The 57,671-nt window shown below is 66.9% G+C and carries 41 protein-coding genes and 2 riboswitches (1 of these 43 running past the window's edge); of the genes, 28 read left to right on the top strand and 13 right to left on the bottom strand.

All coding sequences use genetic code 11. From position 1 onward, the window contains the following. Positions 1-367 precede the first annotated feature (367 nt). Complete coding sequence (locus HH308_RS23150) at positions 368-1,075, bottom strand: ArsR/SmtB family transcription factor (RefSeq protein WP_170196625.1); 708 nt, start codon at positions 1,073-1,075, stop codon at positions 368-370. Between the two features lie 88 nt (positions 1,076-1,163). On the opposite strand from HH308_RS23150, the gene HH308_RS23155 reads away from it, so the two are divergent. Further along, positions 1,164-1,598, top strand: coding sequence for a nuclear transport factor 2 family protein (locus HH308_RS23155; protein WP_170196626.1), 435 nt, complete (start codon positions 1,164-1,166; stop codon positions 1,596-1,598). Between the two features lie 349 nt (positions 1,599-1,947). Here the strand turns inward: HH308_RS23155 and HH308_RS23160 are convergent, their stop codons facing one another. Beyond that, the gene (locus HH308_RS23160; RefSeq protein ID WP_312870821.1) at positions 1,948-2,448 is read right to left on the bottom strand and encodes a 2-isopropylmalate synthase; all 501 of its coding nucleotides are present in this window, start codon (positions 2,446-2,448) and stop codon (positions 1,948-1,950) included. A 182-nt stretch (positions 2,449-2,630) separates the two neighbouring features. Further along, a complete protein-coding gene (locus HH308_RS23165; protein ID WP_170196627.1) occupies positions 2,631-3,536 on the bottom strand; it encodes an NADP-dependent oxidoreductase in 906 nt (301 codons plus the stop codon). A gap of 116 nt (positions 3,537-3,652) precedes the next feature. Between HH308_RS23165 and HH308_RS23170 the strand changes: the two genes are divergently transcribed. Next, positions 3,653-4,060 (top strand): winged helix-turn-helix transcriptional regulator, encoded by a 408-nt coding sequence (locus HH308_RS23170; protein ID WP_170196628.1) that lies wholly within the window; start codon positions 3,653-3,655, stop codon positions 4,058-4,060. Here HH308_RS23170 and thiE read toward each other — a convergent pair. Then, complete coding sequence (gene thiE, locus HH308_RS23175; RefSeq protein WP_211188770.1) at positions 4,052-4,702, bottom strand: thiamine phosphate synthase; 651 nt, start codon at positions 4,700-4,702, stop codon at positions 4,052-4,054. The genes HH308_RS23170 and thiE overlap by 9 nt on opposite strands. A gap of 99 nt (positions 4,703-4,801) precedes the next feature. After that, positions 4,802-4,921: riboswitch (TPP riboswitch) on the top strand. On the opposite strand from thiE, the gene thiO reads away from it, so the two are divergent. The 3 genes from thiO (at position 4,914) to HH308_RS23190 (ending at position 6,926) form a co-directional block, all read left to right on the top strand. After that, positions 4,914-5,933, top strand: coding sequence for a glycine oxidase ThiO (gene thiO / locus HH308_RS23180; RefSeq protein WP_246284790.1), 1,020 nt, complete (start codon positions 4,914-4,916; stop codon positions 5,931-5,933). It overlaps the preceding riboswitch by 8 nt. A 14-nt stretch (positions 5,934-5,947) precedes the next feature. Next, positions 5,948-6,145 carry a sulfur carrier protein ThiS gene (thiS, locus tag HH308_RS23185; protein ID WP_170196631.1) on the top strand — a complete coding sequence of 66 codons (198 nt, stop codon included), beginning with the start codon at positions 5,948-5,950 and terminating at the stop codon, positions 6,143-6,145. Between the two features lie 13 nt (positions 6,146-6,158). Beyond that, positions 6,159-6,926, top strand: coding sequence for a thiazole synthase (locus HH308_RS23190; RefSeq protein ID WP_312870822.1), 768 nt, complete (start codon positions 6,159-6,161; stop codon positions 6,924-6,926). Here HH308_RS23190 and HH308_RS23195 read toward each other — a convergent pair whose 3' ends face one another. Further along, the gene (locus HH308_RS23195; protein ID WP_170196632.1) at positions 6,927-7,412 is read right to left on the bottom strand and encodes a MarR family winged helix-turn-helix transcriptional regulator; all 486 of its coding nucleotides are present in this window, start codon (positions 7,410-7,412) and stop codon (positions 6,927-6,929) included. A gap of 78 nt (positions 7,413-7,490) precedes the next feature. Between HH308_RS23195 and HH308_RS23200 the strand changes: the two genes are divergently transcribed. The 9 genes from HH308_RS23200 to HH308_RS23240 all read left to right on the top strand — a co-directional run bounded on the left by HH308_RS23200 (position 7,491) and on the right by HH308_RS23240 (position 17,329). After that, positions 7,491-7,814 carry a cupin domain-containing protein gene (locus HH308_RS23200; RefSeq protein ID WP_211188768.1) on the top strand — a complete coding sequence of 108 codons (324 nt, stop codon included), beginning with the start codon at positions 7,491-7,493 and terminating at the stop codon, positions 7,812-7,814. A gap of 19 nt (positions 7,815-7,833) precedes the next feature. Further along, the gene (locus tag HH308_RS23205; RefSeq protein WP_170196633.1) at positions 7,834-8,751 is read left to right on the top strand and encodes an ABC transporter ATP-binding protein; all 918 of its coding nucleotides are present in this window, start codon (positions 7,834-7,836) and stop codon (positions 8,749-8,751) included. 441 nt (positions 8,752-9,192) lie between these two features. Further along, on the top strand, positions 9,193-9,291 hold the full coding sequence (kdpF, locus tag HH308_RS23210) for a K(+)-transporting ATPase subunit F (RefSeq protein ID WP_170196634.1): 99 nt from the start codon (positions 9,193-9,195) through the stop codon (positions 9,289-9,291). Further along, positions 9,291-10,976 carry a potassium-transporting ATPase subunit KdpA gene (kdpA, locus tag HH308_RS23215; RefSeq protein ID WP_170196635.1) on the top strand — a complete coding sequence of 562 codons (1,686 nt, stop codon included), beginning with the start codon at positions 9,291-9,293 and terminating at the stop codon, positions 10,974-10,976. Before kdpF ends, kdpA begins: the two co-directional genes overlap by 1 nt. Before the next feature lie 35 nt (positions 10,977-11,011). Beyond that, positions 11,012-13,090: a potassium-transporting ATPase subunit KdpB gene (gene kdpB, locus HH308_RS23220; RefSeq protein ID WP_281363008.1), complete on the top strand. Its 2,079-nt coding sequence runs from the start codon at positions 11,012-11,014 to the stop codon at positions 13,088-13,090. 10 nt (positions 13,091-13,100) lie between these two features. Further along, a complete protein-coding gene (locus HH308_RS23225; RefSeq protein ID WP_170196637.1) occupies positions 13,101-13,745 on the top strand; it encodes a potassium-transporting ATPase subunit C in 645 nt (214 codons plus the stop codon). Between the two features lie 94 nt (positions 13,746-13,839). Further along, the gene (locus HH308_RS23230; protein ID WP_170196638.1) at positions 13,840-16,398 is read left to right on the top strand and encodes a sensor histidine kinase; all 2,559 of its coding nucleotides are present in this window, start codon (positions 13,840-13,842) and stop codon (positions 16,396-16,398) included. Then, positions 16,385-17,080 (top strand): response regulator, encoded by a 696-nt coding sequence (locus HH308_RS23235; protein ID WP_170196639.1) that lies wholly within the window; start codon positions 16,385-16,387, stop codon positions 17,078-17,080. The genes HH308_RS23230 and HH308_RS23235 overlap by 14 nt, the downstream gene beginning before the upstream one ends. Positions 17,081-17,146: 66 nt before the next feature. Then, a complete protein-coding gene (locus tag HH308_RS23240; RefSeq protein WP_170196640.1) occupies positions 17,147-17,329 on the top strand; it encodes a hypothetical protein in 183 nt (60 codons plus the stop codon). A gap of 237 nt (positions 17,330-17,566) precedes the next feature. On the opposite strand, the gene thiD is transcribed toward HH308_RS23240, so the two are convergent. Both thiD and thiC read right to left on the bottom strand, forming a co-directional pair. Beyond that, positions 17,567-18,364 carry a bifunctional hydroxymethylpyrimidine kinase/phosphomethylpyrimidine kinase gene (gene thiD, locus HH308_RS23245; protein ID WP_170196687.1) on the bottom strand — a complete coding sequence of 266 codons (798 nt, stop codon included), beginning with the start codon at positions 18,362-18,364 and terminating at the stop codon, positions 17,567-17,569. 70 nt (positions 18,365-18,434) lie between these two features. Next, positions 18,435-20,090, bottom strand: a complete 1,656-nt coding sequence (gene thiC / locus HH308_RS23250) for a phosphomethylpyrimidine synthase ThiC (protein ID WP_170196641.1) — start codon at positions 20,088-20,090, stop codon at positions 18,435-18,437. Continuing rightward, positions 20,084-20,196: riboswitch (TPP riboswitch) on the bottom strand. Its footprint overlaps the gene before it by 7 nt. 306 nt (positions 20,197-20,502) lie before the next feature. Here thiC and HH308_RS23255 point away from each other — a divergent pair. After that, positions 20,503-20,847: a GNAT family N-acetyltransferase gene (locus tag HH308_RS23255; protein ID WP_170196642.1), complete on the top strand. Its 345-nt coding sequence runs from the start codon at positions 20,503-20,505 to the stop codon at positions 20,845-20,847. Positions 20,848-20,876: 29 nt separating this feature from the next. On the opposite strand, the gene HH308_RS23260 is transcribed toward HH308_RS23255, so the two are convergent. Then, positions 20,877-21,134 carry a hypothetical protein gene (locus HH308_RS23260; RefSeq protein ID WP_170196643.1) on the bottom strand — a complete coding sequence of 86 codons (258 nt, stop codon included), beginning with the start codon at positions 21,132-21,134 and terminating at the stop codon, positions 20,877-20,879. Positions 21,135-21,369: 235 nt separating this feature from the next. Between HH308_RS23260 and HH308_RS23265 the strand changes: the two genes are divergently transcribed. Further along, positions 21,370-22,131, top strand: coding sequence for a siderophore-interacting protein (locus tag HH308_RS23265; RefSeq protein ID WP_170196644.1), 762 nt, complete (start codon positions 21,370-21,372; stop codon positions 22,129-22,131). Positions 22,132-22,952: 821 nt separating this feature from the next. Here the strand turns inward: HH308_RS23265 and HH308_RS23270 are convergent. Together HH308_RS23270 and HH308_RS23275 are read right to left on the bottom strand one after the other, a co-directional pair. Further along, entirely contained in the window at positions 22,953-24,002 is a 1,050-nt protein-coding gene (locus HH308_RS23270; RefSeq protein WP_170196645.1) for a hypothetical protein, read from the bottom strand. Beyond that, a complete protein-coding gene (locus HH308_RS23275; RefSeq protein ID WP_170196646.1) occupies positions 23,999-25,327 on the bottom strand; it encodes a hypothetical protein in 1,329 nt (442 codons plus the stop codon). Before HH308_RS23275 ends, HH308_RS23270 begins: the two co-directional genes overlap by 4 nt. 60 nt (positions 25,328-25,387) lie before the next feature. On the opposite strand from HH308_RS23275, the gene HH308_RS23280 reads away from it, so the two are divergent. Next, on the top strand, positions 25,388-26,989 hold the full coding sequence (locus HH308_RS23280) for a tetratricopeptide repeat protein (RefSeq protein ID WP_170196647.1): 1,602 nt from the start codon (positions 25,388-25,390) through the stop codon (positions 26,987-26,989). A gap of 36 nt (positions 26,990-27,025) precedes the next feature. Here the strand turns inward: HH308_RS23280 and HH308_RS23285 are convergent, their stop codons facing one another. The 3 genes from HH308_RS23285 to HH308_RS23295 form a co-directional block, all read right to left on the bottom strand. Further along, on the bottom strand, positions 27,026-27,514 hold the full coding sequence (locus HH308_RS23285) for a lipoprotein LpqH (RefSeq protein ID WP_170196648.1): 489 nt from the start codon (positions 27,512-27,514) through the stop codon (positions 27,026-27,028). 119 nt (positions 27,515-27,633) lie between these two features. Continuing rightward, positions 27,634-28,851, bottom strand: coding sequence for a CHAT domain-containing protein (locus tag HH308_RS23290; RefSeq protein ID WP_170196649.1), 1,218 nt, complete (start codon positions 28,849-28,851; stop codon positions 27,634-27,636). A 230-nt stretch (positions 28,852-29,081) separates the two neighbouring features. Then, entirely contained in the window at positions 29,082-30,716 is a 1,635-nt protein-coding gene (locus tag HH308_RS23295) for a (2,3-dihydroxybenzoyl)adenylate synthase (RefSeq protein WP_170196650.1), read from the bottom strand. A 128-nt stretch (positions 30,717-30,844) separates the two neighbouring features. Here HH308_RS23295 and HH308_RS23300 point away from each other — a divergent pair, with 128 nt between their 5' ends. The 11 genes from HH308_RS23300 to HH308_RS23350 form a co-directional block, all read left to right on the top strand. Continuing rightward, positions 30,845-32,188 (top strand): salicylate synthase, encoded by a 1,344-nt coding sequence (locus tag HH308_RS23300; protein ID WP_170196651.1) that lies wholly within the window; start codon positions 30,845-30,847, stop codon positions 32,186-32,188. Then, a complete protein-coding gene (locus tag HH308_RS23305) occupies positions 32,185-33,522 on the top strand; it encodes a beta-ketoacyl [acyl carrier protein] synthase domain-containing protein (RefSeq protein ID WP_170196652.1) in 1,338 nt (445 codons plus the stop codon). The genes HH308_RS23300 and HH308_RS23305 overlap by 4 nt, the downstream gene beginning before the upstream one ends. Next, entirely contained in the window at positions 33,519-34,901 is a 1,383-nt protein-coding gene (locus tag HH308_RS23310; RefSeq protein WP_170196653.1) for an acyltransferase domain-containing protein, read from the top strand. Before HH308_RS23305 ends, HH308_RS23310 begins: the two co-directional genes overlap by 4 nt. Beyond that, positions 34,898-36,211, top strand: a complete 1,314-nt coding sequence (locus tag HH308_RS23315) for a SidA/IucD/PvdA family monooxygenase (protein ID WP_170196654.1) — start codon at positions 34,898-34,900, stop codon at positions 36,209-36,211. The genes HH308_RS23310 and HH308_RS23315 overlap by 4 nt, the downstream gene beginning before the upstream one ends. Positions 36,212-36,216: 5 nt before the next feature. Continuing rightward, a complete protein-coding gene (locus tag HH308_RS23320; protein ID WP_170196655.1) occupies positions 36,217-37,155 on the top strand; it encodes a methionyl-tRNA formyltransferase in 939 nt (312 codons plus the stop codon). Further along, positions 37,152-41,543: a non-ribosomal peptide synthetase gene (locus HH308_RS23325; protein WP_170196656.1), complete on the top strand. Its 4,392-nt coding sequence runs from the start codon at positions 37,152-37,154 to the stop codon at positions 41,541-41,543. Before HH308_RS23320 ends, HH308_RS23325 begins: the two co-directional genes overlap by 4 nt. After that, complete coding sequence (locus HH308_RS23330) at positions 41,540-46,141, top strand: non-ribosomal peptide synthetase (RefSeq protein WP_170196657.1); 4,602 nt, start codon at positions 41,540-41,542, stop codon at positions 46,139-46,141. Before HH308_RS23325 ends, HH308_RS23330 begins: the two co-directional genes overlap by 4 nt. Beyond that, positions 46,138-46,899 carry a thioesterase II family protein gene (locus HH308_RS23335; RefSeq protein ID WP_170196658.1) on the top strand — a complete coding sequence of 254 codons (762 nt, stop codon included), beginning with the start codon at positions 46,138-46,140 and terminating at the stop codon, positions 46,897-46,899. Before HH308_RS23330 ends, HH308_RS23335 begins: the two co-directional genes overlap by 4 nt. 15 nt (positions 46,900-46,914) lie before the next feature. Beyond that, on the top strand, positions 46,915-51,525 hold the full coding sequence (nbtC, locus tag HH308_RS23340) for a nocobactin polyketide synthase NbtC (RefSeq protein ID WP_170196659.1): 4,611 nt from the start codon (positions 46,915-46,917) through the stop codon (positions 51,523-51,525). 106 nt (positions 51,526-51,631) lie between these two features. Continuing rightward, a complete protein-coding gene (locus tag HH308_RS23345; protein ID WP_170196660.1) occupies positions 51,632-55,150 on the top strand; it encodes a non-ribosomal peptide synthetase in 3,519 nt (1,172 codons plus the stop codon). Beyond that, on the top strand, positions 55,150-57,671 hold the 5' portion of the coding sequence (locus HH308_RS23350; RefSeq protein WP_170196661.1) for a non-ribosomal peptide synthetase. 2,506 nt of this gene lie beyond the right edge of the window; 2,522 of the gene's 5,028 nt are visible here — the first part of the coding sequence; it begins with the start codon at positions 55,150-55,152; the stop codon falls past the right edge of the window. Before HH308_RS23345 ends, HH308_RS23350 begins: the two co-directional genes overlap by 1 nt.

The following is a 57,671-nucleotide window of genomic DNA, read 5'->3' on the forward strand; positions in this document are numbered from 1 at the left end:
CACAGCCACCACATGCCGGTAGCGCCCCCCACGGGCGAGCCGCCAACCACACACGCCCGCCCCAATATCCGACACCCGACAACCCGAATCACGTTGTGCTACAACATGATTCGGAACCACCCTCTAGGGTGTCTCCTCTATCGTTGAGCCAGGTCAACCGATGTTGCGAACCCGACGAACAGTCTCGACAGGGACGCACCGTTCCATCCGACCTCGCGGCGCTCGCCTGGCGCATCCGTGGAGCAAGTGCGCGGACGCCAGCATCAGTGGGTTCTGGATTTTTCCCGTGGTAAGTGTGGGGATCGCGCCGTAGTGCGTGGCTGCTGGTGACGTCGAGGTGGCGGCTCACCTCGTCGGATCGCAACACTCAGCGGTCGGCAAGCCAGTTCGTGAGCTTTTGGTCGTAGTCCTGAGCGACACGTAGGCCCCGACGCGAGCGGTAGGTGAGCCAGCCGTCGTCGAGGAACGTGCGCGTGATCGCGGCCGGTAGCGCACCGGTGAGGTGGGGCCGTCGCTCGGTCCAGTCCAGACACGAGCGGGCAAAGATCCGTCGCCCGATATGCAGCCGGTCGGTGTCGATCCCCAATTCGCCCATCAGCGCCTCGCCTCGATCGGTGAGCACATGGTCGTAGTCGTCGTCGGTTCGCAGTGCTCCCGCAGCTAGAAGCCGATCACGTAGTTCCACCCCGCGGCGACCGGCCAGATGGTCGTAGCAGGTGCGAGCCTCGGCCAAGGCCTGCTGGCTGGTGTCCTGGCTCAGGGAACGGACTTGGGCTGCAGGGGCGATCCGAGCCATTGCCTCCAGCACAGCAGCCACGTCAGGGCCAGCCAACCGGTGGTAGCGGTGACGTCCCTGGGTCTGTACTCGGACTAGGCCTCCCTCTATCAAGCGGTGCAGGTGAGTTGTAGCGGTGGCCGGCTTGATTCCGGCGCAACGGGCCAGGTCAGTCGCGGGCAGGGCTCGGCCGTCGGCCAGAGCGACGAGGATAGCCACTCTGGCGGGATGCCCGAGGAGCGATCCGATCGGCGCCAGGTCGCGGTCTTTGCCGATCTCATCGGAGCTCTTGGTGTCCATGCGTCCACAGTCCCACATCCACACTTCACGTCGGGCCGAAGTATTTGCGCTCTACGTTTGCGTTAACGGCTACTGAAAGGAATTGACTATGAACCAGCCGATCCAACCCGAGACCGTTGACCCCGCTATCGAGCACGTCTATGAGGCGTGGGATGACGCCCTCGGAGCGAAGAACCTCGACGCTTCCATGGCTCTCTATCACCCTGATGTCATCTTGGAGAGCCCTCTGGTGGCGCATCTTCTTGACAGAGACGAAGGAGTGGTCCGTGGCCGCGATGCCCTGCGGGAGTTCGTGGGCGGTCACGTGTTCCCCCACCAGCCTGCCCAGCGTCGCCGTTTCCGAAGCGAGTTGCTCAGCGACGGCCGTCGCGTCACCTGGGAGTATCCGCGGGAGAGCCCCGCCGGAGATCAAATGGACATCGTCGAGGTCATGGAGATCCAAGACGGTCTCATCTCCCGCCACCGCGTTTACTGGGGATGGTACGGCTTCGGCATGCTCCATCGAGGCGAGCACGGCCGCTGAGCGAATAGACCCGCTCGGTCGCAAGAGCAGATACCTCTTCTACGGCGCTCGACGGCTCGGGTGCAGACGACAGCGTAAAGTGCCGCGCGGTCAGTCCGCCGAGCGGCTGCAATTACAAACGTGGCCACGGGTCCAGGTCGAGAACCCCCTGGCTAACGGCTGGCGACCCGATCAGTTTGCCCGCCAAGGGCGTGGTGCTCGGCCGGAACGGTGTTGTCTTCGGGCCAGCGATCAGCAGTTCGAACTACTCGTCACGAATGGAGTAACTCTATGCGCTTCAACAAATTCGACGGGACGGCTCCTCGTGGTGATGGATCGTGTGCACGAATTCCCGCTAAAGATACAAAACTCAGCGGACGCCGGGGAGCAGTCGGTTGGCTCCGGCGATGAGCGCGTTGATGCTCGCCTCGTCGGAGCTGGTGCCGAATCCCGCTGCCCAGCACTGCCGATCGTCGTTCTCGCACAACAGGAAGGTGATCACCTGATCACCGCTGGTGCGCTGGTGCAGACTGACGATCTGGATCGGCGCGCCGATCTCGTACAGCATCGACGTCATCGCGCCGATCGGGCCAGATGCCTTGGCGTGCAACGACATTGTTCGATTGTTGATGGAAATCGTTGCGCGGCAATCGAGTTGATCGCGTGCTGCGGGCTGTGCCGCCCACGAGCCCAGTCGGATGGCGCCCTCGGGGGCGTAGGTGGTGGTGAATCCGTTCCAGTCCATATTCGCTGCCTCTTGCGCAATACCGCGCGGCAGCGGGTAGCCGAAACGTTCGGCGAGCGCTGCCGGTGCGGAACCGGATTGTGGCTGACGTGAACAGTCTGTCGGAGCAAAGTGAAGAGTACGCATCTCGTGTGATCATTTCGGTCGAAGAATGAATGACCGACAGGAGACGCAACGACCCCGCAGCGGGGGGTCGGTCTGATCAGACCCCGCTGCGGCGCGTTACGAGAAGTCGCTTGCTCATAGTGCTAGACAGGCTAGCCCCGACACTGCCGAAGGTCAACCGAGTCCGTCATCTCATCGCTTGTTCACGGTGTGAGCACGACCCGCCCGCGAAGTCCACCCTTGGCGACAAGGCGGTGTCCCTCGGCTGCCTCGGACAACGGCAACGTCGTCGCGACACGCGTGGTCAGCTCGCCTGCCGCCGACTGATCCAGGATCGCCTGCAGCCGCGCGCCGTCGGGTCTGACAGCTACCGAATCGATGCGCACGTCCTCGCGCGGTGCGGGCGGGAATGCCGGCGTCACGCCGACGTAATGCCCGCCCGACGCCACCGCGTCGAGCGCGGCGTCGACGATGCTCGCGGTGTCGAAGACCGCGTCGAATTGGGTTGCGGCGGAAATGGATTTGATGAAGGCCGCGCCGAATCCCTCGATCAGCGCGGCGTCGGTGGGTCGGGCTAGACCGGTTACCCGCCAGCCGGCGCGTAGCGCGAGTTGTGTCGCGTACCCACCGACCGCACCGGCGGCGCCGGTGATCAACAACGACCGGCCGTCGGCCGGGTCGAAGACATCCAGGGCTTGCGCCGCCGTAAGACTGTTCAGTGGGATCGACGCGGCGTCGACGTCGACGAGGCCGTCGGGGATCACTGCGACAGCATCGGCCGGAACGACGACGTAGTCGGCGTACGCGCCCAGCGGTCGGTCGACGCCCGCGGCGAGAGCGGCGACTCTGGTGCCGACTGCCGGTGCCTCGACACCGAGGCCGAGTTCGGCGACGGTTCCCGCGGCGTCCCAACCCAGTCCGATGGGTCCGGTCGACGTGACGAGTCCGGCGTCGTGGAAGACCCCGGCGCGGGTGCCGAGATCGACCGGGTTGATGGTCGCCGCGGTCACGGCGATGAGTATTTCTCCTGGTCCCGTCGTCGGCCGAGCGACGTCGACGATGTCGATCCGCTCGGGTCCGCCGGTGGTCGTGACGACTGCTGCGCGCATGATCTGTGCTCCTCTTGCGGTGGGTGATGTACCTGGTCCACCCTGGACGAGTCAGTCTCTTTCTGTAAGTAGGCACCCAGAAGTAAGTAAGTTCCCGAAGGGAAAGGATCCCGGCGATGCCGACGATGACCGCGGCCCAGAAGCGAGCCGCAGCGAAGATGTCCTATGACGTGTTCATGGCTGAATGCAAGAGCCGCCAGCTGCTGGATCGGATCGCCGACAAGTGGGTAGCCCTGGTGCTCTGCGCTCTCGATGAAGCCGATGAGCCGCAACGCTTTTCGGCACTGTCGCGGCGGATCGCCGGGGTGAGTCAGAAGATGCTCACCCAGACGCTGCGCAATTTGGAACGTGACGGCCTGGTCACCCGCACCGTCACGCCGACGGTGCCGGTGACCGTGCACTACGCGCTCACGCCGCTCGGGGCGTCATTGCGAACGCTCTGCGGTGCCTTGAAGGACTGGGCCGAGCAGCACATGGACGAGATCCTCGACGCCCGGGACGTCTACGACGAGCGGTCAGCGTGAGGTGACGGTCGAACGCAGCGCGCCTGCGGCAGCGGCAGGATCGTCGGCGTGAGTGATGGCCCGTACCACCACGATTCGCTGTGCGCCGGCGTCGAGCACCTCCGTCATCCGTTGCTCATCGATGCCGCCGATGGCGAACCACGGGCGCGACGTTTTCAGTGCCGCCGCGGTGCGGACGAGGTCCAGGCCGGGGGCGGTGCGATTGGGTTTGGTCGGCGTCGGCCAGCACGGCCCGACGCAGAAGTAGTCGACGCCGGGGGCGGTCGCCGCCGCGCGTGCCTGGTCGTCGTCGTGGGTGGAGATGCCGATGATCATGTCGTCGCCGACGATGTCTCGGGCGATCGCGACCGGTAGATCTCCCTGTCCCAGATGCAGCACGTCGGCCTGGGCTGCGGCGGCGATGTCGGCACGGTCGTTGACGGCGAGAAGTGCACCGCCGGCGTGCGCGACGTCGCGCATCGCGGCGAGCAACTCCAATTCCTCGCCCGCTTCGAGTGCCCCGAATTCTCGCTCGCCGGGTGATCCTTTGTCCCGGAGTTGAACGATGTCGACGCCGCCCGCGATCGCCGCGGTGACGAAGTCGATGAGGTCGCCGCGTTCGCGCCGGGCGTCGGTGCACAGATACAGGCGGGCGGAGGCCAACCGCGTGTCGGCGGAGCGACGGGGAGTTTCGGTGGGGCGAGCGGAGCGACGGGTAGTTTCGGAGTCCACCGGGGCAACGGTAGGCTAGGCGGCGAGATCACGGGAGTCCGAGGGTGCCGAGACAGGCACGGGTCGGGCTGAGAGTGCGGGCCTACGCCCCGCTGACCGTTACAACCTGATCCGGGTCATGCCGGCGAAGGGAGGAATCACATTGCATCTCGCTGTCATCGGTGGCGGTGTCATCGGACTGACGTGTGCGTTACGGGCGGCCGACGCCGGGTGGCGGGTCACCGTGTTCGACGCCGGGTCGTCGCGGCGCGCCTCCGACGTCGCGGCCGGCATGCTCGGTTCGCTCGGCGAAGGCCATCCCGGCGAGGAGCGGCTGCTGGAGTTGTCGTCCGCGTCGGTGCGGGCGTGGCCCGCGCTGATCGATCGGCTCGGTGATCCCGACGTCGTCGTTGCGCGCGACTCGCTGTTTGTCGCCGTCACCGCGGCCGACGCCAAGTATTTGCAGCAGTTGGCACGGTTCGTCTGGTCGGCCGACGAGGCGGTGGCGGCGTCGTTGACCGAGGTCAGTGCGGCACAGATCCGGTCGGCGGAGTCGATGCTCAGCGGTCGGCTACAAGGGGGATTTCTTGCTCGTGGCGAGATGGCTGTCGACAATCGGCGGCTGATCGGCGCCTTGCGCGCGGCGTCGGACGCCGCCGGTGTGGTGATCGTCGGGGCTGAAGTGCGTGACCTGGCACAGGTGGACGCCGATCAGATTCTGTTGTCGGCCGGGCTGGATTCGTCGGCGTTGTGGCCGGGGCTGCCGATGTACGGCGCCAAGGGGGAGATTCTTCGGTTGCGTAGGACACGATGGTCGGTGGCCGCGCCGTCGCACGTGATTCGCGGCCGGATCGACAATCGCAACGTGTATCTGGTGCCGCGCGTCGACGGCGTCGTCGTCGGGGCCACGCAGTATGAGGCGCTCGAACCGGACGATCGGATTCCACAGGTTGCCGGCGTGCTGGATCTGCTGGCCGATGCCTGCGAGATCATGCCCGGACTGCGCACCTACGAGCTATCCGAAGTCGGGGCTGGACTGCGGCCGGCGACGGCCGACGGGTTACCGATCATCGAGCGCGTCGACGATCGGGTAGTGGTCGCAACGGGACACGGGCGCAACGGAATTCTATTGGCGGCGTATACCGCGGAGCGCGTCGTCGAGTTGTTGAAGTCAGGACAGTGAAGAGGAGTTCGGAAATGACGATCACCGTGAATGGAGAAGACACCGACGTCGCCGCTGACGTGACGGTGTCGTTGCTGCTGTCGCAGCTGGACCTGCCCGATACCGGTATCGCCGTCGCCGTCGACGGATTCGTTGTGCCGCAGGGAGAATGGGGTCGGCAGATCCCGATCGGCGCACAAGTGCAGATCGTGACGGCGGTGCAGGGTGGCTGACGCGGGGCGTGGCGTGCCTGTGCGGTGCGGTGATCCGTTCCGCGTTGCGGGTCGCCAATACTCCTCGCGGCTGATCACCGGTACCGGCGGCGCGGTGAATCTTGCTGTGCTGGAGCGGGCTTTGGTGGCGTCGGGTACCGAGTTGACGACTGTCGCGATGCGCAGGATCTCACCGTCGACCGGTACCGGGCTGCTAGATCTGTTGCGGCGCTTGAAGATTGATGTGCTCCCCAATACCGCGGGATGTCACACGATGGCCGAAGCGGTACTGACGGCTCAGCTTGGACGTGAAGCGGTCGGGACCGATCTCGTCAAACTCGAAGTGATCGCCGACGACACCACGTTACTGCCCGACCCCATCGAATTGCTCGACGCTGCACGGGTTCTCGTAGCCGATGGATTCTCGGTGCTGGCGTATACCAACGACGACCCGGTGCTCGCCTCGCGTCTGGAAGACGCCGGTGTGGCCGCCGTGATGCCACTCGGATCGCCGATCGGCACCGGTTTGGGAATCCGCAACCCGCACAACATCGAGATGATCGTGTCGCGGGCCGGCGTGCCGGTGGTCCTCGACGCTGGGATCGGCACCGCCAGCGATGCCGCACTCGCCATGGAGTTGGGTTGTGACGCAGTGCTTCTCGCGACTGCGGTGACGCGGGCCGATGATCCCGAGTTGATGGCCGAGGCGATGCGTCACGCGGTGCTCGGCGGCCGTGCGGCGCGACGGGCCGGTCGGATTCCGAAGCGATTCTGGGCGCAGGCCTCGTCGCCCGCGCGGTGATCATCCAGACCAGGCACCCAGATCCAATGGCACGCTCTCCCCGCGCTGGACGGCTCGCAGCGTGGCGATCATCCCGGTGATCGCGACCTCGCCTGCCTGTGCGCGCCACGCGTCCAGCGCATCGTCGAATGCCCGCGCCGATGCGACGAGAAGAGCGCGGCCGCGTTCGGTCGGAGTGATCAGTTTTCGCCGCGAGTCGGCGGCGTCGACGGCGCGGGCGACGTAGCCGCCCTCCTCCAGTCGAGTGATCGTCTTGGCGACAGCCTGTTTTGTGACGCCGAGACGTTCGGCGAGCTCTACCGCGGTCGCGCCGCCGCCCAGTGCCTGCAGCGTGAACCCGTGAACGGGCCGTGCGTCGGGGAATCCGTCCTTGCTCAACTGGGCGTGGACGTCGTCGACGAGGGAGCGGAAGGCGCCCATGAGGAGGAACGCCAAGTCGCCGCCTGACTCTTGATAGACAACCGAGTTGTCGGTATGGTCAACCATGTTGTCGATTATAGGAGGAAGATGATGTCCATCGTCGAAGCGGCGGAAACTCGAACGGTGACCACCCCGAACGGAACAATGACCACATACGCGTCTCCGACGCTCGGCGGGGCGTCGGCCAGCCTGTGGCGCGTCGAGATGAATCCACACGCCCAGGGCCCTGACCATGCGTTCGTCGGCGAAGTTCTGTGGACGTTGACCGCGGGCAGCGCGACCCTCGCTCTCGACGGCGTCACGCACGAACTGGCGGCGGGCGACACGGCGGTGTTGCCTGCCGATCTGCTCCGGACCTGGACCGCCGGGCCCGACGGTTTCACCGCAATGGTCACCACGGCATCGCCGGGTGGCGTCTGGCGCGCGGATGATCGGGACACGGTCGAGGTACCGCCCTGGGTGAGCTGACGCCGCTAGGGTGTGACTCATGATCACCGTCGAGAACCTGACCAAGGTGTACGGCTCAACGGTTGCCGTGGACCACGTCTCTTTCGCAGTCCGGCCCGGCGTCGTGACCGGCTTTCTCGGACCGAACGGCGCGGGGAAAACGACCACCATGCGGATGATGCTGGGCCTGGACCGGCCGAGCGACGGATCGGTGAGCTTCGACGGCCGGTCCTACGCGCAACTCGGCGCCCCGCTACGGCACGTTGGAGCGCTGCTCGACGCAAAGTGGGTGCACCCCAACCGAAGTGCCCGCTCGCACCTGCGGTGGCTCGCGGCGTCGAACGGCATCGCCCGACGCCGCGTCGACGACGTCCTCGGCATGGTCGGACTCACCGAAGTCGCCGGGAAGCGCGCGGGCGGTTTCTCGCTCGGCATGTCGCAGCGGCTCGGCCTCGCCGCCGCGATGATCGGTGACCCGGCGGTCCTGCTGTTCGACGAACCGGTCAACGGGCTCGACCCCGAAGGCATCGTCTGGATCCGCAACTTCATGAAACAGCTTGCCGCACAGGGACGAACGGTGCTCGTGTCGTCGCACCTGCTCACCGAGATGTCGCTGACCGCCGACCACGTCGTCGTCATCGGCCGCGGTCGCATCATCGCCGACTGCTCCATCGGCGAGTTCACCAGCTCGGCCCGCCAGACCGTGCGGGTCCGCAGCCCGCAGCTGCAGCAACTCGGAGATCTGTTGGTGCACAACGGTATCGGAGTCCGCGCCGACGACCGCGTCGACGGCCCACCGGCCATCGTCGTCGACGGTGCCACCACCGAGCAGGTCGGCGACCTCGCGGCCCGCAACGCAATCACCCTGCACGAATTGTCGAGTCAGACGGCATCGCTGGAAGAAGTCTTCATGACGATGACCGCCGACTCCGTGGAGTACCGCGCGCCGCACGGGTGACGACGTCGCGGCCGGATTGCGGCGGTAGGGCCGTGGGCTGATTGCATTCGGTCCCGTAGGCGTCGTCGGGGGAGTATCCACCTCGCCGTGCCTGACGTGGCCGATTGCAATCTGCTGGTCGTCTGGTGAGGCTGATTGCATTCGGTCCCGTGGGTGCCGTCGGGGGAGTATCCACCTCGCCGCGTCTGACGTGGCCGATTGCAATCTGCCCCGTAAAGATTTCGTAGAGACGCCAGGTCAGCGCGTACCGAACACATTAAGACCGGCGAAAACGGGCTCGGCCGGCCGCACAGTGGGAGTCGCGACCGTGCGACGTGCACGGCCGGAACTCATTGAGTGGGAGTGAGCCGCGATGGCAGACTTTGCGTACTTGTGCGCGATAGCCGTTGGAATTCTGTTGTGCCTGTCGGTTATTCGTGCGATCGCCCGACGAGGCCAGTCATGACGGCCGAAGGCATCTCCAGCATCGTGTTGCTGGTCGTCGCGCTCGGCGTCGCCGTCTATCTCCTCATCGCGCTGATCTTCCCGGAGCGGTTCTGATGTCGCCCGCGTTGGCGGCGACGCTGCAGATCGCTCTGGTCGTCTTCCTCCTCGCCGCGGCCTATGTGCCGCTCGGCGACTACATGGCCCGCGCCTACACCGGCGATCGACACCTCGCGCCGGAGCGCTGGATCTATCGGCTCGCGCGCATCAGCCCCGACCGTGAGCAGACCTGGGTCGGCTATACGGTCGCGGTCATCGCCTTCAGTGGCGTGAGCATCGTCGTCCTCTACGTCCTGCAGCGAGTCCAGCAGTGGCTGCCGATGTCGGGCGGACACACCGCCGTCAAACCGGCGATGGCCTTCAACACGGCCGTGTCGTTCGTGACGAACACCAACTGGCAGTCGTACTCGCCCGAGCAGGTGATGGGCAACCTCGTCCAGATGGTGGGCCTCGCCGTCCAGAACTTCGTCTCCGCCGCCGTCGGATTGGCCGTCGCCATCGCGTTGATCCGCGGAATCATCAGCCGCGGCGACGCCGGGCTCGGCAACTTCTGGGTCGACCTCGTCCGCGGCTGCCTGCGCATCCTGCTGCCGCTCGCCGTGATCGTCGCGGTTATCCTGCTCACCCAGGGCGCTGTGCAATCTTTTCATTCCGGCTTCGGCTTCACCGGCTTCGACGGTGTCGATCACCGCAGCATCGTCGGCCCGTTCGCGTCGCAGGAGTCGATCAAAGTGTTGGGGACCAACGGCGGTGGAACTCTCGCCGCCAACTCGGCGCATCCGTTCTCCAACCCGACGCCGTTGAGCAACATAGTCCAGATCTTGTCGATCCTGCTGATTCCGGTGGCGTTGACGCGGACTTACGGCACGCTGGTGCGCGATCAGCGCCAGGGCCTCACCCTGCTCGCGGTGATGACGGTGCTCTTCGGAATCGTGCTCAGCGTGGCGTGGACCGCGGAGTCGAAGGCCACCGGGCTGGCGGGCTCGGCGGCGGGCGCGATGATGGAGGGCAAGGAACAGCGATTCGGCATCCCGGCCTCGATGCTGTTCGCGGTGGCGAGCACCGGAACATCCACGGGCGCAGTCAATTCCGCCCACGACAGCTTCTCGCCGGCAGCCGGTGGGGCGGTGCTCTGGAACATGCTGCTCGGTGAAGTCGCACCCGGCGGCGTCGGAACGGGGCTCTACGGACTGCTGGTACTGGCCATCATCGCCGTGTTCGTCGGTGGGCTGCTCGTCGGCCGCACGCCGCTGTTCGCGGGCAAACACATCGGACAGCGCGAGATCACGATGGCGGTCCTGTCGATCCTGGTGATGCCCACGTTGGTGCTCACAGGAACGGCCGTCACCCTGATTCTGCCGTCCACCAGTGGATTTCAGGCCAATAGTGGCGCGGCCGGATCCCCCGGCGCCATTCACGGCTTCGGCGAAGTCCTCTACGCCTACGCCTCGGCCGCCAACAACAACGGCAGCGCGTTCGGCGGCCTGACCGTCACCAGCGACTGGTTCCAGACGTCGTTGGGGATCGCCATGCTGTTCGGCCGCCTGTTGCCGATCATCTTCACACTCGCCCTCGCCGGACTGCTCGCGGCACAGAAACCGCGAACCTCGACGTCGAGCGCCACCCTGCCCACGCACGGTGCGCTCTACGGCAGCCTGCTGACCGGCACCGTCGTACTGGTCGCCGGATTGACCTTCTTCCCCGCCATGGCGCTGGGGCCCATCGCGGAGGCACTGACATGACACTCGCTCACGCACGTCAGAATGACACTGACACAATGCAACTCGACGAAACCCCGACATCGGGTCGCCTCGTGTCGTCGGGCGCCTTCTCGCCGAAGCAGATGCTCACCGCGCTGCCACTCGCGCTGGCCAAGCTGACTCCGCGTGCACAAGCCCGCAACCCGGTGATGTTCGTCGTCTACCTCGGCTCGATTCTGACTCTCGTGCTCGCCTGTTGGCATCCGTCGGCGTTCGCTTTCATCACCACGCTGTGGCTGTGGTTCACCGTGCTGTTCGCCAACCTCGCCGAGGCGGTCGCGGAGGGACGTGGCCGTGCTCAAGCCGACAGTCTGCGAAAGGTCAAGCGCGACACCGTCGGCCGACGTCTCGGCGACGACGGCACGATCACCGAGGTACCCGGCGCGCAACTCGTCATCGGCGACCGGATCGTCGTCGAGGCCGGGGAGGTGATCGCGGGCGACGGCGACGTCGTCGAAGGCATCGCGACCGTCGACGAATCGGCGATCACCGGAGAATCGGCTCCCGTCATTCGTGAGTCCGGTGGCGACCGCTGTGCCGTCACCGGCGGCACGACGGTGCTGTCGGATCGGATCATCGTCCAAATCACCACTGCGCCAGGCGAATCGTTCGTCGACCGGATGATCGCGCTCGTCGAAGGCGCCGCGCGCAAGAAGACGCCCAACGAGATCGCCCTCGACATCCTGCTCGCCGGGCTGACCATCGTCTTCCTGTTGGCGGTCGTCGCCATCGGCCCGATGCAGGCCTACAGCGGCGCCGGCGCCGATCCGGTGAAACTCATTGCGCTGCTTGTCTGTTTGATCCCCACCACGATCGGGGCGCTGCTCAGTTCCATCGGCATCGCCGGCATGGATCGACTGGTCCAACGTAACGTGCTGGCCATGTCCGGTCGCGCGGTCGAGGCCGCGGGCGACGTCGACACCCTGCTGATGGACAAGACCGGCACCATCACCTTTGGCAATCGGCGCGCCACCGCGCTGTGGCCGGCGCCGGGCATCACCGACGACGACATGCGCAGCGCCGCACGCGAATCCAGTCTCGCCGACGACACCCCGGAAGGCCGCAGCATCGTCGAACTGTGTCAACTCGACGACGATGCCGACGTCGTGGACAGTTCCGCGAGCCGCGACGTCGTGGTGGTTCCGTTCACCGCGCAGACGCGGATGAGTGGACGAGACATCCCGTACGACAACGGAATTCGACGACTCCGCAAGGGTGCCGCCGACGCCGTGCTGACCTGGGTGCGCGACGCCGACGGTCGCGTACCCGGCGAGACGACCGCCAAAGTCGAGGAGATCGCCTCGGCCGGTGGCACGCCCCTGGTGGTGGCCGTGGCGCAGGGTGATGCCCGGCCCGAGGTCATCGGCGTCATCGAGCTCACCGACGTCGTGAAACCCGGTATGGCACAGCGGTTCGCCGAGCTGCGGGCGATGGGTATCCGCACGGTCATGGTCACCGGTGACAATCCGCTGACCGCGGCGTCGATAGCCGCGCAGGCCGGCGTCGACGATTTCGTGGCCGAAGCGACGCCGGAGGACAAACTCGCGCTCATTCGTGCCGAACAGTCCGGCGGGCGGCTGGTCGCCATGACCGGCGACGGAACCAACGACGCTCCGGCTCTGGCGCAGGCCGACGTCGGGCTGGCGATGAACACTGGCACGTCAGCGGCGAAGGAAGCCGGAAACATGGTGGATCTGGACTCGGATCCCTCGAAACTCATCGAGGTGGTGGCGATCGGCAAGCAATTGCTGATCACTCGCGGTGCCCTGACGACGTTCTCGCTTGCGAACGACCTCGCGAAGTACTTCGCGATCATCCCGGCGTTGTTCAGCGCGGTCTATCCGCAGTTGGACAGCCTCAACATCATGCGGCTGGGGTCGCCGGAGTCGGCGATCATCTCCGCGGTGATCTTCAACGCGCTCATCATCATCGCGCTGATTCCGTTGTCGCTGAAAGGAGTTCAGTACCGACCGAGCTCCGCCCAGCGGTTGCTCGGCCGCAATCTGGCCATCTACGGAGCGGGCGGCGTGATCGCACCGTTCATCGGTATCTGGCTGATCGATCTAGTGGTCCGGCTGCTGCCGGGCCTGGGATAGGAGTTCGACGATGACCACGGTACTCAAAGCCTTTGCGCGCCAGCTGATTGTGGGATTCGCGGTGCTCGTGGCACTCACCGTGGTGCTCGGCCTCGCCTACCCGGCGGGCGTGTGGGTGGTGTCGCGAATCGGTGCGACGTCGGCCGAAGGCGGTCAGCTCACCGACGCACACGGCTGCGACGTCGGCTCGGCGCTCATCGGCGTCGACCCGAAACCGGCTGCCGGACAACCCGATTGGTATCTGCACACTCGGGTCGCGGGAACGTCGGCCGACACCGCGGCCGACGCGATGGCGCCCGGTGACCCGGCGTCGTCGGGGCCGAGCAACCTCGGACCCAACAATCCCGATCTGAAGAAGCTGATCGACGTCCGCCGTACCTACATCGCGGCGCGCGACGGCGTGCCCGCACAGGAAGTCCCGGCCGACGCCGTCACCGGCTCCGGATCAGGTCTCGATCCCGACATCAGCGTCGCGTATGCACAACTGCAGATCGCCCGGATCAGCCGCAACTCCGGACTGCCGACGACGAAGGTACGTCAGATCATCGACGACAACACCGCCGGCCGACAATGGGGATTCCTCGGACAGGCCCGCGTCAACGTCGCCGACGTCAACCTCGCGCTCGGCCACACCGTGGGCGTGTGTCGATCCTGAGCGAACGCCCGGCCGGGGTACCGGGGAAGCGGGCCCGCCGTGCGGGCGGACCGCGGCACCCGCACCGGCCGGCCACGGGAAGTATCGTCGAATCATGACGCAGGGTGTGCCGAACGACGCCGGGCCGCGGCGGGGCACGCTGACGGTGTTCCTCGGCTGTGCACCCGGCGTCGGGAAGACCTACGAGATGCTGCAGCTGGCCCATGCGATGGCGGCTGACGGGCGAGACGTCGTGGCCGGCGTCGTGGAATCACACGGTCGTGCCGCGACGGCCGCGCTAGTGGAGGGGCTGGAGGTGATCGCGCCCACCGCTTACGCCTACCGCGACACCGTGCTGTGGGAGATGGATCTCGACGCCGTGCTCGCGCGAGCACCCGAGGTGGCCCTCGTCGACGAACTCGCCCACACCAACGCGATCGGCGCGGAGCACGAAAAGCGTTGGCAGGACGTCGAAACGCTGCGGGCCGCCGGAATCGACGTGATCACGACGGTCAACGTCCAGCACCTCGACTCGCTCAACGACGTCGTCGAGCAGATCACTGGAATCGTTCAGCGGGAGACCGTGCCCGACGCGGTGGTTCGCGCCGCCGATCAGATCGAGCTCGTCGACATCGCCCCAGAAGCGTTGCGGCAGCGGCTTTCCGCCGGCAAGGTGTATCCGCAGGCCAGGATCGACGGCGCGCTGTCGAACTACTTCCGCCGGGGAAATCTGACCGCGCTGCGCGAGTTGGCGCTGCTCTGGCTCGCCGACCGAGTCGACGAGTCCCTCGCCGCGTACCGTGCCGACCACGACATCACCGAGACCTGGGAGACCCGTGAGCGCGTCGTCGTCGCGGTCACCGGCGGACCGGAATCGGCGACGTTGCTCCGCCGCGCGAGCCGGGTGGCGTCGAGGTCGGCGGCGGAACTGATTGTCGTGCACGTGATCTCCGACGGCGGGCTGCTCGACCCGACGACCGCTGACCTCGCGGAGGTGTCGCGCATCGCGGCGGGTTTCGGCACGCAGGTGCACACCGTCGTCGGCGACGACGTGCCGGTGGCGCTTCTCGAATTCGCCCGGTCGGTCAATGCGACGCAATTGGTGCTCGGGACGTCGCGGCGGTCGCGGTGGCAACGACTGCTGTCCGAAGGTGCGGGCGCGGCGGTGGTTCGCAACTCGGGCAAGATCGACGTGCACATGGTCACGCACGACGAGTCCGCGCGGCGCCGCAATTACCTCGACATCCGGCAGTCCCGCTTTCGCCGGCCGCTGAGTTGGGCTGCCGCCGTCGTGGTCCCGCTTGCGGCGTCCGGCGGGATCAGCCTGGTCGACCGCTGGCTGAACGTCGGCAGCGAGTCGGCGGTGTTCTTCGCGGTGATCCTGGCGGTGTCGTTGCTGGGCGGGTGGGGGCCGGCGACACTGTCGGCGCTGATCTCGGCGCTCCTGCTCAATTGGCTGTTCACCGACCCGCGGTACACACTCACGATCGCCGAGCCGGCGAATGTCGTCACGATCGTCGTGATGTTCGCCGTCGCGATAGCCGTTGCGGTGCTTGTCGATTCGGCGAGCGGCCGCCGGATCGAAGCGCACCGCGCCGCTCGCGACGCGGAGGTGCTCGCCGCGTTCTCCGCGGGTGCGATGCGCGGCGACGGCATCGAGTCACTCCTGAGTCAAGTGTCCGAAGCCTATGGGCAGCAGGGGGTTTGCCTCCTGCGCGACGACGGCGGAACCGAAGTGGTGGTCGCCGGCGTCGGCGAGGCCCCGACGTCGCTCGCCGACGCCGACACCGTCTGCACGGTCGCCGACACTGATTTCAGCCTCTTGCTGCGCGGTCCGGCAGTCGGTGGCCGGGACCGGCGAGTGCTCGACGCCGTGGCAGCTCAGGCCGCCGCCCTGGTGACGCGACGGGAATTGGCGCGGCGGGCGGCGCAGACGCAGGCCGCGCAAGCGGCGGATCGGCTGCGCGGTGCGCTGCTGTCGGCGGTGAGCCACGACCTGCGCACGCCGCTGGCCGCGATCAAGGCCGCGGCGTCGACGCTGCGCGCGACAGATGTCACCTTCAGCCCGCAAGACACCGCGGAACTGCTTGCGGGCATTGAGGATTCGACCGATCATCTCACCACGATCGTCGGCAACCTGCTCGACTCGTCGCGCCTGGCGGCGGGCGCGGTGATCGCCCATCCACAACTCGTCACCGTCGAAGAGGTGCTCGAGCGGGTGATCGCGACCCTTCCCGCGTTGCCCGACGGGACGCCTGCGGCGAGCGTGATCGTCAACCGGACGACGGGAGTCACCGCATTCGCCGACATCGGATTGTTGGAGCGGGTGCTGGCCAACGTCGTCGACAACGCCGTCCGGCACAGCGGGGCGGGGGAGGACGCCGCGGCGATCGAGGTGTCGGCGCGGTATGTCTCCGGCAGTGGGCCGCGGTGCCGGATCCTGGTCGTCGACCATGGTGTCGGCGTCTCCGAATCCGAACGCGCGCAGATGTTCTCGGCGTTCACGCGGCTCGGCGATCGCAATGCGACCGCGGGCGTCGGGTTGGGTCTGTCGGTCGCGCAGGGCTTCGTCGAGGCGATGCACGGGACCATTCACGCGGCCCAGACCGCGGGCGGCGGACTGACGATGGTGATCGAGCTGCCGAGTGAGGAGGTCGGAGATGACGTCGCCTGACAAGACCCGGGTCCTCGTCGTCGACGACGAGCCGGCGTTGCTGCGCGCGCTGCGAATCAATCTGAGCGCCAGAGGATTCGACGTCGCCGTTGCGGCTACCGGTGCGGAGGCGCTGGTACTTGCGGCGCGCCATCGACCCGACGTCGTGGTCCTCGACCTCGGGCTGCCGGACATGGACGGCCGGACGGTGCTCGACGGCCTGCGCGGGTGGACGAACGTTCCGGTGATCGTCCTCTCGGCGCGTACCGATGCGATGGACAAGGTCGACGCGCTCGACGCCGGTGCCGATGATTACGTGACCAAACCCTTCGGCATGGAAGAGTTTCTGGCGAGGCTCCGCGCGGCCGTGCGTCGAGGATCGGTGGGGACCCGGGTCGACCGGCCCATCGTCGAGACCGCGACGTTCACCGTCGACCTCGGCGCGAAGCGAGTCACTCGTGACGGGGCCGATGTTCATCTCACGCCGACCGAGTGGGGAATTCTGGAACTGCTCGCCAACAACGTCGGGCAGTTGGTCACTCAGGCGGAACTGCTCAATACGGTGTGGGGACCCGCGTACGCCGGTCAGAATCATTATCTGAGAGTGTATTTGGCGGGTCTGCGGCGCAAGCTGGAGGACGATCCAGGCAAGCCCAGGCATCTGTTGACCGAGCAGGGGATGGGATACCGGTTGGTGGTGTGAGGGCCGGAATGCGATTCGAAGGGAGAGGGTGTGCACGGTGAGCTTTATGTCGTCGGAGGCGCAGCAATGGCACTTGCGTTCGACGCGCGGCGGGTTACGGCTGATGTCGACGCAGTCTTCGAGCCGACCACAGTAATCCGCGAGGCTGCTCGACATGTCGCTGGCAACCACCCGACGCTGTTGGAGGGTGACGACTGGCTCGACGACGCGGCCAAAGGCCTTGTCCCGCCGGGGCCGTTGCTGGAGTGATTGACGCGATTGTCGCGGCCGCTGCGGGCTATGTGGGCTTGCGTCATGGGGGATCAGAACCACGGTGGACTCGTCAGCCCACACGGTTTCTGCACCGATCGTGGCATCCCGGTCCGGCTGGGATGTTCGCCTACTCGCGGGTGCATGCACCCGCGTCCTTTGTGGTCAGAGGCATTGTGGTGGAGGAGGATTCGCTGCAATCCGTGTAGAAGCCGTCGGGATTGGCCAAGCCTCCGACTACTCCTCGCTCACCCTCCACATCGGGTTCACCGGACCGTGTCCGGCGCCCAGCGGGTAGGCCCAGCGCAGCCCCTCGGTGACCCACGACTTCGCGAACCGCACCGCGTCGGGGACCGAATACCCATGTGCGAGTGCGGCGGTGATGGCCGCGGCCAGCGTATCGCCCGCACCGTGATCATGGCCGGTCGCAATGCGTTCGGTGGTGAACTCGTGGTCTTCGACGCCGTCGCTGAGCAGGTCCGGACTCTGCGTCGACGAGCGCAGGTGCCCTCCCTTGACGAGCGCCCACTGCGCACCCATGTCGAGCAGCGCCCGCACGGCGTCGTGTTGGGACGCGGCGTCGGTGACGTCGATGCCGGTGATCAGCCGCACCTCGTCGAGATTGGGCGTCACCACGGTTGCCCGGGGAATCAGGTTGGTGCGCAACGCATCGAAGGCCTCCGCGGCCAACAGCGGGTCGCCGTGCATCGACGCCGCGACTGGGTCGACGACGAGCGGAACGGTGCGGCTGTTGCCGAGATCGAGTTCGTCCGCGGTCGACGCGACGGCGTCGATGATGGGTCCCGATGCCAGCATTCCGGTCTTGACCGCGCCGACACCGATATCGGTCACGACCGAACGCATTTGTGCGGCAACGATATCCGGGCTCATTGCGACGAAATCGCTGACGCCGACGGTGTTTTGGACGGTCACCGCGGTCACCGCGACGCAGGCGTGCACCCCGAGTAACGCGAATGTTCGCATGTCGGTTTGAATTCCCGCGCCGCCGCCGGAGTCGGATCCGGCGACGGTCATCACGCGGGTCGGGGTCGCCCCGCGTGCGGCGGTGGGCAGCAGGGCGATGTCGGTGCGGCTCAACCGATTCCTATGCCTTCACCGCGTCGAGCGGCAGGTAGACGCGGTTTCCGGCGTCGATGAACTCCTGCGACTTGGCCGCCATCTCCTGCGCGATCTTGCGATCGATGTCCTCGGCGGTCACCAGATTGTTCTCCTCGGCGTAGGTGCGCACATCGGCGGAGATGCGCATCGAGCAGAACTTCGGCCCGCACATCGAGCAGAAGTGCGCGGTCTTCGCGGGTTCGGCAGGCATGGTCTCGTCGTGGTACTCCCGTGCGGTGTCGGGGTCGAGTGCGAGATTGAACTGGTCGGTCCAGCGAAATTCGAAGCGCGCCTTGCTCAAAGCGTTGTCGCGATCCTGCGCGCCCGGGTGTCCCTTGGCGAGATCGGCGGAATGCGCGGCGATCTTGTAGGTGATCACACCGACTTTCACGTCATCGCGGTTGGGCAGCCCGAGGTGCTCTTTGGGAGTGACGTAGCAGAGCATCGCGGTGCCCGCCTGGGCGATCATCGCGGCACCGATCGCGGAGGTGATGTGGTCGTAGGCAGGTGCGATGTCGGTGGCGAGCGGTCCGAGCGTGTAGAACGGCGCCTCTTCGCAGAGTTCCTCTTCGAGACGGACGTTCTCGGCGATCTTGTGCATCGGGACATGGCCCGGCCCCTCGATCATCACCTGCACGCCATGGGATTTCGCGATCTTGGTGAGTTCGCCGAGAGTGCGCAGCTCGGCGAACTGAGCCTCGTCGTTGGCGTCGGCGATCGAACCGGGCCGCAGCCCGTCACCGAGAGAGAAGGTGATGTCGTAGCGCGCGAAGATCTCACACAGCTCGTCGAAGTGCGTGTACAGGAACGACTCTTCGTGGTGAGCGAGACACCACGCCGCCATGATCGATCCGCCGCGCGACACGATCCCCGTCACCCGGCGCGCGGTCAGTGGCACATAGCGCAGTAGCACGCCCGCATGCACCGTCATATAGTCGACGCCCTGCTCGGCTTGCTCGATCACCGTGTCGCGGTACAACTCCCAGGTCAGCCTGGTGGGGTCGCCGTTGACCTTCTCGAGTGCCTGGTAGATCGGCACGGTGCCGACGGGCACCGGCGAATTGCGCATGATCCATTCGCGGGTCTGGTGAATGTCTTTGCCGGTGGACAGGTCCATGATCGTGTCGGCGCCCCACCGGGTGGCCCAGACCATCTTCTCGACCTCTTCGGCGATCGACGACGTGACCGCCGAATTGCCGATGTTGGCATTCACCTTCACCGCGAAGGCTTTGCCGATGATCATCGGCTCGCATTCGGGGTGGCGATGGTTCGCGGGGATGACCGCCCGGCCGATGGCTACCTCGCTGCGGACGAGTTCGGGGTCGACGCCTTCGCGCGCGGCGATGAAGCGCATCTCGTCGGTGATCAGACCCGCGCGGGCCCAGGCCAGCTGCGTCGACGCGCCACCCACGGCGTCGGGCTTCGACCAGGAGTCGCGCGTCGGTGCCAGGCCGGCCTCCACGTCGATGACGGCGGTGGCGTCGGTGTACGGACCCGAGGTGTCGTACAGGTCGAGGTACTCGCCGTTGGTCAGATTCACCCGCCGCTGCGGAATGCGAAGATGGTCGATCTCGAGATAACGCTTGGTGCTGCCTTCGATCGGGCCGGTGGTGACCTGACTGGTCGATACAGGTGTGCCCATGTTTCTCAACTCCCTACGCCGGCATTATCCGGACAGGTTCGGCGGTCGACGACCGTCCCGTCGTCATCTCAGCCCTCGGTACGTGAGAGCCCCCGCGTGTTCATTTGTGATGTGCGTCCGACAGCCTACCGCGATCGTTACGACGATGTGCGACGTCGGGTCAGGTCGGGGTGAATGCGCGAAATGTCGGGTGGCGAGGTCCGGTCTACGAGGAAACGTCGCCTGCGTCGTCGTCGTGGAGTTTGTCGCGTTTTGCATACGGAACGGAAACGGCTTGCCGGTAGAAGTCGTTCGACGCCTCGCAGAAGGTTGGCGATTCGATTAGACTGTGACTGGAATCACAGTCGACGCTGGCGTTGTCGGAGTTGTTCACCGATCATCGTCAGCGTTGCTGCGGGTAAAGGAGTGAACCGTGCAGTTCAAGCGACGTAACCGTCCGCCGCAGGCGGCGAGGGACATCCTTCAGCAGATCTCGGAAGTGGTGCACAACCCGGCGCGTGAGCGCTTCGAGTTGTGGGTCGCGGGCGATCTGGTCGGGGTGCTCGGATACCAAACCGAGTCGACGCCCGACGGCTTGGTGATCACCGTTCTGCACACCGTGATATACGACGAATACACAGGTCATGGGCTCGGCACGCGACTCACGCGGGGAGCATTGGACTACGCGCGGGAGCAGGGTGCGCGCATCCGGCCGGTCTGCTCGTTCACCAAGGAATATCTCGACGCGCATCCGGGGATTGTGCCGATCGCGGCGTGAGCGACGCGTCGTCGGTGATCGAGTCCCGGCTACCGGCGTCGGCGGCTGTCGGATATCGGCGCGAGCCGACTGTTGACCAATCGGATGCCGGCGATCATCGTCGCCGTCACGATTACCGCGACGGTCACCGCGGCCGCCCAGCTCGCCCCGATGACGTTGGCCGTCCCCGTCGTCGATGCCGCTTTCGTGTAGAGGACCACCAGTGCGACAGACGCGGCCGCGCCGTATGCGGTCATCAGCACGCCGAGCCAGGTCGGAATGTGCAGGTCACGCTTGCGGGTGCTCATGCGGCGATCCTAGTATCGATCGTCCGCGTTGACCGGGTAAGTGGCGAGAACCGTTCAATTGATTGAGGGCGCATCACTCCAGCTTGCCCGCGAACGCTGAGCGCAACATGAGCAATGACTGCCGGTCTGCGGGGGAGGGTATGTCGCGTCGTGGCCGACGAGCTGAGCAATAGATAGGCTACCCTAAATTCAATGCCCTACTCGGGCGAGGAATTCAACGAAGGGTGGGTGCATCATGTCCGGCACCGCTGTACAAACACTGTCGCGCGGATGGCAGGGTCGCGTCCTGAAGCTCATGGGCGCCGACGACTTCACGTTCACGGTCACCAGCACCGAGTCGATCACCGATGAGTACGTCCGCCTCGGGTTCACCGGCGGGGGATTCCTCAGCGCCCGTCCGATGCACCCCACGATGTGGGTGCGACTGTGGTTCGAGAATGAAGGCAAACTGCACCAGCGTGGTTACACCCTCGTCGACGCCGATGTGGCCGCCGACACGTTCTTCATCGAGTTCGCGATGCACGAGGGACCGTCGGCCCAGTGGGCGCGCACCGCGAAGGTCGGTGACCGGATCAACGCCACATTCATGGGATCGAAGTTCGCCTATCCCGATCCGGCGCCCTCGGGCTGGCTGGTCGCAGGTGACTCGGCATCGCTGCCGGCGATCAACTCTCTCCTCGAGGCGATCGATGAATCCGCGAACCCTGCTGCGGCAGCGACTATCTGGTTCGAGGTCGCGCATGAGTCCGAGCGGACCCTGCCGCTGCGGGTCCGTCCGCAGGACACCGTGCACTACATCGACCGAGTCGATGCCAGTGCAGACCTGATCGCCGCGGTCAAAGCCGCCGCATTCGACGCATCCGGCCAATTCGCCTGGGTGGCAACCGAATCGTCGGCGACGAGAGCGATCGCTGCGATCTTCCGCAGCGACTTCAAGTTGGGGCGCAAGGGCGTGAAATCGATGGCCTACTGGGTGTACGGGCGCAGTTTCGGATAGGCGAACCCATCGCGCACCCGAGTTGTCGTCACACCGAAGCTGGTGGTGTGTCGCACTTGAAGAGTTGTATGACCGTTGCGTTCCTCTGCCGGTTGAGCCTGGTTTTATCGGTTCGGGCACTCCATCTGCTGGTTGAGCAGCGAGGAGCGCTAGCGCGCCGTACTGAGCGAGGCGCTAGCCGAGTCGAAGTGACGAGCGCGTCGAAACCCCTGTACCGCAATGCATTTGATGGTAGCGCACGTGTCGAACTGTGATGGTATCGAACATCGAGGCGTGTGCACCCGTAGGGTGCACACGCGACACTTGCCGGGTGAAAGTCGCCGATATTGGCGCGGACCGTCGAAAGTCGTTGTGGCTGAGAGGTTTCGACACGGACTCGGCTAGCGCTACTTCGACTCGGCTAGCGCCTCGCTCAGCACGGCGCTCGTCCGGCTCAACCAGCAGAGGGGCGCTTCGACCGGTGAAACCAGGTTGAGCGAGCGGACCGAGTCGAAACCCGCCGGCCGGGTAATGACGAAACCCGCAGCGTCGCAGTGGTTTCGACTCGGCTTCGCCTCGCTCAACCAGCAGTATGCGGCGAAGCAGGGTGCGCGCAAGATATCACTCAGCACGACGGTAACACCGAAACACGCTCGTCGCTAACGCTCCTCACGGCTCAACCAGCGAAAGGGTCCTCCATCGGCGGATCCAGGCTCGGAGAGCGCGGGATACGTGTCGAAGCTCGCGAGCTCGCTTCGGCACTGGGGGAGCGGAGTTGGCCCCGTCGGTGACGATGGATCGTTGCGTGCCCAATCCCAGCTCGCGGATTGATTCGCACAGGCTCAGTAGTCGGAGTCCGCCGCCAACTGCTCGGCCACGAACAGCGGCGGTGTCGCGTCAGAGCCGTCGATGCGCCGCCGAATCAGGGCGCGGACTTGATCACGCAGGTAGCGGGCGTCGGGCCGCGACGGTGCACCGACGACGCACTCCATGGTTGACCAATCCGCGCTCCACGCCTGAGCCGCGCTGAGCGGCAACGGAATACGGACGCTACCCGCGCGACTCAGAGTTGCGCGCGCGTGCATCGGCGGATCCGGCAACGACAGCTCGACGTTCACCTCGGCAGCGCTCCGGCCGGGCAGGAGTGCGACGCGGACGTCGGCGACGACGTCGGGTGCGGCATCCACCGACCACGAGACGGTGTCCTCGGCGGCGTCGAATACGTTGGCGGGCACCGTCTCCCACGCGAGTGATGCGCGTCCTCGGGCGATGCCGCCCGATGGGGCCGCACGCGAACTCGGCCCGGCGGCGAGCGCGTAATCCGCCGCGATCTCTGATCTAGCGGCCTCCAGCGCATCGTCGATGGCGACCCCCGCGTCCCGGAGCAGCCACCGCCGATGGAGCTCCCGTACCTCGGCGCGGTAATGCGTTGCGAGCGAATCGATCTCCTCGTCGTCGCGGCCAGCGAGAACGGCGTATGCGTCGCCGTCGAACGAATCGGCGTCGAAGTATGCCTCACAGTCCTCGGTCAGCAGCGCGACTTCGAGGTCGAGCACGACGCCCGACAGCGCGTCGATCCCGTCGGCGACACTCGTCGGCCACCAGCGTCGTAGCCAATGGCCCCAGGCGAGGCGACACAGCAGCTCCAGCTCGTCGGTATCGGCGACGTCGGCGTCGGTGTGTGTACTCGACGCCAGCGACGCGACGGTGTCGACATGTCGTTGCTCACCCACGATGCGCCACAGCCACGTGGCGTCGTCGAGGTTCCACAGGTGCAGCGTCGGTTCGGTGGAATCGAGCTCCCACACCAAGATTCCGCCCGCGACCTCCAGGGTCGTCGTCATCCACGTGGGCCGATCGCGTGAGCCGAGCGGAGTCGTCGTGATTCTCATCGCGCCGCCTTCTCGATGACCGCGCGGATCCGGGAACGCTGGTCGTAGCTGACCGACCGGGCGATTCCGTCGAGCAGATCCAGCAGTGCGGCGGCGTCGAATCGGGTTGCGGGAGTGTCGGGTTCACCGATCGATCGGCCGTGCAGTCGCACCCAGAGCCTACTGAGGTAGGGGCGCCAGAACTCACGTAGGTCGGTGGCGAGGTCACTGTCGGAGCCGTCCAGCAGGAACCGCCGGTTGTACAAGATATGCGCCTGGGCGGCGAGCCGTTGGGTCATCGCCGTTACGAAGCCGTGCGGACTCGCTTGCGGCGCAAGGGGATACAGTTGCGCTGCAACGATGACGCCGACGAGCGCGGCGGCCTGCCAGACTGCCCCGTCCAATGCCCACGGCGCTCGGGAACGGGTGATCTCGTCGTCGACGAGATCGGCGATGGGCGGCAATTGTTCGCGGTCTCGGGAGCGTCGCAGCGTCGTGGCCACTCGAGTGGCGATGGATCGATCGAGGGGCAGTCCGGCGGCACGCCCGCGCAGTGGGGGTGCGGTCGCTGGTACGACTGCTGAAAGTGACGGCGCGCGAACGGATTCCGGGACGCGGATCTCACAGGCGGCGAGCAGTTCGGTGATCGAGGTGCCCGTGTCGAAGAGATCGAGGCCCACGGCCGCAGGCAGATTCGACGCGGTCAGTTCTTTCCAGTGCAGATCGCGCACGCGAGCGTCGACGTCGTCGGAGAGCAGGGCGGCGACTGTCTCGCTCGAGTCGGCCGGCGGGCGACCCACCGGGGCCTGCGTCGTCGACGTCCACACGGCGTCGAGGGCCGCGGCGAGCCGGTCGTGGCCTGCGTCTAAGTAGTCGGTGAGGTCGTCGACGGACATGCCCGCACTGGGTTGATGGATGTCGACGATCATCTCGGCGGCGATCGACGAGGCATCGTCGGCCGGGGTGCCGTAAGACACCGCGAGTTCGAAGGCCCGCGGAAAATACTGTTCCTGGATGTTGCCGCCGGTGATGCCCGCGGTTCGACGTTGAGCCTTCAACTCGGTGAACCATCGCGCGGCGTCGGCCAACGTCGGTGCCGCCGCGCCGATCAGGTTCCCGACGTCGCGAGCCTGATCGGCGTCGAGCAGTGGCTTGCCGTAGTCCGGGTTGGCCCGCAGCCGTAACACCAGTGGGTCGATGATGCATTTGACGGTGCGCGCCAACGGGCCGCCGTCGCGACCACTCATCATCGTGAACGGATCCGCACCGGTATCCGCGACGGTGGCGTCGACCATGTTTCGCCACGCCTCGGTGATCACCGCGGTGCGCGGCCGAGGAGCAGTCACTGATATCGGCGTCCTTCCAGGGCGTGTGCACAGCCCCACGGGAGAATCTACCGTGTAGGAATGGTTCAACTCGACGACGACGCCATCGAGGTACGGCGCCTGATCGAAGTTCTCGCCGGACAACTGCAGGGCGGTGACAGTCAGTGGCAGGTGACGCTCGCCCAGGCACGGGCCGTCGCCGACGGTATGTCGCAGTCGCGGTCGAAGGTGGATGCGCAACTGCGCGTGGCGAATATCGATCATGTGCTGAGCCTGAATTCGGGTGACGTGGCGCAGGCGCTCGCGCATCTGGATCGCTGCGTGGAGTTGATCGCTTCGGTGCGCGACGTCGATGTCGACGAAGCCGATCAACGGCGGCTCAACGAACAGGAATGGGGTGTGCGCCTGAACCGATGTCAGGTCCTGCAGGCTATGGATGACATCGATGCCGCGGACGCCGACGTGGTCTTCGCGCTGGAGTTGGCGTCGAAATCCGACAACGTCGGGCGGAATCGGGCGATGACCCTGTGTTCGGTCGCGGCCATCGCGGCGGAGCGTGAACAGTGGTCGCGCGCACTGACTTTCGCGCGGGAAGCGGTCGACGAATGCGCCCGGCACGCGCCGGCGTCGTTGGCCGTGGCGTTGCTGAATCTGGCTCAGGCTCATGCCCGGATCGGCGACTATGACGAGGCGACGCGGGTTGCTGATCGAGCCGAAGGTGTGATCGGCGATATTCAGGCGCAGGCCAGTCTGGAACACTTGCGCGGGTATATCGCGATGGGCCGCAACGACACCGAGCGCGCCGCCGAACTGTTCGCCGAGTATGCGACGACCGCTGCCGCGCACGCGGATCAGCTTGAGCCACATCATCGTTCGGAATCCGCGAAGGCCGTCGGCTTCGGCTTGCACGCCCACGACGATGTGGCGGGCGCTCGCACGCACTATCTGTCGGTCGTCGACGAGGCGCGCAGCGACGCGTCGCCGATGACCCTGGTCGCCGCGCTGGTGCAGGCCTCGGGGGCGACGCAGGACTGTGCGCTGGGCGCCGCGGACACGTCCGAAGCCGGGCAGTTGCACGCGCAGGCCGGTGAATTGATCTGCGAGGCAGCAGAACTCGCGCTCGGTGCGCAACGATTCTCGTTGGCCGCGGTCTGCGACGTGACGCACGTGCGCTACATCGATCAGTTCCATCGAGAGGTCACCGCGGCGAATCAGCAGGTGCTCCGGAGGGCCCTGGCGAAGGTCCTCGCCGCTGCCGTGTACTTGCATCACGTGGGTTTCGCCTCGTCCCGTCACGCAGAGCGCAGGCATTTCGCGGCGCAGCGCAGCGCCGAGGCCTTCGCCCTTGCATTCGCGTTGGCATTTCGCCTCGGCGCATCCGATGTAGTGGCACAACTCGTCGAATTACGCTGTGCGGCTGCCTTTTTCGCTGCGTCGCCGCTGGCCCGCGGGGTGACTGCACCCACCGCGGGACAGCCTGATGAGGCGTCGTCGGCAAACATCGCCGACCTGATGGTGGGCGATGCGTCGACGCCGCTCGTCGACGACGGCGCAGCGCTGGTGGTGACCGCGCCGCCCCCACTGCTGTTGACCGCGGACACCGTCGTGCTCGGCGACGCCTTCGACGTCGCCGAGCAGCGGTTCGGATTGTCCGAGGACCGCGATCCCGTCAGTACCTGGTGACCGGCCGACGGGTCGTCGGAGACACGGGAAGACGAACTACGGGCAGGTCACCTTGATTTCGAAGGACTTCTTCGACGGGGACGTCGGGTTGGACATGTCGATGCCCGTCACGTTGCCCGAAATCGTGTAGCTCTTGCCGTCCTTGGTGGCTGTGGCGTCGCCGCCGGGAACACCCCTGACCCAGCCGAGTGCCTGGCCGTTGGTGGCGCCGAGACCGACCGATTGCACTTGCGGGTTGTCGCCCGTGGTCAGCACGGCTCCGACGCCGGCAGTGCCGCCCGCGGTGGAGTCGCCGATGGCGATGGTCACCTTGCCCGCGGCTTCGTTGCAGACGACCGTCTTCGAATTCATCTCCAGTGGTTTGCCGTCGATGGTTACGCTGGCCTGGCCGTTGGTGGTCATCGCATTCCCGTTGGTGCTGACCGTGGTGGTGTCGCTGCTCGACGAGTTGTCCGAGCACGCGCCCACTGCGCCGATGAGGCCGATCGCGCCGACGCTTGCGACGAGGATCTGGATCTTACGCATGACTACTCCTGAATCTCGGTTTTCTTTCGGTGATGCCGCCATGCCGGCGTGCTGGAAGTAAACGTAATCTCCGCCGCCTGCCTACCGATCACAGATCCTTGTTTTGGACTTGTGCAGATCTACGGCTGGGCAACGAGCGCGGTGGTGGTCAGTGCTGCCCAGAGCAGCGGCGAATCGCCGGGATGCCCCGACGCGTACCAGCGCGCTCGACGATCGCGCTGCCACTGCCCGAGTGCGCGTATCGGATCGTCGACGCGATGGGCGGCGTCGACGGCGAGGATCAACTCCTCGAGTGGATGGCGGTCGTCGAGGTCGCCGGCGCGGGCGATGGCCCGGTTGGTCGGGACCGACCAACGCGTGGCGGTGACGAGTTCGGCGCCGGCGCACAGCGCGGCCATCGACAGCCCCATCCCGTCGGGGTGGGCGAGGTCGGCGCCGGAGTTGCAACCGATGAGAGCGGCGCGCGGTGGCAGCCGGTAGTCGCCGGTGAGCAAGTCGTACGCACTCAGCGGCCGGTGCCCGCCATGCTCGTCGACGCAGCACAGGTGCATCGAGGCGTTGACGGCGTCGTCGTCGGGCGCCGACGCCGCGCTGACGTGCCCGACATAGAGCAGCCTGCCCGCGCCGATCATATTGAGTCGCAACCATTCTCGATCGACGTCGGTGCGCCGGACGAGGTCGGGGTAGGAGGTGACGGGCGGCCGCAACGTCGCATCGCCGGTGAGCAGGGCGGCCAGCGGTGAATCGTCGGTGGGACGCCCGAGGACGGAACCGAGCGCCGACGACGCTGATTGCCCGGGGATGCGCGGGTCGACGACGGCGACGAGCGGGCCGTCGACGACGCCCGGGGCCTCGGAATGCCTGGCCGCCACCGTGGCAGGTGCCGAGCACACGATGTCGGCGAGATCGTCGAGGTCGACGCCGTCGGGTGCGTCGACGGTGGCGGCGTCGACCTTCAGCAACTCCCACGGGACGCGTGTCAGCGACGGGCTCGGTTGAATCCGCAGCAGCGGGCGAGTCGGTGCGCCACGCAGTGTCTGCACCAATTCGATTGGTACCAGCGCGATTCCGAGCTCACGGGCGAAGGCGGCGGTCGACGACGGCGCTGCGAACGCACCGCGCTGCAGGGCACGGTCGACGCCGTCGGCGATCGACTCACCGGGCAATGGATCGGGAACCGCGTCGGCCAGCGCAGCACGAACCGCGGCCACGACGTCGGCGTCGATGTGCGCGACGCCGGCGAAGTCGGCGGGACCGTCGGGTTCGACCCAGCGCCACGTCACATAGCCGTCACCGGCTTCGGCGTATTTGACCAGCAGAGTCGGGGTGTCGGGCATGTGAGTCAGTGTGCCAGGGTGGGGGTACTCCGCGAAGGTTCGTTCCCCAGTTGGGGTCTTCGGTTCGCCGACCCCTCGTTACACCGAAGCTCGTTCCTCGCTTCGGCACTCGGGGAGCGGCTGGGACCGAAGCTCGTTCCTCGCTTCGGCACTCGGGGAGCGGCTGGGACCGAAGCTCGTTCCTCGCTTCGGCACTCGGGGAGCGGCTGGGCTCGCGGAGTTGCCGGCCCTCATCCCTCCAGTTCGGTTCGCAACGCCACCTTGTCTATCTTGCCGACGGCGGTGACGGGCAGTTGCGACTTGATGACGACGGTGTCAGGCAGCTTGAACGACGCTAAGCCGTGGTCGGTCAGGAATGCGCGCAGCGTCGGCAGTGTGAGGCCGGCCGATCGACCGCGCGGCACCACGATTGCGCAGATCTTCTCGCCGAGCACCTCGTCGGACAGACCGATGACCGCCACCTGGCTGATTTCGGGATGCATCAAGAGCGTCTCTTCGATGTCGTCGGCGGCCACGTTCTCGCCGGCGCGCACGATGGTGGCCTTGATCCGTCCGGTGACGACGAGATGACCGGACGGCAGTCGCCGCACTTGGTCGCCGGAGCGATAGAAGCCGTCCTCGGTGAACGAGCGGGCGTTGTGCTCGTCGGCGCGGTAATACCCGCGGATCGTGTACGGCCCACGCACCAGCAGTTCACCGTCGGTGCCGTCGGGCACCTCGTTGTCGTCGGCGTCGACGATGCGCAGTTCGTCGTGCTCCGACATCGGGCGACCTTGTGCGGTATGCACCGTCGCGCGCGGATCGTCCAACCGGGTGTAACAGATGAGCCCCTCGGCCATGCCGAAGACCTGTTGTACGACGTCGCCGAACGCGGCATCGCACGCCTGCGCGTCGGTGCGGGAAATCTTCGCTCCGCCGACCTGAAGCAGTCGCAGTGAGCTGAGGTCGGCCGGCTCCCACTCGCTTGCGACGGCCCACAATTGGGCCAAGGCGGGGACCAGTGAGGTCACCGTGATCCGATAACGCTCGATGAGTTCGAAGGTCGCGTCCGGGCTCGGAACGTCGGTGAACACCGTATGCCCGCCCACCGACAACATCCCGAACAGGCCCGGGCAGCACAGCGGAAAGTTGTGCGCACCTGGCAGAGCGACGAGATACGTATCCGCACTTGACAATTCAGCGATCGATGCCGATCGTCTGGCGTTGAACGCGTAGTCGTTATGGGTGCGCGCAATCAGTTTCGGCAAACCGGTTGTGCCACCGGACACCAGGAACAGTGCGGGCAGGTCCGGGTCCGCGGCGTCGGGCAGCGATATCGTCGTTGGATCGGCATCGGGTAGGGCCGCGAATTCGCCTGCGTCGCCGTCGATGAAGACCCGCTCGACAGTCGGCACCTGCGTACGCAGGTCGGCGGCGAGTGCCCGGTAGTCGAATCCGCGTCGACCGTCCTCGCCGATGTAGGCGACCGCTCCCGACCGATCTGCCAGATGTGCGATCTCGGAGATCCGGTGAGCAGGCAGCGTCATCACCGGTACGACGCCGATTCGCAGCAACGCCAGGAGGGTGATGGCGAACGCGGCGGAGTTGTTGAGCTGCAGGATGATTCGCTGGCCGGGCTGAAGTCCGGCGTGGACGAAACCTGCGGCGCGGCGGTCGACCGCGGCCTGGTACTCGGCGTAGCTGAGGGTACCGTGTCCATCGATCGACGCGTCGGTGACCGCCGGTGCATCCGGGGACTGTTCGACGGCGCGGCGCAGTAGATCCCACAGCGGCCGATCGTCGAACACGCCCACCTCGCGGTAGCGTCGCGCTGCATGATCGGGGTGCGGGCGGAAGCCGGTAGTGAGGTCGGTGATGGCGTTCACGGCGCCATTAGACCACAAACTGTTAGGTTAGCCTTAACTGGGGTCCTGGGTGTGACTTCTGCGAAAGATAGTTTAGGCTGACCTAACGAGCCGGGCTCTCGGAACTACGCAAAAAGGAAGCAGATCCCATGTCGCTTACCACCGACCAAGAAGATCTCGACCATCCAGAGATTGAGATCCTCGACAGCGAGCACGCTGCCCGCATCTGTTCTGCCTGGGCGAACGAGGCGGGATTCGCCGACTACGTCGTCTACGAGCGGGGCGGTCGCTGGGTGTTCGCGGCGGGCGCGCAAGTTCGCATCGTGCTGACCAAGGATGCGATCACGGTGACCCGTGGCGGGGATCAGTCGACGCGAGAGTGGACGGGCGATCCCTCCATCGCATTGGCTCGAGCTCTCGACGGCCTCGACCTTCCGCTGTGGCAGGTGTACGGCTGGGTGGGATTCGACTTCTGCGCACCTCGACACGATCTCTCCGCTCGCGTCCCCGACGACGCTGTGCTGGCGCACCTCATCATCCCCGACGTCGAGGTATTCATCGACCAGACCGGCATTGACACCTCCGAACTCGACGACGACAGTGCGCGGCGACTCAACGAGATCGCCTCGCGCGCGCCGCAAGTGCGCGAATCGTCGCCGATCGACGTCTCGGCCGACGTCGACGACTACCGGGGCCGGGTCGCCGCGGCGGTCGCTGAGATCCAGCGGGGCGACTATCAGAAGGTCATCATGTCGCGGCGCGTCGACGTCCCCTTCGACATCGACATGCCCGCGACCTACGCGCGTGGACGGGCGGGCAACAGCCCCGCACGGTCGTTCCTACTGTCGCTCGGATCGCTGAAGGCGGCCGGCTTCAGTCCGGAGCTCGTCGTCGCGGTCGACGCTGGAACGGTGGTCACCGAACCGCTCGCAGGTACCAGAGCGTTCGGTCGATCGGCGCAGGAGGACTCGTCGGCCCGCGCCGAATTGCTGGCCGACTCGAAGGAGATCGCCGAGCACGCCATGTCGGTACGTGCCTGCTTCGACGAAATCGAATCGATCGCCACCGAATCATCCACGGCCGTCAGCGAATTCATGGTCGTCCGGGAGCGCGGCAGCGTGCAGCATCTCGCGTCGACCGTGCAGGGCGCGCTGGCAGCGGATGCCGGTCCATGGAACGCGTTGTCAGTGCTGTTCCCGTCGATCACGGCGTCGGGCATTCCCAAACGTGAAGCCATTGAAGCGATCTACCGCCTGGAACCGCATCGCCGCGGGCTGTATTCGGGTGCGGTGCTGACGGCGTCGTCGGGTGGAGACCTAGAAGCGACGCTCGCCCTGCGTACCGCGTACTCCGATGACGGTCAGGCGTGGCTGTGCGCCGGAGCGGGGGTCGTCGCGCAGTCCACGCCGGACCGCGAATTCGAGGAGACGAGCGAAAAGCTCGGCAGCATCGCACCATTCGTGGTGCAGGCGCAGCACGGTGCGCGGTCATGAGCGGGTTCGCATCCGACGACCCGATCGTCGTCGTCGGCATGGCCGTCGAAGCCCCCGGCGGCATCAACACTCTGGGCGGCTACTGGGCGGCGCTGGCCGAGAGCCGCGACCTCATCGGCCCGTTCCCGCGTAACCGCGGCTGGGATCTCGACGACCTGTTCTCCCTGCACACCGGCCATGGGTGGGCAGAAGTCGCCGACGCCGGCGGATTTCTCGACGCCGCAGGCGATTTCGATCCGCTCTTCTTCGGCATTTCGCCGCGGGAAGCCATCGCGATGGACCCTCAGCAGCGCGTGGTGCTGCGGACCGCATGGCGTGCGGTGGAGAATGCCGGGATCAACCCGGCCACGCTCGCCGGCGACGATGTCGGCGTCTACATCGGTGGGTCGTTCACCGAGTACGGTCCGCGCGCCGCCGAAGTCAACGAATACACGGGCTACCGAGCCGCGGGAACTGCCCTGGGCGCACTTGCCGGGCGAATCTCACACTGTCTCAAGCTTTTCGGACCATCGATGACCGTCGACACCGCCTGCGCGTCGTCGCTCACCGCACTCGACCTCGCGGTGTCGTCGCTGCGGTCGGGCGAGTCCGACCTCGCGATCGCGGGCGGTGTCTGTGTGATGGGCTCGCCGGCCGCCTTCTACGAATTCTCCAAGAACAACGCGCTCGCCAGTGGCGGGCAATGCCGTCCGTACTCATCCTTCGCCGACGGCACGCTGTGGGGTGAAGGAGCGGGAGTACTTCTGCTGCAACGCAAATCGCAGGCCATCGCCGACCGTCGACGCATCTACGGGGAAATTCTGGCCGCGGGTGTCAACCACAACGGCGGCGGCGCCGGAATTGCGCTACCCAGCGCGCAGGCCCAGGAACGACTGATGAACCGTGTCGTGGCGCGCTCCGGCATCGACGCCGCCGCGGTGAGCCTCATCGAGGGGCACGGTACCGGTACCGCGGTGGGTGACCCGCTGGAACTGCAGGCGTTGAGCTCCGTCTACGGCGTCGCACGTGCCGGGGCCACGCCCGCGGTCGTCGGCTCGGTGAAATCGAATCTCGGTCATTCGCAAGCCGCCTCAGGCATGCTCGGACTCATCAAGGTCCTGCTCAGCGGCCTGCATCGGCAGATCCCGCCGACTCGGCACGCGGAGTCTCCGACGGCTGGAATCGATTGGGACACATCGGGATTGCAGTTGGCAGCCAAACTGACCGACTGGGCGCCCGAATCGGGGCAGCGGTATGCGGCGGTGTCGTCGTTCGGTGTCGCGGGAACCAACGCTCATGCGATCGTCGCGATCCCCGACGAGCCGGTCACCGTGGACGCCGGTGGCGCCCGGTGAACGACCTCGTGCTGCCGGACGGGTTGGTGGCCACCCTGATCTCGTCGGAATCGCAACGCGGACTCGCGACCGAGGCGGGCGCGGTCGCCGACTATCTCGACGCGCACCGTGACGTCGAACCGCTCGACGTGTCCCGAATGCTGATGCGCACCAGGGAGATTCGTAGATTCCGGGCGCTGATCCGGGCCACCGGCCGGGATGACGCCATCGCGGCGTTGCGCGCCGTCGCCGCCGGAACGCCGCATCCGAATGCCACCGTGAGCTCGCGCCCGGCGACATCGCGCCGGGTGGCGCTGGTCTTTCCGGGCCAGGGCAGCCAGCGCGCCGGAATGGGGCGTGGTCATTACGAGCGCTGTCCGGAGTACCGGCGTCGGGTCGACGAAGTCAATGCCGAGTTCATCGCCGAGGCCGGGATCGCGCCACTGGACTACCTCCTCGACGACGAACATGTCGAGGACGTGAAGATCGTGCAGCCGGCGATCTTTCTGCATACGCTGGGGCTCGCCCGGATGTGGCGGGCGGCGGGCGTAGAGCCCGTCGCGACCGTCGGGCACTCCCAGGGTGAGATCGCCGCGGTCGTCGAGTCCGGGCACATGAGTCTGCGTGACGGAATCCGCGTCGTGACCGTGCGGGCGCAAGAAATCGAGAAGCTCGAGAACTCGGGTGACTATCCGCCCTGTGCCATGGCGGTTTTCGCGCTCCGGCGCGACCAACTCGAAGACCGCCTCGCACGATTGACCGGCTGGGCTGAACTGGCCGTGGTGAACTCGTCGACCATCCACGCGTTGTCGGGGTACGAGGACGTCATCGACGCTCTGGTGGCCGAGTACCGCGAAGCGGGTGTCTTCGCGCAGCGCATCGGCGTCGACCACGCCGGGCATTCGGCCCGACTGCGACGACACGGAAAGGTGTTCAGCGGTGCCCACGCCGGCCTGGAAGCGAGTTCCTTCGCCGACGGCGACCTGATGTGTTTCGGCGCGACGCTGGGTGAGCCGATCACCCCGGAACTCCCGATCAGCGACTATTGGAGCTGGAACCTGCGCAACACCGTCCGCTTCGACAGTGCGATCGCGACCGCCGCCGCGCACGGCATCGACACCTTCATCGAGATGTCGGAGCATCCGACGATGCTCTTGTCGATCGGCGAGACACTGGCGGAGAATGGTGTGCGGGCCGCCGTCGTCGGGACCGGCAACAAGAACGCCGACGCCGCAGCCGAATTCACCCGCAACCTCAGCACCGTCATCGTCGACGACACGCAATTCCGTTGGCCCACAATCGAATCAGGTTCGGTCCCGATCGACTTTCCGAATACCGAGTTCGACGAGGCGCTCTACTGGGCGCCGGTGTCGGCGCCACAGCCGGTGGCGGCGCGATGAGCGCTGACGACACCGATCGACTGGTCGTCATCGGTGGTGGCCCCAAAGCGATGGCAGTCGCCGCCAAAGCACACGTGCTGGCCTCCCTCGGCCTGCCGGCCCCCAGGGTCACGGTGATCGAACCGACGGTGATCGGCGGCAACTGGCTGCCGACCGGCGGATGGACCGACGGCAGGCACCGACTGGGCACGAGCCCGGAGAAGGACGTCGGATTCCCGTATCACTCGACCGCGCATCGGTCCCGCAACGCCGACGTCAATGCGGCGATGCAAGCGTTCAGTTGGACGTCGTTCCTGGTGGAACGCGGCACCTATGCCGAATGGGTCGATCGCGGGCGGCCGAGTCCCGAACACAATCTCTGGGCGAAGTACCTGCAGTGGGTTGGCCGCAAGGCCGCCGTCGACGTCGTCGTGGCGCGTGCCGAATCGATCGGCATCGAGGCCGGTCGATGGCAGATCCGTGTTGTCGGCGCCGACGGTGTAGCCGGCGTCGTGGCGGCCGATCGGCTGATGGTGACCGGGCCCGGCAGCAGTGATCAGGTGATGGCACGCCACCCGCAGGTCCTCAGCATCGCCGAGTTCTGGCGGCGCGCTGGCCGCTCAGACCTGCCGGCGTCGACGCGGGCGGCGGTCATCGGCGGGGGCGAGACAGCCGGATCGGCCCTCGACGAACTGATTCGCCACGACATCCTCACCGTCTCGGTGATCTCGCCGGGCGCGACCATCTACACCCGCGGGGAAAGCTATTTCGAGAACTCGCTCTACAGCACCCCGGTGAAATGGCGTACTTTGAGTGTCCCCGAACGCCGAGATGTGGTGCGCCGCACCGATCGCGGCGTGTTCTCGGTCCGCGTGCAGGAATCCTTGCTCGACGACGAGCGGGTGCACCATCTGCAGGGCCGCGTGGTGCAGGTGACCGGCGACGGTGACGGCGTGAATCTCACCTTGCGTAACGAGTTCCGGCCCGATCAGCAGCACAGCTTCGATCTCGTCATCGATGCCGTCGGCGGTAAGCCGTTGTGGTTCATCGATCTCTTCGACGACCAAGCCTGCGAACAGATCGAACTGTGTCTGGGCGGCCCGATCACCGCGCCCCGCGTCGAAGCCGCCATCGGCCACGACCTGAGCATCGACGGACTCCCGCTGCGTCTGCATCTGCCCAATCTCGCGGCACTTGCGCAAGGACCGGGTTTCCCCAATCTCAGCTGTCTGGGCGAACTCTCCGACCGGGTGCTCACCGCGGCGGGACTCGACGACGCGCAGCGAGTCGCCGCCGCAACGACATCGACTTCATCTATGACAAGGACCTAGAACTCATGCGTATCGTTTCGTTCGGCTTTCAGACGTGGGGTCGTCGTACCCTGCAGGCGCTGTTGGATTCCGAGCACGACGTGGTGCTGGCGGTGACGCACCCGGCCAGCGAGGACTCGTACAAGGGCATCTGGTCGGACTCCGTCGAAGACCTCGCCCGCGAGCACGGTGTACCGGTGCATCTCACCGAACGCGCCGACCCCGAGACCATCGAACTGGTGCATCGGGCCGAGCCCGATGTGATCGTCGTCAACAGCTGGTACACGTGGATGCCCAAGGAGCTCTACGACTTTCCCCGCTACGGCACGCTGAACCTGCATGATTCGCTGTTGCCGAAGTTCACCGGATTCTCACCGGTGCTGTGGGCGCTGATCTCCGGTGCGGAGGAGACCGGACTCACCGTGCACCGGATGGACGAGCAACTCGACACCGGAGACATCCTGGTGCAACGGCGGCTTCCGATCGGCCCCGACGTCACCGGAACCGAATTGGTCCTAGCCGGAATGGAACTCATCCCGGGGGCGATCAACGAAGCCCTCGCCGCACTGGAATCCGGCTCGCCGCAGTGGGTTGCGCAGGACAAGTCCGCACGCACCTACTTCCACAAGCGGTCCGACCGCGACAGCCTCATCGACTGGCATACCGGCGCAACCGATCTCGAACGACTCGTGCGGGCACTGTCGGCGCCGTATCCGCCCGCCTTCACCCACTACCGCGGCGAACGCGTCGAGATTCTCGCGGCCTCGGTATCCGACGCGCGTTATGGCGGCACCCCGGGCCGAGTCATCGTGCAGGAGGGCGGGGGCGTGGTGGTCTGCGGTCCGGACGCGATTCGCGGCGGCAACCACGGGCTGCGCATCACCGCCGTTCGAACCCCGGACGGAATCGAACACGACGGTGCGAAATTCTTTCGGCGCGGCGGCTACCTCACCAGCACGCCATGACCGCCGGTCACGCGCCGGTGGGCACCCGCGGTGCGCTGACGGCGGCGCAGTGCCGAATCTGGTTCGGACTCAACCGAAGTCGTGGCGACGCCGAGCGGTATACGGTGTGCTCCACGATCCGCGTCGACGGCTCCCTGGACCGCCGGGAATTACGTGCGGCGCTGACCGCGGTGCTCTGCGGCAACGTGGCGACTGCGAGCACCTATCATGTCGGCGACGACGGCGAGCCGTACCGTCGCGACGCTGCGCTGGAGCCGGTCTGGTCGGAGATCGACCTGCGCGGTCTCGACGAGCAGGTGCTGGCCCGGCGTATCGAAATCCTCCGGCGCCGGGAGCGCTCGCGCACCTTTGATCTGGAAGCGGAATCGCCGGTGCGCGTCACCGTGGTGGCGACCGGCGATACCGAACATCTGCTCGTTATCACCGCGCACGCCATCGCCTGGGATGACGACGCACTGCGCGGGCTGCTCGCTGGACTTGCCGACGAATACCGAAAGCCGAGAACCGCAACGCGATTCGACGCCGCCGGTGAGCCGGGGGAGTCGGCGGCCATCGACGCCGCCTACTGGCAAGCGCAACTGGGCGCACCGCCCGCCCGGGTCGATCTGCCCGGCCGAACCGACAGTCCCGTGCAAACGGTGATCGCCGTCGACCTCGCCCCCGACACGCTCGTGACGGCACGACGGTATGCGCAATCGCGTGGCGTCGACCTCGCGGCGGTCCTCACCGCCGTCCACAGCGCGCTGGTGCTGCGCTACACCGGAGCCGCCGACATCATCACGGCGATGCCGGTGTCGGGCCGTGCGCCGACCACGCGAATCAGCCAGTGCGGCAACCTCATCATGCTGCGCACCCAGACGCCGGCACACCGCGCTTTCGACGAGTGCGTGACCGACGCCGCCGCCGTCTACGAGCAGGCGCTGCGCCGCCGCGACGATCGTGTCGACCGCGTCGTCGACGCCGTACGGCCCGCCGACGCACGCGGCGCGGATGGACTCGCGAACCTGACCGGATTGGGATTGGCGATACGCCAGCCGGTGCCGGGACGCATCTTCGGCGGACTGATCGTCGACGTCGTCGAAGCGGGACGCACCGCACCGGCCGTCGGATGGCATCTCGACGTCGACGTCGATCCACGCCATCCACGTGTCACCCTTACCGCGACCGGGGCCGACCCCGATGTCGCCGCCACGTATCCGGCGCATTTCGCGACACTGCTTGACGCCGCACTCGCGCAACCGCACCGCCCCGTCGGTGGTCTCGCGCTGCTCACCGCCGCCCAGCACGTACGCGTGGTCGAGCACGGTCGCGGTACTACGCTGAGTCATCGCAGCACCACCGTCACCGACCTCGTGCAGAACGCCGCGGCGTCGACACCCGAAGCGATCGCAGTGCTCGCCGACACCGGCGGCGCGATCACCGAGATCACCTATCACGCGCTCAACGAGCGGGCCAATCGGCTCGCGCGGTATCTCGCCGGCCGCGGCATCGGCGCGGAAGACGTTGTAGGACTGCAACTTCCCGGATCGATCGAGTTCGTCGTCGCGCTCCTCGCCACCCTCAAGGCGGGAGCCGCCTATCTGCCCGTCGATCCGGCGCATCCCGCCGAGCGCCGCGAGATCCTGATCGCTGATGCGCGTCCGCGGCTGTGGTGGACCGCCGATGCCGTCAAGGAAGCGGAAATCGCCGCAGCGCAGGAGTATTCGACCAACCTCGACGACGAAGACCGAGTCCGGCCGTTGCGCCCGGACAATCTCGCCTACGTCATGTACACGTCGGGTTCCACCGGGCAGCCGAAGGGTGTTCCCGTCGCACACGCCGCGATCGCCGAGCATCTGCTGAGCTTCGCCGCGGACTGGGATCTGCCTGTGGATTCGCGTGTGCTGCAATCGTCGTCGATCGAATTCGACGCGTCGCTGCTCGACTTCTTCGTCACGCTGTCGGTGGGCGCGACGATCGTGCTTCCCGATCCCAGCCGTCGCCGGGACCTCACCTACCTGGCGGGTCTGATCACCGCCCAACAGATCACTTTGTTGCACGTGGTGCCTGCCCTCCTGCGTGAGTTGCTGGCGCTTCCGCAACGCGCCGATTGGACATCGCTGAGGCACATCGCCGTGGGCGGCGAGAAACTCGGCGGTGACATCGCCGACCGAGCCCTCGCCGCATTCGACGTGGAACTGCGGAACTACTACGGCCCGACCGAAGCCGTAGTCTCCGCCACTCATCACCCGATCCAGCCCGCGTCGGGACAGGTGATCGAGCCGATCGGGCGACCGAACGTGGACGTGACGGCGTTCGTGCTCGACGACTGTCTGCAGTTGGTTCCCGACGGCGTGCCCGGTGAGTTGTACCTCGGCGGACGCCAGTTGGCCCGTGGCTACCTCGACCGGCCCGCCGCCACCGCGGCGGCCTACGTCGCGGATCCATTCACCGTCGGTGCTCGGCTGTACCGCACCGGCGATGTCGTTCGACGCCGAGCCGACGGGGTGCTGCATTTCGTGAGTCGCCGCGACGATCAGGTCAAGATCCGTGGGCATCGCGTCGAACTCGGCGAGATCACCGCGGTCCTCGCGGGACACCCCGATGTCATCGACTGCCATGTCGTAGCGGCGGCCGACGAACTCGGTGACACCGTCCTGGGGGCCTATCTGGTGGGTCGGGCGGGACATCGGCCGGACCCCGTTTCGGTGCGGGCATTCTCGCGACGCCTGTTGCCCGATGCCGCGGTGCCGTCGTCGTACGCCGTGCTCGATGCGCTGCCCCGTACCACGTCCGGCAAGATCGACGTCGCCGCCTTGGGGCCCACCCGGCAGGTCGGCGCCGCCGCGACGCGCCCGGCACGCACCGCTGCCGAACATGCTGTGGCAGAGGTATTCTCACAATCCTTCGACGTCGTCGACGTTCACGCGGGACATTCGTTCTTCGATCTCGGCGGCCACTCGCTCAACGCTCACCGAGTGCTCGCGAGGCTGCGCGAGGCGCTCGGAGTGCGGCTCGACGTCGCCGATCTGTTCGCCGACCCGACGGTGGCGGGCGTCGCGGCCGCGGTCGAAGCTGCGCAGGTGCATCGGCCGACGTCGGGAGGCTTGCTCCCGCCGGCGTCTGCCGAAGCCGTACCCGCGACGGCCGTACAGGAACTCGCGTGGCGTGCCGGTCGGTCGAAGGTCGTGCGCATCGTGGTGCGATTCACCGGCCCGGTCGATCGGGAGGCGTTGTCGACCGCGATCACCGCGGTGTCCGCACGCCACGATGCGACGAGGATGTCGTTGGTCGCCGACGATGCCTGTGCCGTGGGAGATCTCCGACATCGCCTGACGGTATGGGACGCGGTGGACTTCCTAGATCGCCTGGGCGACTCCGCGGCGAATGACCCGGACTCGGCGAATGACCCTGCTCCGGCGTTCGATGCCGGAGAGCGATTGTGGCGCTTGCGGTTGTCGGGGGACACCCGGTCACCGGTGCTGACCGTGGTCGCTCATCAGGCCGCCGCCGACGAGACTTCGCTCGCACTGGTCGTGCGCGAGATCGCGCGCGCCTACGCGGGTGGCGCGGTCAGCGAGAACGCGGCGTCGAGTTTCGTCGACTACGCCCTGTGGTTCGCGGCGTGCGGCGCCACCGGCGAATCATCGCGGAGATGGTGGCGCACAGCGTATTCGGGACTCGATCAGGCAATCGGTCGGGTCGACCGAGACCGGCTGAGCGCCACGCATCGGGTGGACCCCGGCCTTCGGCGTCGGCTGCAGGCTGTCGCCGCGAGATTCGGTGTCCCAGAGCAGGGGCTGTACGAGACGGCTGCCGCCGTCGTGGCCTACCGGCGCACCGCTCGACCCGACATCGTCGTCGGCAGTCGTGCGGGGCGCGACGGCACGTCGAACACCGACCTGATCGGACCGGTCGACGGTCTCGCGATCGCACGCTTCGAACTGGCCGGCGAACTCAGTCTGTCCGCAGCGTTGGATCAGGCGCGTATCGCCGTGCACGGCAACGACACCGCTCCCGGCGTTCCCATCGACGTTCATCGCGCGACGGCGCTGGCCGCGGCGGGCGGCGTGCCCGCCGTGGCGATCACGGTGTCCTTCGACGGCTCGCGCTACCCGGCGACCCTCGACTTCGGTCCGACGCTGCACGCAAACGTCGACGGACCCACCGCGACACCAGTCGAGGGTGTGAGCCTCGACTGCCGCGTGCGCGACGGCGGCGTCGACATCTCCGTGAGCTCACCGGTCGATGCGGCTGGATGGTCGACGGACGTCGCTGAAGTCTTGGAAATGTTTCTCGATGCGCCGGCCGCTGTCGTAGGGGGCCCGCTTGCAAGCGCTCCCGGCGCCCACAGCATGGAACCCGCACTCCGGGAAAGGAATTCGACAATGAACGGGAGTGCCCGGTGAGCGGTATCGACGATGTGATCGCACTCAGCCCGCTGCAGGAGGGGCTGTTCTCGCTGTCCACGCTGAGCGCCGAACGAGGAGAGGATTCCGCGGGCGACGTCTACACGATCCCGCTGACCATCGACATCACCGGTCCGCTGAACGTCGCGGCGCTTCGGGCGGCGTGCGAGCACATTCTGGTCCGTCATCCCAACCTGCGGGCGATCTTCTGGGACACCGGGGTCGAGAAGCCCGTGCAGATCGTGCCCACCGAGGTGACGCTGCCGTGGTCGTATCACGAACTCGACGACGACGAGGCCGAGCGCCTCGTGGCGCACGAGGTTCGGCGGGTGTTCGATTTGCGCGAGGGACCATCGCTCCGGTTCACCGTGATCGCGCTGCCCGACGCGGACGGCGCGGCGCGGCACCGTCTCGTGGTCACGGTGCACCACATCCTGATGGACGGCTGGTCGCTCGGGGTGTTCTTCGCCGAACTCCTGCAACTGTATTCGGCACGCGGGGAGATGCCGCTGGCGCCGGTGCGGCCGTATCGCGACTACATCGCGTGGCTGGTGGCACAGGACCAGTCCGCGATGACTCAGCGGTGGGTGACGGCGTTGGACCAGTTGTCGGGCCCGTTGATGTTGGCCGACACCACCGGATCCGGTCTCGACGCCGCGCAGGCCGCACGGCCGCAGGCGCTGCATCGCATCGTCGACGCCGAACGCACCGCGGCACTGTCTGATTGGGCACGCCGTCACGGAGTCACGCTCAACACCGCAGTGCAGTTCGCGTGGACATTGTTGTTGTCCCGGCTCACCGATCGCCTCGACGTCGTCTACGGAACCGTCGTGACCGGCCGCCCCCATCAGGTGCCCGACGCCGACCGGATGATCGGACTGTTCCTGAATACCATCCCGGTACCGTTCACCCTCGATCCCACGGCCGATGTCGCCGCCGAATGTCAACGACTGCAACGGGAATCGTCGGAGTTGCGGGACATCGGGTACCTGAGCCTGTCGACGGTGCAGCGCGCGGCGGGGCACTCGGCCCTGTTCGACACGATGTTCGTCTTCCAAAACGCGCCGATGGATCAGGCGGGCGATATGACTGCCGCCGACGGTGTGACCTTCACGCCGGCGATGTCGCAGAACTTGACCCACTACCCGCTGACCGTCGTGGCCCACCTTGCCGGCGACGAACTGATCGTCGCGATCGAGGCGATCGAAGCGCAGATCCCGGTGACGTCGGAAGCACTCGCGGATCTGTTCCTCGGTACGCTCGACGGCCTACCGCACTGGTCGGGGACCGACGTCGGGCACGCGGCGATCATGAGCGAGCGGTTCATGTCGGCGAGCCTCGCGGCGTCGAACACGCCTGTTCTGAGCGGCCGTGTCGATCTCGGGGTATTCGAATTGTTCGCGCGGCAAGCTGATTCGACACCGGATGCGGTCGCGCTGAACGACGGGCACGACGTCCTCACCTACCGCGAACTTCACGAGCGGGCGCTGCGGTTGGCGGCGCTGCTCGGCGAGCACGGAGTCGGCGCGGAGGATTTCGTCGCCATCTGCCTGCCGCGCAGCGCGACGTCGATCGTGTCGATCCTCGGCATCCTCGCCGCAGGTGCGGCTTATGTGCCGGTCGATCCGACGCTCCCCGACGCTCGCATGGAATCCATTCTGCGGCAGACGAATCCCGCTGCCGCGCTCGTCGCCGCCGGTGGTCCCCGCGCGGTGATCAGTGCTTGCGTGAGCGGTGCCGCGGTTCTGGATCTCGACGATCCCGCGCTGCGGACCCGGCTGCGCGCCGGTGTGCCCGCGCGGCCCGCCAAACGCGCTCCCGCACAAGCCGCCTATGCCATCTTCACCTCCGGATCCACCGGTGAGCCGAAGGGGGTGGTCAACCACGACGCCGCTCTCGCAAGCTATTTCGCCGATCACCGCGCGCGCGTCTATGCACCCGCGCGTGCGCGGCTCGGGCGCCCGCTGACCATCGCCCACGCCTGGTCGCTGAGCTTCGATGCGTCGTGGCAGCCATTGGTGGGGCTGTTGGACGGACATGCGGTGCACCTGTTCGACGACGAGGCTGTGCGCGACACTCAGTGTCTCGTCGAAGGCATTGCGGCACAACAGATCGACATGATCGACACCACGCCGTCGATGTTCCGTCAGCTTGCTCACGCCGGACTGGTCGACGGATACTCCGGGCATGCGGATGAGCGCGGACCGTTGTCGGTGCTGGCGCTGGGCGGTGAGGCCATCGACGTCGACCTATGGGATCAGCTGCGCGGCCTGCACGACGTTGCGGTGCATAACTGTTACGGACCGACGGAGGCCACGGTGGAGGCCGTCGTCGCCGACGTGACCGGCGCCGACGCGGCGTCGACCACGCCGACGATCGGTCGCCCGACGGCGGGAATGACTGCCTACGTACTCGATTCGCGGTTGCGGCCGGTGCCCGACGGAGTGGTCGGCGAGTTGTGCTTGGCGGGTCCGCAACTGACGCGCGGCTACCTGGGCCGGCCGCGCGAAACAGCGCACCGGTTCGTGGCAGATCCCTACGCCCGCGCGCTGGGACTCCGACCGCGCCGGATGTATCGCACCGGAGACCTGGTGCGTCGCTTGCCTTCCGGTGCCCTCGCCTACCTCGGCCGCGCGGATGACCAGGTGAAGGTACGCGGTTACCGCATCGAGATCGGTGAGATCGACAACGCACTGCGAGCGGCCGGCGAGGTCCGCGACGCGGCAGCCGTCGTCGTGCGGCGCGCCGGCGGGGCGGGGCTCGTGGGGTTCGTCGTAGGCGAGCCCGGCGTCGTGGTCGATCCGGTGGCTCTGCGGGCCGCGGTGGCGCAGCGGTTGCCGTCCTACATGATCCCGGCACGGCTGCTGGTGCTCGACGAGCTCCCGGTCACTTCGAACGGCAAGCTCGATGCCTCCGAACTCGCCGATCGTGCCCGCGCGGCCTTGGAATCATCCAGCGGCACAACCGAACCGGCCACCGATACCGAGCGGGAACTCACGGAGATCTTCGCCGAAGTGTTCGGCGGAGCGGCGCCCCGCGTCGACGACGACTTCTTCGATCTGGGCCTCGACAGCATCGTCGCCATCGCCGTCGCCTCGGCCGCACGGGCACGCGGACTCAGCGTCAGCGTGCGAATGATCGCGGCGGCACCGACCATCCGCGATCTCGGGGCCGCGATCGACTCCGGATTGTTCTTCGACGTCGCCGACCTCGCCGACGACGATGCCGGTGAGGTCGCCGCACTGCCCTACGTGCGCTGGATGTTCGCGCAGGATTCGTATCGTCGGCTGTCGCACACGGTGCTCGTCACCGCGCCCGCGGACTTGACGGAATCGACTCTGGCGCAGACACTTCAGGCCGTCCTCGACGCGCACGGCGTGCTGCGGTCGACGGTGATCGACACGGCGAGCGGGCCGGTGCAGTCGATTCGTGAGGTGGGGTCGGTCGCGGCGGCGGACCTGATCTCGGTGGTCGACGTCGATGCCGATCGCGACGTCGAGCAGATCCGGGCGGCGATCGACTCCGGCGTCGAACAACTCGATCCGCGTGCGGGTGACATCGTTCGTCTCACCTGGCTGCGCGCCGCCGCGGGCGCAGATCTGCTGGCGATCACCATCCATCACCTCGCTGTCGACGTCGTCTCCTGGAGCGTGCTGATTCCCGCTCTGGCGCAGGCATATTCGCAGATTCAGGCGGGGCAGCCACCGGTGGTCGCGGGAGCGGTGACCTCCTACCGGCGGTGGAGCGACGGCCTCGTCGAACTCGCATCGTCACCGGAAGTACTTGCGCAGGAAGAGTTTTGGGCCGGCCAGAGTGCGGGTGAACCGACCGCGGCGGAGCCCACGACCTGGGGCAGCGTGCGCGTCACCGAGGTAGAGGTCGGCGCAGCGGTCACCGAGGCGATCCTGCAGACGGCCGGCCAGGGGTCGAGCGTGCGCGAGGTATTGCTCACCGCGTTGGCGTTGACCATTCCGGCCTGGCGACGTCGGCGCGGCGTGGATGTCCGTACCGGTGCCGCGGTGGCTCTCGAATCGCACGGCCGTACCGTCGGCGACAACACGCAGCTCGCGCGGATGGATCCGTCGGAGACGGTGGGCTGGTTCACCACGGTGTACCCGGTCCGACTCGGCACTGTCGAAGTCGCCGACGCCGGGCCGTCGGCGATTCGCGACCTCCACGCGGAGGTGGTCGCCGCGCTGGCCGCGGTCCCGGATGACGGGGTGGGCTACGGATTGCTTCGTGACGTCGTCGGTGTGCCGTCGCTGCTCGACGCACCCGAACCGGAGGTCGAATTCAACTATCTGGGTCGATTCGACCTCGGATTCGCGTCGTCGGGGGACTGGTCCATCGCCGACGATCCCGAGCTGCGCGAGCTGATTCCGTCGGCGCCCGAGCCGGACTTCACTCTCCGGTTCCCGCTGAACCTGGTCACCGCGATCCGTGCCGGTGAGCACGGCCCGGAATTGGTGACGACCTGGCGGTGGAGCGAAAACCGTTACACCGCAACTGAAATTGACGATCTTGCCGAACTGTGGCGACAGAATGTGGCCGCGGTGTCGGCGGCAGTAGATGTGACTGAGACGAGGAGTCGATCATGACAGCACCGAGTTGGATGCGAAAATTTCACAAGGCCCCCAGCGACAGTCGGATGCCGCTGTTCATCTTCCCGCACGCGGGTGCGGGTGCGTCGGCCTACCGCACATTGTCGAAGTTGGCCTCGACGGAGTTCGACGTCGTGATCTTCCAGTACCCGGGCCGGCAGGACCGCGCGGCCGAGCCCGCTCTGAGCAATCTGTCCGATGTCGCCGCGGGTGCCTTCGCCGAGTTCGTGGACTCGGAGTACAACAACGGCGAGCCGTTCATGACGTTCGGACATTCGATGGGTGCCGTGGTGTCCTTCGAGTTCGCGCGGCTCGCCGAGCGTGCCGGTATCCCGCAGCAGCAGGCCACCCTGTCGGCCGCGGTGGCACCGTCGCGCGGCCAATTCCGGCCCCCGGCACCGACCGACGACGAAGAACTGCTCGACCACCTCGCGGAGCTGGAGGGCACCGGTGCCGACGTGTTGGCCAGCCGAGAGCTGATGCGGATGACGCTTCCGGTGCTCAAAGCCGATCATGCGGCGTCGGACGCCTACCGGTGCCCGCAGGATGTCACCGTCGCGACCAGGATTCATGCGATCGGCGGTGACAACGATCCGATCGTCGCGCTCGCCGATCTCAACGGATGGCGCAATCACAGCCACGACGTCGAGGTGACGATATTCGACGGGGGACACTTCTATCTCAATGACCACCTCCCGGAGATCGTCGACATCCTCGTCGCGGACGCGAACGTCCCCGCCCGAAGCCTGCGATAGAAGGAGTTGGCACTGATGCGCACCCTACGGTTCCCGGACGGCACCACACCGGTCGTGGTGTCGGCGGACACCACCGCTCTGCTCAAGGCAGAGGCCGCGGCCTTCGCCGATTATCTGCACGCTCACCCCGGCGTCGGTCCAGACGAGTTGAGCGACATGCTCTTTCGTGTGCGACCGGTGCGCCGCCGGCGCGCGATTATGATGGCCGCCGATCGCGCGGGACTGCTTGGGGCGCTACGCGCGGTCGCCGCCGGAGACGAGCATCCCAGCGTCGTCCTGGGGTCGGGTCCGGCGTCGGCGCGCAGCGTGGCGTTGGTGTTTCCGGGACAGGGAACTCAGCGACGCGCAATGGGCGCCCTGTACTACCGCACCGTGAACGCATTTGCGGCAGAGGTGGATCGAGTCCACCAGGCGTTTCTCGACGTGTTCGGCGAGTCGCCGCGCGACTACCTGCTGGGCGACGACGATGAAGCCGATGAGACGGCCACTCTGGTGCAGCCCGCGCTCTTCATGCAGATGGCCGGTCTGGCCGCGATGTGGCGGTCCTTCGGGGTCACCCCGGCGAGCGTCGTCGGACATTCGCAGGGCGAGATCGCCGCCTGCTACGTCGCCGGAGTGATGGATCTGACGTCGGCGGTCACCGTCGTCGGGACGCGTGCCCGGGCGGTCGACACGGTTCGCTCCGGCGAATACGCGATGGCCGTGCTGGAAGCCGATCGCAACGAGTGCGAGTCGCTGCTCGCGCGCAGGTCGAGCTGGGCGCAGGTGTCGGTCGTGAATTCCCCACGGATGACTGGGATCTCGGGTGATGCGCAGGCCGTCACCGAAGTGGTCGAACACCTCGCCGACAAGGGACGATTCAGCCGGGTGATCGCGGTCCGCTATCCGGCGCACACGGCCGTCATGCACGAACTCGACGAAGTGATGGTCGGGGCGGGCAGTGCATCCAGCGCCGCAACAGCTTTCGCGCGCACCGAGATCACGTGCATCGGGTCGACGCTCGGCGAAGAGATCACCCCCGAGCTGCCGGTCGCCGACTACTGGTTCTGGAACCTGCGCAATGTCGTGCGGTTCGACAAGGCCATTACCCGCGCGGCTCAACTCGGCGCCGACACGTTCATCGAACTGGCCGAACACCCAACGCTGCAATACCCGGTCACCGAGATCCTCGGCGAACTCACCGACCGTGACAGAGTGGCCTTCGGTACCTCGAACAGATCGGCGACGGATCTGTCCGTCGTCACCCGCAACCTGGCCGGACTCGCCGCCATCGACGCCGAATTCGATTGGGCCGCACTGGAGTCGGATTCGACGGATGGGTCCGCCGGGTCGCTGCCGCTACTGGACTTCCCGCACACGGTGACCGCCGACAGTTTCCTGTGGATCAAGATGCCGGACCGTGTCGCGCCAGTCGCAGCGACCGCCCCGGTCGTCCCACCCGCGGCCGACATCACGACGCCGGCAGCAGTGAAGCCCGTCGTGAAGCCCGTCGTGAAGCCCGTTGTGTCGTCGGCACCGATCGCGGTGTCACGGGTCGCCGAACGATGGATTCGGTTGCCCCGCCGGTCGATGTCGGCGCCGGCGAGCATCGGGGTCGTCGACCTCGACGCCGACGGTGACGCGCCCGGTCAGGTGGCCCGCGTGATCATCGAGCAGTCGGCGGCGTTCGGCGCGACGGCACGGATCGTCGACGCGAACTCGGCCGCCGACGTCGACACGATCGTCGTGGTCGCGCCCGCATCCGGCGCAACGACTTCCGCCAGCGTCGACGCCGTCGCCGAGTTCTTCGGCGACCGCCGATGGTGGTCTGCCGAGGCGCCGGCGCGCACCTACTGGCTGATCACGCGAGGCGGCGAGAGTGTGCTCGACGCCGAGGTTCCCGACGTCGCGCACGCCGCCACGGCGGCGGGCTTCCGATGCCTCGGTGCCGAGCGACCGGCTGTCGCCTTTCGGCACCTGGACCTTCCGGCGGGTTCGCCCGATGCCGCCACTGCCGCCAAAGTCGTTGCCGCACTGCACATCGTGCGGGAGCCGGAGCTGGCGCTGCGGGGCAAGGACCTCTACGTCAAACGATTGGCGAAGGTCGATCCCGCACCGTCGAGCTCGGTTATCGGGCGCCACGTGCTGATCGTCGGCGGGACCGGCAAGGTCGGGATGGAGTTCGCCGAATACTTCGGTTCGGCACGCGCACAACGGATCACGCTGGTGAGCCGCTCGGGGGAGACGCCCGCGTCGGCGGCGCGGTTGGCGGCCGTCCGTTCCGGCGGAACACAAGTCGACGTGGTCGCCTGCGACGTGACCGATGACGCACACGTCGCAGCGCTGCGCGACCGGATTCACGCGACGCCGGTCGATTTGATCATCCACGCCGCCGCAGATCTGCCCCAGCAGGACGGAATCGATTTCGAAGCGATCGATCCCGCGCACATCACGCGCCTCTGCGACGCCAAAGTACTTGGAGTTCAACGCATCCTGGACTCGGTTGCCGTGTCGTCGGCGGTGCGGGTACTCCTGTGTTCGTCGCTCGCCGCGACACTCGGCGGCCGTGGAACGATTGTCTACTCCGTTGCCAATCGGATGCTCGACGCCCTGGCGACGAGTCTGCGCGCCGACGGCGTCGACTGCAGCAGCGTCGAGTGGGGACAGTGGGCGGTGCATGACGGTGCTGGGCCGGCCGGAGCGGACGCGCTCGCCGCGGTGGGATATCTGCCGATGCCGTCGCGGGAGGCGATCCTCGCCGGGCTGGCCGTACGCGGCAACGAGATCGTCGCCGCATTCGACTGGGAGCGCGGCGCAGATGTGCTGGGCGCCTTCGGTTACGGTCCGCTGCTGAGCGACGTGACGGGTACCCAAGCCGTGCCGCCCGCGGTGCCGCGGCCCGTCCAGCCGGTGGCTCACGAGCCGGTGCGCGACGTTCCCGCACCCGGCCCGGCATCGGAGACCGGCTCGACAGCGCAGCGTGTTGTCGGGTTGGTGGCCAGGGTGATCGGTGTGGCTGATGTGGCGGCGATCGATACGTCGCGTCCGTTGGTGGCGTTGGGGTTGGATTCGTTGCAGGCGTTGGAGTTGCGGCGCAAGGTGACCGAGGAGTTCGGGTATGAGTTGCCGGTGACCGAGTTGGTGGGCGGTGCGAGTCTGGACGACGTGGTTCGGCTGCTGGGCGAGAACGTCGCCGGCCGGCCGGTCGAGATGTCCACGCCCGCAGCCGCTGCGGCACCGAGAGCTGTGTCCGCGCAATCGGTGTCACCCGCGCAGCGTGTTGTCGGGTTGGTGGCCGGGGTGATCGGTGTGGCTGATGTGGCGGCGATCGATACGTCGCGTCCGTTGGTGGCGTTGGGGTTGGATTCGTTGCAGGCGTTGGAGTTGCGGCGCAAGGTGACCGAGGAGTTCGGGTATGAGTTGCCGGTGACCGAGTTGGTCGGCGGTGCGAGTCTGGACGACGTGGTTCGGCTGCTGGGCGAGAACGTCGCGGCGCCGCAAGTGATTTCGACACCGAACTCCGGAACTGTGGCCGAGCGTGCGCAGTTCGCAGCCGACCGAGTGATGCCCGCCCTCGACTTCGAACGTGTCCGGTCCGCACGTGTCGACATCGACCGAATCGGCTTGCAAGCCATGATGACCGCATTGGAGTCCGCGTTCGCCGGCTCGACGGAGGGACGCAGCGAGAGCGAAATCGCCGCACAGCTCGGGTTCGTCGAGCGGCATCGCTGGCTGCTGCGCCGCTGGCTCGACGCGCTGACCGACAGCGATGCCCTGACCAAGGATGCGGCGTCACGTTATCGCAGGAGGGCGCAGGTGCCGGCTCCGAGCGAACCCGATCTGCGAAAAGTTTGCGCAGAGTTGGGTTTTCGTCCGGTCCTCGCCGACTTCCTGCGAGCGTGCAATGTCAACCTGCTTCCGCTCGGGCGGGACGCGATGCGGGTGCAGGAACTGCTCTTCGCCGGCGGCGGGACCGATACCGCCGAGGCGGCCTACCGCGAGAACCTCGTCAGCACCTATCTCAACACCGCGGCACGAGCGGCGGTTGCCGATCTGGCGGCATCGATCGGTCAGCGGCGGTCGCCGGTGCGGATCCTGGAACTCGGTGCGGGCGTCGGCGGCACGACCAACGACGTTGTGGCCGGCCTCGCCGAGCACGACGGCGCGCTCGACTATCACTTCACCGACGTCTCCGATTTCTTCTTGTCCGCGGCGCGCGAGCACTTCGCCGGGTACCCGTGGATGCGATTCGGCATCGTCGACATGAATGCCGGGCTCGACACGCTCGGCGAGCGCTACGACATCGTAATCGCATCGAACGTACTCCACAATGCGCACCACATCGGCCGGCTGCTGGGGCAGCTGCACGATCTGCTGAATCCCGGTGGCGCGGTGGTGATCATCGAATCGACCCACGCCTACGCGCAGCTGTTGACGTCGGTGCAGTTCCTGATGTCGCCGGCGCACGGCCAGCCGCATGCCGGGGTCGGTGATGTGCGGGATGGTGAGCGGATCTTCCTCACCGAGGACGAGTGGGTCGACGAGTTGCAGCGTGCGGGACTGACACCGGCGGTGGTTCTGCCGCGGCCCGAGCATCCGGTGGCGTTGCTGGATCAGCGGGTATTCGTGGCGATTCGGGAGCAATAGCACGTGTCTGCCTGAGCCCACATCCAAGGGTCGGACGTCGACCCGACCATCAATATAGGTAGGCTAACCTAAATTCCATTCCGGAAGATACGACGCGGAGGAAACAATGACACACGTGCAGCCGATCGGTGACGAGAAGCTTCGCGGTCTGCTCGACGGACTGATCGACGGAGTGGAGAACATCTCAGACACCGACGATCTCATCGAATCCGGCCTGAGTTCGCTCGGAATGATGCGGATCGCGTCCTTCCTGCGCGGGCAGGGGCACGCGGTGAACTTCGCCGGTCTTGCGGCGAACCCCACCCTGCGCGCGTGGAAGGTGTTGTTGGGCAGTGGAATCGAAGAGGCGGCACCTGTCGACGCGCCGAGCGCCGACCGCCCCGACGAAACCGACGACGACTCGTTTCCGCTGGCCACCATGCAGCATGCCTACTGGGTCGGGCGCCGCGGCGAACAGTCGATGGGAGGTGTCGCGGCGCATCTGTACGCGGAGTTCGACGGTGCGGGCGTCGATGTCGAGCGGCTGCGCGGCGCCGTCGCCGACCTTGTGCAGCGACACCTGATGCTGCGTGCGCGATTCGGCGAGAACGGCAGGCAAACCGTTGGCGCGCAAGCACATCCGCACGTGTTCACCGTGCACGACCTGCGTGCCCACGGGAACGTCGACGCCGAGCTGGAACGGTTGCGGCACGCCAAATCCCATCAGCTGCTCGACGTCGCGGACGGTCACGTCTTCGATGTCGCGCTGACCCTGCTGCCGGCCGGGCGAACGCGACTGCACGTCGACGTCGACATGCTCGCCGCCGACGCGATGAGCTATCGCACCCTGATGAAAGACCTCGCGACCTTCTACGCGGGGGAGGGCAGTACGCTGGCCCCGATCGAGTACCAGTATCGCGACTATCTCGCCGACAAGGTGCAGGTCACCGCGGCCGAGCGGGAACGCGAACAGGCATGGTGGCGGGAACATCTCAACGAGCTGCCCGATCCGCCGCAGCTTCCGTTGGTTCCCGAGGCGCAGCGCGCGGACCCCCACCTGACCACCCGGCGCAACTACCACGTCAGCGCGCACCAGCGCGCCGCGCTCGCCCGTGCCGCCGCGCGCCATCGGTTGACTCCCGCGGTGGTGTTGGCCGCGGTATTCGCCGACGTGATCGGCCGATGGTCGGCGACGCCGCGATTCCTGCTGAATCTTCCGCTGTTCAACCGCGAGCCGTTGCACGCCGACGTCGACGCCCTCGTCGGCGACTTCAGCAGCTCGGTGATGGTCCCAGTGGATACCGCCGGTACCGGGACATTCGTGGAATTCGCCACCGGAGTGCAGGAGTCGCTGCACTCGAGCGCCCTGCATTCCGCGTACCCCGGACTCGACGTGATCCGCGACCTCGGCCGGTTCCGCGGCGAGTCGGTGCTCGCTCCGGTGGTCTACACGAGTGGCCTCGATCTCGGCGAACTGTTCGATGAATCAGTACTGCGCCAGTTCGGTGAGCCGGGGTGGATCGTCTCGCAGGGGCCGCAGGTCGCGCTCGACGCACAGGTCGTCGAACTCGGCGGCGGTCTCCTCGTCAATTGGGACGTCCGCGAGCACGCGTTTGCGCCCGGCGTCATCGATGCCATGTTCGACGCGTACCGTGCGGCACTCGATCGACTGCTCGCCGATAACGCCGATTGGGATGTGGCCCTTGAGCATTCGCCGCTGCAACGGCAACTGACCCGACGTGCCGAAGCCAACTTCGTGCCGGTGCAGCGGTCGCGAAAACTGTTGCACCAGAGGTTCTTCGAGTTCGCGGCCACCACTCCCGACGCGGTGGCGCTGGCCTACGCCGACGGCGACGTCGAAGAATTCGTGACCTACTCCGAACTCGCCGAGAAGGCGCTGCGAACCTCCGCGGCGCTGCGCGCCCGCGGAGTGGGGCCCGGTGCGACAGTGGCGATACAGATCCCCAAGGGGCCTGACCAGCTGGTCGCCGTCATCGGTGTTCTCGCGGCCGGGGCCACCTACCTGCCGATCGGCATGGATCAACCGGTCGCGCGGCGCCGGGAGATGGAGCGGATCGCCGGCGTCGACGTCGCGATCGTCGCAGGACCGGCAACCCGAACCGAGGACGATCGGTCCACGGCGCTCCCGCTCGCCGATGCGGTCGCTCATGACCTCGACGGACTCGCTCCCCACACCGGCGACGACACCGACCCCGCCTACATCCTGTTCACCTCCGGCTCGACCGGCACACCCAAGGGAGTGGTCGTCTCGCACGGTGCGGTGATGAACACCCTCGAACGATGCCGCGACGCCTTCGGCCTGGTGGCTGGCGATCGCTCGATTGCGTTGTCGGCGCTGGAATTCGACCTGTCGATCGAGGACACCTTCGGACTGTTCGACGTCGGCGCGTCGGTGGTGATGATCGATGAGGACACCCGTCGTGACGGTCAGCGGATCAGCCGACTCATCGAGCGCTTCGGGGTGACGCAATTGTATTGCGTCCCAGGCATTCTCGATATGGTGCTGTCGGCCGCAGACGGCTCGGATCGGTTGCGGACGGTGCGCACGGTCGTGGTCGGCGGTGATCGGGTGAGCGTCGACCTGCCTCGTCGGGTGTTCGCCGGCTGCGCTGACGATGTGACGTTCGCCGGTCTGGGCGGATGCACCGAGACTGCCATCCATCACACGATTTCGATTGTCCCCCGCGACATTCCGGACTATCCGGCGGTGCCCTTCGGTAGGCCGCTGGGCGGCATGGGCGTACGGGTGGTGGCCCCCGACAGCGGTTTGGACTGCCCCGACTGGGTCGCCGGGGAGCTGTGGGTCGCAGGTACCAGCGTCGCCGACGGCTACCTCGCCGATCCCGAGCGAACCGCCCAACGTTTCGTCGACTACCAGGGGCATCGCTGGTACCGCACCGGCGACCTGGTTCGCTTCCGCGGCGACGGCGAGGTCGAATTCCTCGGCCGCATCGACAAACAGGTGAAGCTGCGCGGCTATCGCATCGAGCCGGGTGAGGTGTCCGCCGCGCTACGTAAGGCGACGGGAGTCGCCGACGCCGCGGTCGTGATCAACAGCCGCCGCGGCGCCGCACGGTTGTGCGCGCTGGTGGTACCGACGAATGGCGACGCAGATCCGGACGCCCTGCGCGCGTCGGTGCGCTCGGCGTTGACCGAATTGCTCCCGAGCTACATGATTCCCGACGTGATCGAGATCGCCGAGGCGATTCCGCTGACCGGCAACGGAAAAGTCGACGACACCGCGATCCTCGAACTGACCGACCGCGCCGCGGGCGACGAGTACGTCGAGCCGGCCACGGTTGTCGAACGCGCTCTGGCGCTGATCGTCGCGGAGAATCTGGGCCTGGAGCGAGTCGGCCGCACCGACGATTTCTTCTTCCTCGGCGGTGACTCCGTGCGGGCCACGACGGCTGTCGCGGCGATCATGGAAAGCCTTGATACACAGGAGATCTCCGTCGGCGACCTGTTCCTCGGGCGCACCATCGCCGGACTAGCCGAGCGGATGATCGCCCGATCGACCGACCCGGGCAGACTCGACGCCGTCGCCGAAATCTACTGCGACATCGTCGAACTCACCGACGACGAGGTCGCTGACATGCTCACCCAGACAACCGAAGGACGGTAATGACCGACACCACCGCGCAGCGTCGCAAAGCGCTGTTGGAGCGCCGCCTCCGTGAGCAGAACCTCAAGGCCGCCCCGGAGGCATCGCGACCCGTACGCGAGCCGGGCACGCCGAGCCCGCTGTCGGCGGCGCAGCGTCGAATGTGGTTCGTGCAGAACCTGAATCCCGCCGACACCACGCTCAATGTGTGCGTCGGTTATCGACTGGTCGGCGCGCTCGACGTCGACAAGCTGCGAGCCGCGCTGGAATCCGTGGTCGCGGCCAACGAGATCCTGCGTACCGTTTACGGCGTCGACGCTGCCGGCGAACCGTTCCAGCTGCACCGTGCCGCAGCCGAGTTGCCTTGGCGGTATGAGGATCTGGCGTCGGCGACCGACCCGTCCGCCGCGGCTGACGAGTTCGCGCGGGTGCAGTTCGGGCGACCGTTCGACCTGGCCGTCGACGTACCGATTCGAGCGTCGCTGGTGCGCACCGGCGTCGACGAGCACGTGCTGGTTCTCGTCGTGCATCACGTCGCGTGGGACGATGCGTCGTGGCCGGCCTTCTTCGCACAGGTGAATGCCGCCTATCGGGGTGTGCTGTCCGCGCCGTCGGGACAGTATGTCGACGTGGCACTCGCGGTTCCCGACACCGGCGCCGCCGATCTCGAGTACTGGACCGCCGTGCTGACGCCGCTGCCGCCGCGGCTGGAACTGCCTGGCGTACGGGGAGTCTCCGACTCGCGCGCGGCTCGTACGGTGGCGCGGCAGTTGCCCGCCGAGCTGGTCGACCGGGTCGGCGCGCTCGCGCGCGCCCACGCGACGACTCCGTTCACCGTGCTGCTCGCCGCGTTCGAAGCCGCCGTGCAGCGCTACACCGCGGCCGACGACTTTCTGGTGTCGATTCCCGTCGTCGACCGGGGCCCGGGAGCAGAGGAACTGATCGGCTACTTCGGCAACACGGTTCTCCTGCGAGCCGACGTCCACGCCGCGGAGACCTTCACCGATCTCGTGGACCGGGTCCGAGAGGCATCCGCGGGGGCTTTCGCCCACCAGGGGGCCGGCGTGGATGAAGTCGTGCGGGAGGTGAACCCGGACCGTGCCGGCGGCCGCGACGCGATCGCGCAGCTCGTCGCAGTGAGCTTCAGTAATCGGAGCGCCGCCAACGGATTCGACTTCGATGCGGTGACGGCGACCGAACTGCCGTGGCACAGTCCGGTCGCCGCAGAGGAACTGGGGTTGCTGATCGTCGCCGACGGTGCGGGCGCGCGCGTGGAGGCGACCTACCAGACCGCAGCCCTCGACTCCGGGCTCGTCGAGCAGTTCCTGTCACATTACGTGCGATTGCTCGACGCGGCGGTCGCCGATCCCCGACAACCGTTGCGCGACATCGACATTCTTGGTGCGGCGGGCCGCGCGGATCTGCTCGCGGCGTCGTACGGGCAACTGGTCGACACCCCCGCGACGACGATCGTCGACGTGCTGGCCCGGTCGGTGGCGGTTTCCCCGGACGCAGAGGCCGTGGTGTCCGATAACGAACGGCTCACCTATGCCCAGTTCAATGCGCGGGCAAATCAGCTGGCGCACTGGATGATCGGGCGCGGCGTCGGCGCCGAGGATGTCGTTGCCCTGCGCTTGGCGACATCGGTGGAGTTCATCGTCGCCACGGCCGCGGTCCTGAAAGCCGGTGCGGCTTACCTGCCGATCGACCCGGCCTACCCGGACGACCGCATCGATTACCTGCGCTCCGACGCCGAACCCGTGCTGGAACTCGACGCCGACAGTTACGCGGTAGCGCTCGCGGAGGCCGCCGCGCTCTCCGACGCCGATCCGACGGATGCCGATCGCGTGCGGCCGCTGCGTGCGGCGAACACCGCCTACGTGATCTACACGTCGGGGTCGACGGGACGGCCCAAGGGAGTTCCGGTGCCGCACAACGCGATCGCCGAGCATCTGCTCGGCTTCGACGCCGAATGGGAGCTGACACCGGCCGACCGCGTCTTGCAGTCGACGTCGGTCAGCTTCGACGCCTCGCTACTCGACATCTACGTGACGCTGACGGCGGGCGCTACCGTCGTCGTGCCGAAGCCGAACGCCTTCCGTGACATCGCCCACGTCGCGGACCTCGTCGCCCGCGAGCGGGTGACCGTGTTGCACATGGTGCCCTCGATGCTCGCCACGCTGCTGATGCTGCCGCAAGCCGCGGATTGGAGTTCGTTGCGGCACTTACCTGTTGGCGGCGAAGCGCTGTCCGGCGAGGTGGCCGATCGATTCGCCACGCAGTTCGATGCGCACCTGCGCAATCACTACGGCCCGACCGAGGCGGTGGTGTCGTCGACCCACATGGAGGTTGTCGAGCCGCAGAGCGTCGGGATCGTCCCCATCGGCGTACCGAATCAAAACGTGTCCCTCCATCTTCTCGACGAGTCACTGCGGCTCACGCCGAACGGCGTCTGCGGTGAGATCTACCTGGGCGGCAATCAGCTGGCCCGCGGCTATCTCGACCGGGCGGAGTTGACGTCGCAGCGATTCGTCGCCGATCC

It is taken from the genome of Gordonia asplenii (genome assembly GCF_012933505.1).
GTDB classification, from domain to species: domain Bacteria; phylum Actinomycetota; class Actinomycetes; order Mycobacteriales; family Mycobacteriaceae; genus Gordonia; species Gordonia asplenii.

What these genes read in the sequence shown, in the direction of transcription:
- HH308_RS23150 (WP_170196625.1), bottom strand. Translation starts at nt 1,075, where the DNA reads ATGGACACCAAGAGCTCCGATGAGATCGGCAAAGACCGCGACCTGGCG.
- HH308_RS23155 (WP_170196626.1), top strand. Translation starts at nt 1,164, where the DNA reads ATGAACCAGCCGATCCAACCCGAGACCGTTGACCCCGCTATCGAGCAC.
- HH308_RS23160 (WP_312870821.1), bottom strand. Translation starts at nt 2,448, where the DNA reads ATGCGTACTCTTCACTTTGCTCCGACAGACTGTTCACGTCAGCCACAA.
- HH308_RS23165 (WP_170196627.1), bottom strand. Translation starts at nt 3,536, where the DNA reads ATGCGCGCAGCAGTCGTCACGACCACCGGCGGACCCGAGCGGATCGAC.
- HH308_RS23170 (WP_170196628.1), top strand. Translation starts at nt 3,653, where the DNA reads ATGCCGACGATGACCGCGGCCCAGAAGCGAGCCGCAGCGAAGATGTCC.
- thiS (WP_170196631.1), top strand. Translation starts at nt 5,948, where the DNA reads ATGACGATCACCGTGAATGGAGAAGACACCGACGTCGCCGCTGACGTG.
- HH308_RS23195 (WP_170196632.1), bottom strand. Translation starts at nt 7,412, where the DNA reads ATGGTTGACCATACCGACAACTCGGTTGTCTATCAAGAGTCAGGCGGC.
- HH308_RS23200 (WP_211188768.1), top strand. Translation starts at nt 7,491, where the DNA reads ATGACCACATACGCGTCTCCGACGCTCGGCGGGGCGTCGGCCAGCCTG.
- HH308_RS23205 (WP_170196633.1), top strand. Translation starts at nt 7,834, where the DNA reads ATGATCACCGTCGAGAACCTGACCAAGGTGTACGGCTCAACGGTTGCC.
- kdpF (WP_170196634.1), top strand. Translation starts at nt 9,193, where the DNA reads ATGACGGCCGAAGGCATCTCCAGCATCGTGTTGCTGGTCGTCGCGCTC.
- kdpA (WP_170196635.1), top strand. Translation starts at nt 9,291, where the DNA reads ATGTCGCCCGCGTTGGCGGCGACGCTGCAGATCGCTCTGGTCGTCTTC.
- kdpB (WP_281363008.1), top strand. Translation starts at nt 11,012, where the DNA reads ATGCAACTCGACGAAACCCCGACATCGGGTCGCCTCGTGTCGTCGGGC.
- HH308_RS23225 (WP_170196637.1), top strand. Translation starts at nt 13,101, where the DNA reads ATGACCACGGTACTCAAAGCCTTTGCGCGCCAGCTGATTGTGGGATTC.
- HH308_RS23230 (WP_170196638.1), top strand. Translation starts at nt 13,840, where the DNA reads ATGACGCAGGGTGTGCCGAACGACGCCGGGCCGCGGCGGGGCACGCTG.
- HH308_RS23235 (WP_170196639.1), top strand. Translation starts at nt 16,385, where the DNA reads ATGACGTCGCCTGACAAGACCCGGGTCCTCGTCGTCGACGACGAGCCG.
- HH308_RS23240 (WP_170196640.1), top strand. Translation starts at nt 17,147, where the DNA reads ATGGCACTTGCGTTCGACGCGCGGCGGGTTACGGCTGATGTCGACGCA.
- thiD (WP_170196687.1), bottom strand. Translation starts at nt 18,364, where the DNA reads ATGACCGTCGCCGGATCCGACTCCGGCGGCGGCGCGGGAATTCAAACC.
- thiC (WP_170196641.1), bottom strand. Translation starts at nt 20,090, where the DNA reads ATGGGCACACCTGTATCGACCAGTCAGGTCACCACCGGCCCGATCGAA.
- HH308_RS23260 (WP_170196643.1), bottom strand. Translation starts at nt 21,134, where the DNA reads ATGAGCACCCGCAAGCGTGACCTGCACATTCCGACCTGGCTCGGCGTG.
- HH308_RS23265 (WP_170196644.1), top strand. Translation starts at nt 21,370, where the DNA reads ATGTCCGGCACCGCTGTACAAACACTGTCGCGCGGATGGCAGGGTCGC.
- HH308_RS23270 (WP_170196645.1), bottom strand. Translation starts at nt 24,002, where the DNA reads ATGAGAATCACGACGACTCCGCTCGGCTCACGCGATCGGCCCACGTGG.
- HH308_RS23280 (WP_170196647.1), top strand. Translation starts at nt 25,388, where the DNA reads ATGGTTCAACTCGACGACGACGCCATCGAGGTACGGCGCCTGATCGAA.
- HH308_RS23285 (WP_170196648.1), bottom strand. Translation starts at nt 27,514, where the DNA reads ATGCGTAAGATCCAGATCCTCGTCGCAAGCGTCGGCGCGATCGGCCTC.
- HH308_RS23290 (WP_170196649.1), bottom strand. Translation starts at nt 28,851, where the DNA reads ATGCCCGACACCCCGACTCTGCTGGTCAAATACGCCGAAGCCGGTGAC.
- HH308_RS23300 (WP_170196651.1), top strand. Translation starts at nt 30,845, where the DNA reads ATGTCGCTTACCACCGACCAAGAAGATCTCGACCATCCAGAGATTGAG.
- HH308_RS23305 (WP_170196652.1), top strand. Translation starts at nt 32,185, where the DNA reads ATGAGCGGGTTCGCATCCGACGACCCGATCGTCGTCGTCGGCATGGCC.
- HH308_RS23315 (WP_170196654.1), top strand. Translation starts at nt 34,898, where the DNA reads ATGAGCGCTGACGACACCGATCGACTGGTCGTCATCGGTGGTGGCCCC.
- HH308_RS23320 (WP_170196655.1), top strand. Translation starts at nt 36,217, where the DNA reads ATGCGTATCGTTTCGTTCGGCTTTCAGACGTGGGGTCGTCGTACCCTG.
- HH308_RS23325 (WP_170196656.1), top strand. Translation starts at nt 37,152, where the DNA reads ATGACCGCCGGTCACGCGCCGGTGGGCACCCGCGGTGCGCTGACGGCG.
- HH308_RS23335 (WP_170196658.1), top strand. Translation starts at nt 46,138, where the DNA reads ATGACAGCACCGAGTTGGATGCGAAAATTTCACAAGGCCCCCAGCGAC.
- nbtC (WP_170196659.1), top strand. Translation starts at nt 46,915, where the DNA reads ATGCGCACCCTACGGTTCCCGGACGGCACCACACCGGTCGTGGTGTCG.
- HH308_RS23345 (WP_170196660.1), top strand. Translation starts at nt 51,632, where the DNA reads ATGACACACGTGCAGCCGATCGGTGACGAGAAGCTTCGCGGTCTGCTC.